The sequence below is a fragment of the Halomonas sp. 328 genome (assembly GCF_015645095.1).
Taxonomy (GTDB): domain Bacteria; phylum Pseudomonadota; class Gammaproteobacteria; order Pseudomonadales; family Halomonadaceae; genus Bisbaumannia.
The window spans coordinates 1-55,191 of the sequence record NZ_JADOTW010000008.1 but is presented as its reverse complement, the minus strand read 5'-3'; the positions used below and the strand labels follow the sequence as shown (position 1 = coordinate 55,191).

The 55,191-nt window shown below is 67.6% G+C and carries 54 protein-coding genes and 1 pseudogene (1 of these 55 only partly in view); 29 read left to right on the top strand and 26 right to left on the bottom strand.

The genetic code is table 11. The annotated features are described in order from the left end of the window. Window positions 1–1,577, top strand: the 3' portion of a protein-coding gene (pheT, locus tag IHD13_RS05435) for a phenylalanine--tRNA ligase subunit beta (protein ID WP_195860022.1). Its footprint begins 805 nt before the window's first position; only the last 1,577 of its 2,382 coding nucleotides appear in the window; the start codon falls outside the window, past its left edge; it ends in the stop codon at window positions 1,575–1,577. A 50-nt stretch (window positions 1,578–1,627) separates the two neighbouring features. Then, entirely contained in the window at window positions 1,628–1,933 is a 306-nt protein-coding gene (gene ihfA, locus IHD13_RS05430; protein WP_195860021.1) for an integration host factor subunit alpha, read from the top strand. Window positions 1,934–2,007: 74 nt separating this feature from the next. Here the strand turns inward: ihfA and IHD13_RS05425 are convergent, their stop codons facing one another. Beyond that, window positions 2,008–2,217: a DUF2788 domain-containing protein gene (locus tag IHD13_RS05425; protein WP_195860020.1), complete on the bottom strand. Its 210-nt coding sequence runs from the start codon at window positions 2,215–2,217 to the stop codon at window positions 2,008–2,010. A 199-nt stretch (window positions 2,218–2,416) separates the two neighbouring features. Between IHD13_RS05425 and IHD13_RS05420 the strand changes: the two genes are divergently transcribed. After that, window positions 2,417–2,881, top strand: coding sequence for a flavodoxin (locus IHD13_RS05420; RefSeq protein WP_195860019.1), 465 nt, complete (start codon window positions 2,417–2,419; stop codon window positions 2,879–2,881). After that, the gene (locus IHD13_RS05415; RefSeq protein ID WP_195860018.1) at window positions 2,881–3,249 is read left to right on the top strand and encodes a hypothetical protein; all 369 of its coding nucleotides are present in this window, start codon (window positions 2,881–2,883) and stop codon (window positions 3,247–3,249) included. The genes IHD13_RS05420 and IHD13_RS05415 overlap by 1 nt, the downstream gene beginning before the upstream one ends. A 69-nt stretch (window positions 3,250–3,318) precedes the next feature. On the opposite strand, the gene ppnN is transcribed toward IHD13_RS05415, so the two are convergent. Then, window positions 3,319–4,680, bottom strand: coding sequence for a nucleotide 5'-monophosphate nucleosidase PpnN (gene ppnN / locus IHD13_RS05410; RefSeq protein ID WP_230086150.1), 1,362 nt, complete (start codon window positions 4,678–4,680; stop codon window positions 3,319–3,321). A gap of 193 nt (window positions 4,681–4,873) precedes the next feature. Here ppnN and IHD13_RS05405 point away from each other — a divergent pair, with 193 nt between their 5' ends. Continuing rightward, the gene (locus tag IHD13_RS05405) at window positions 4,874–5,782 is read left to right on the top strand and encodes a LysR family transcriptional regulator (RefSeq protein WP_195860017.1); all 909 of its coding nucleotides are present in this window, start codon (window positions 4,874–4,876) and stop codon (window positions 5,780–5,782) included. 117 nt (window positions 5,783–5,899) lie between these two features. Here the strand turns inward: IHD13_RS05405 and gcvP are convergent, their stop codons facing one another. Continuing rightward, a complete protein-coding gene (gene gcvP, locus IHD13_RS05400; protein WP_195860016.1) occupies window positions 5,900–8,794 on the bottom strand; it encodes an aminomethyl-transferring glycine dehydrogenase in 2,895 nt (964 codons plus the stop codon). 86 nt (window positions 8,795–8,880) lie between these two features. Continuing rightward, window positions 8,881–9,270: a glycine cleavage system protein GcvH gene (gene gcvH, locus IHD13_RS05395; protein ID WP_195860015.1), complete on the bottom strand. Its 390-nt coding sequence runs from the start codon at window positions 9,268–9,270 to the stop codon at window positions 8,881–8,883. Window positions 9,271–9,733: 463 nt separating this feature from the next. On the opposite strand from gcvH, the gene IHD13_RS05390 reads away from it, so the two are divergent. Together IHD13_RS05390 and gcvT are read left to right on the top strand one after the other, a co-directional pair. Next, window positions 9,734–11,110 carry an alanine/glycine:cation symporter family protein gene (locus IHD13_RS05390; protein ID WP_195860014.1) on the top strand — a complete coding sequence of 459 codons (1,377 nt, stop codon included), beginning with the start codon at window positions 9,734–9,736 and terminating at the stop codon, window positions 11,108–11,110. A gap of 62 nt (window positions 11,111–11,172) precedes the next feature. Continuing rightward, window positions 11,173–12,285 carry a glycine cleavage system aminomethyltransferase GcvT gene (gcvT, locus tag IHD13_RS05385; protein WP_195860013.1) on the top strand — a complete coding sequence of 371 codons (1,113 nt, stop codon included), beginning with the start codon at window positions 11,173–11,175 and terminating at the stop codon, window positions 12,283–12,285. A gap of 80 nt (window positions 12,286–12,365) precedes the next feature. Here the strand turns inward: gcvT and IHD13_RS05380 are convergent, their stop codons facing one another. The 7 genes from IHD13_RS05380 to IHD13_RS05350 form a co-directional block, all read right to left on the bottom strand. Beyond that, window positions 12,366–12,983 (bottom strand): alpha-ketoglutarate-dependent dioxygenase AlkB family protein, encoded by a 618-nt coding sequence (locus IHD13_RS05380; RefSeq protein ID WP_195860012.1) that lies wholly within the window; start codon window positions 12,981–12,983, stop codon window positions 12,366–12,368. A gap of 48 nt (window positions 12,984–13,031) precedes the next feature. Beyond that, a complete protein-coding gene (locus IHD13_RS05375; protein WP_195860011.1) occupies window positions 13,032–13,577 on the bottom strand; it encodes a phosphatase PAP2 family protein in 546 nt (181 codons plus the stop codon). Window positions 13,578–13,728: 151 nt separating this feature from the next. Next, the gene (locus tag IHD13_RS05370; RefSeq protein WP_195860010.1) at window positions 13,729–14,892 is read right to left on the bottom strand and encodes a glycosyltransferase family 4 protein; all 1,164 of its coding nucleotides are present in this window, start codon (window positions 14,890–14,892) and stop codon (window positions 13,729–13,731) included. Window positions 14,893–15,013: 121 nt separating this feature from the next. Next, the gene (locus tag IHD13_RS05365) at window positions 15,014–15,949 is read right to left on the bottom strand and encodes a M23 family metallopeptidase (RefSeq protein ID WP_195860009.1); all 936 of its coding nucleotides are present in this window, start codon (window positions 15,947–15,949) and stop codon (window positions 15,014–15,016) included. After that, on the bottom strand, window positions 15,889–16,767 hold the full coding sequence (locus IHD13_RS05360; RefSeq protein ID WP_195860008.1) for an acyltransferase: 879 nt from the start codon (window positions 16,765–16,767) through the stop codon (window positions 15,889–15,891). The genes IHD13_RS05365 and IHD13_RS05360 overlap by 61 nt, the downstream gene beginning before the upstream one ends. A 302-nt stretch (window positions 16,768–17,069) precedes the next feature. Beyond that, window positions 17,070–19,022: an acetoacetate--CoA ligase gene (locus IHD13_RS05355; RefSeq protein WP_195860007.1), complete on the bottom strand. Its 1,953-nt coding sequence runs from the start codon at window positions 19,020–19,022 to the stop codon at window positions 17,070–17,072. Between the two features lie 82 nt (window positions 19,023–19,104). Next, on the bottom strand, window positions 19,105–19,995 hold the full coding sequence (locus IHD13_RS05350; RefSeq protein ID WP_195860006.1) for a LysR family transcriptional regulator: 891 nt from the start codon (window positions 19,993–19,995) through the stop codon (window positions 19,105–19,107). Window positions 19,996–20,116: 121 nt separating this feature from the next. Between IHD13_RS05350 and IHD13_RS05345 the strand changes: the two genes are divergently transcribed. Together IHD13_RS05345 and IHD13_RS05340 are read left to right on the top strand one after the other, a co-directional pair. Continuing rightward, complete coding sequence (locus tag IHD13_RS05345; RefSeq protein WP_195860005.1) at window positions 20,117–20,815, top strand: CoA transferase subunit A; 699 nt, start codon at window positions 20,117–20,119, stop codon at window positions 20,813–20,815. A gap of 75 nt (window positions 20,816–20,890) precedes the next feature. After that, window positions 20,891–21,550, top strand: a complete 660-nt coding sequence (locus IHD13_RS05340) for a CoA transferase subunit B (protein WP_195860004.1) — start codon at window positions 20,891–20,893, stop codon at window positions 21,548–21,550. Between the two features lie 249 nt (window positions 21,551–21,799). On the opposite strand, the gene IHD13_RS05335 is transcribed toward IHD13_RS05340, so the two are convergent. The 5 genes from IHD13_RS05335 to IHD13_RS05315 form a co-directional block, all read right to left on the bottom strand. Beyond that, window positions 21,800–22,567 (bottom strand): DUF1338 family protein, encoded by a 768-nt coding sequence (locus IHD13_RS05335; protein ID WP_195860003.1) that lies wholly within the window; start codon window positions 22,565–22,567, stop codon window positions 21,800–21,802. An 83-nt stretch (window positions 22,568–22,650) separates the two neighbouring features. Beyond that, complete coding sequence (locus tag IHD13_RS05330; protein WP_195860002.1) at window positions 22,651–23,835, bottom strand: acetate/propionate family kinase; 1,185 nt, start codon at window positions 23,833–23,835, stop codon at window positions 22,651–22,653. Further along, a complete protein-coding gene (locus IHD13_RS05325; RefSeq protein ID WP_195860001.1) occupies window positions 23,822–24,769 on the bottom strand; it encodes a bifunctional enoyl-CoA hydratase/phosphate acetyltransferase in 948 nt (315 codons plus the stop codon). Before IHD13_RS05325 ends, IHD13_RS05330 begins: the two co-directional genes overlap by 14 nt. Before the next feature lie 157 nt (window positions 24,770–24,926). Continuing rightward, window positions 24,927–25,202, bottom strand: a complete 276-nt coding sequence (locus IHD13_RS05320; protein ID WP_195860000.1) for a GrxA family glutaredoxin — start codon at window positions 25,200–25,202, stop codon at window positions 24,927–24,929. Between the two features lie 145 nt (window positions 25,203–25,347). Continuing rightward, on the bottom strand, window positions 25,348–26,181 hold the full coding sequence (locus tag IHD13_RS05315; RefSeq protein WP_195859999.1) for an inositol monophosphatase family protein: 834 nt from the start codon (window positions 26,179–26,181) through the stop codon (window positions 25,348–25,350). 113 nt (window positions 26,182–26,294) lie between these two features. Between IHD13_RS05315 and hybE the strand changes: the two genes are divergently transcribed. Continuing rightward, window positions 26,295–26,702: a [NiFe]-hydrogenase assembly chaperone HybE gene (gene hybE / locus IHD13_RS05310; RefSeq protein ID WP_195859998.1), complete on the top strand. Its 408-nt coding sequence runs from the start codon at window positions 26,295–26,297 to the stop codon at window positions 26,700–26,702. Window positions 26,703–26,816: 114 nt separating this feature from the next. Here the strand turns inward: hybE and IHD13_RS05305 are convergent, their stop codons facing one another. The 4 genes from IHD13_RS05305 to IHD13_RS05290 all read right to left on the bottom strand — a co-directional run bounded on the left by IHD13_RS05305 (window position 26,817) and on the right by IHD13_RS05290 (window position 30,312). After that, window positions 26,817–27,356 carry a response regulator transcription factor gene (locus IHD13_RS05305; RefSeq protein WP_195859997.1) on the bottom strand — a complete coding sequence of 180 codons (540 nt, stop codon included), beginning with the start codon at window positions 27,354–27,356 and terminating at the stop codon, window positions 26,817–26,819. A 23-nt stretch (window positions 27,357–27,379) separates the two neighbouring features. Further along, complete coding sequence (locus IHD13_RS05300; protein ID WP_195859996.1) at window positions 27,380–28,669, bottom strand: ATP-binding protein; 1,290 nt, start codon at window positions 28,667–28,669, stop codon at window positions 27,380–27,382. Between the two features lie 140 nt (window positions 28,670–28,809). Further along, window positions 28,810–29,841, bottom strand: coding sequence for an SPFH domain-containing protein (locus IHD13_RS05295; RefSeq protein WP_195859995.1), 1,032 nt, complete (start codon window positions 29,839–29,841; stop codon window positions 28,810–28,812). Between the two features lie 27 nt (window positions 29,842–29,868). Next, the gene (locus IHD13_RS05290) at window positions 29,869–30,312 is read right to left on the bottom strand and encodes an NfeD family protein (RefSeq protein WP_195859994.1); all 444 of its coding nucleotides are present in this window, start codon (window positions 30,310–30,312) and stop codon (window positions 29,869–29,871) included. 88 nt (window positions 30,313–30,400) lie between these two features. On the opposite strand from IHD13_RS05290, the gene luxS reads away from it, so the two are divergent. The 3 genes from luxS (at window position 30,401) to IHD13_RS05275 (ending at window position 33,647) form a co-directional block, all read left to right on the top strand. After that, a complete protein-coding gene (luxS, locus tag IHD13_RS05285) occupies window positions 30,401–30,928 on the top strand; it encodes an S-ribosylhomocysteine lyase (protein ID WP_195859993.1) in 528 nt (175 codons plus the stop codon). A gap of 203 nt (window positions 30,929–31,131) precedes the next feature. Beyond that, window positions 31,132–32,721: a peptide chain release factor 3 gene (locus IHD13_RS05280; protein WP_146801138.1), complete on the top strand. Its 1,590-nt coding sequence runs from the start codon at window positions 31,132–31,134 to the stop codon at window positions 32,719–32,721. A 149-nt stretch (window positions 32,722–32,870) separates the two neighbouring features. After that, window positions 32,871–33,647, top strand: coding sequence for a TatD family hydrolase (locus IHD13_RS05275; protein ID WP_195859992.1), 777 nt, complete (start codon window positions 32,871–32,873; stop codon window positions 33,645–33,647). A gap of 6 nt (window positions 33,648–33,653) precedes the next feature. Here the strand turns inward: IHD13_RS05275 and ygfZ are convergent, their stop codons facing one another. Then, window positions 33,654–34,688: a CAF17-like 4Fe-4S cluster assembly/insertion protein YgfZ gene (gene ygfZ, locus IHD13_RS05270; RefSeq protein ID WP_195859991.1), complete on the bottom strand. Its 1,035-nt coding sequence runs from the start codon at window positions 34,686–34,688 to the stop codon at window positions 33,654–33,656. A 179-nt stretch (window positions 34,689–34,867) separates the two neighbouring features. Between ygfZ and IHD13_RS05265 the strand changes: the two genes are divergently transcribed. From IHD13_RS05265 to IHD13_RS05245, 5 genes are all read left to right on the top strand, one after another. Next, the gene (locus IHD13_RS05265) at window positions 34,868–35,059 is read left to right on the top strand and encodes a hypothetical protein (protein ID WP_195859990.1); all 192 of its coding nucleotides are present in this window, start codon (window positions 34,868–34,870) and stop codon (window positions 35,057–35,059) included. Between the two features lie 63 nt (window positions 35,060–35,122). After that, window positions 35,123–37,150, top strand: coding sequence for an excinuclease ABC subunit UvrB (gene uvrB, locus IHD13_RS05260; protein ID WP_195859989.1), 2,028 nt, complete (start codon window positions 35,123–35,125; stop codon window positions 37,148–37,150). Window positions 37,151–37,355: 205 nt separating this feature from the next. Next, window positions 37,356–38,867: a fumarate hydratase gene (locus tag IHD13_RS05255; protein WP_195859988.1), complete on the top strand. Its 1,512-nt coding sequence runs from the start codon at window positions 37,356–37,358 to the stop codon at window positions 38,865–38,867. 107 nt (window positions 38,868–38,974) lie between these two features. Next, window positions 38,975–40,393, top strand: coding sequence for a cardiolipin synthase (gene cls / locus IHD13_RS05250; protein WP_195859987.1), 1,419 nt, complete (start codon window positions 38,975–38,977; stop codon window positions 40,391–40,393). 273 nt (window positions 40,394–40,666) lie between these two features. Beyond that, complete coding sequence (locus IHD13_RS05245; protein ID WP_195859986.1) at window positions 40,667–41,584, top strand: LysR substrate-binding domain-containing protein; 918 nt, start codon at window positions 40,667–40,669, stop codon at window positions 41,582–41,584. Between the two features lie 38 nt (window positions 41,585–41,622). Here the strand turns inward: IHD13_RS05245 and IHD13_RS05240 are convergent, their stop codons facing one another. After that, window positions 41,623–42,708, bottom strand: a complete 1,086-nt coding sequence (locus tag IHD13_RS05240) for a bifunctional nicotinamide-nucleotide adenylyltransferase/Nudix hydroxylase (RefSeq protein WP_195859985.1) — start codon at window positions 42,706–42,708, stop codon at window positions 41,623–41,625. A gap of 146 nt (window positions 42,709–42,854) precedes the next feature. Here IHD13_RS05240 and IHD13_RS05235 point away from each other — a divergent pair, with 146 nt between their 5' ends. After that, window positions 42,855–43,757, top strand: coding sequence for a YihY/virulence factor BrkB family protein (locus IHD13_RS05235; RefSeq protein ID WP_195859984.1), 903 nt, complete (start codon window positions 42,855–42,857; stop codon window positions 43,755–43,757). Window positions 43,758–43,830: 73 nt separating this feature from the next. Here IHD13_RS05235 and IHD13_RS05230 read toward each other — a convergent pair whose 3' ends face one another. Next, complete coding sequence (locus IHD13_RS05230) at window positions 43,831–44,883, bottom strand: Glu/Leu/Phe/Val family dehydrogenase (protein ID WP_195859983.1); 1,053 nt, start codon at window positions 44,881–44,883, stop codon at window positions 43,831–43,833. 213 nt (window positions 44,884–45,096) lie between these two features. On the opposite strand from IHD13_RS05230, the gene yccX reads away from it, so the two are divergent. Continuing rightward, window positions 45,097–45,369 (top strand): acylphosphatase, encoded by a 273-nt coding sequence (yccX, locus tag IHD13_RS05225; RefSeq protein WP_195859982.1) that lies wholly within the window; start codon window positions 45,097–45,099, stop codon window positions 45,367–45,369. A gap of 15 nt (window positions 45,370–45,384) precedes the next feature. On the opposite strand, the gene IHD13_RS05220 is transcribed toward yccX, so the two are convergent. The 3 genes from IHD13_RS05220 to IHD13_RS05210 form a co-directional block, all read right to left on the bottom strand. After that, window positions 45,385–46,326: a nucleoside hydrolase gene (locus IHD13_RS05220; RefSeq protein ID WP_195859981.1), complete on the bottom strand. Its 942-nt coding sequence runs from the start codon at window positions 46,324–46,326 to the stop codon at window positions 45,385–45,387. 50 nt (window positions 46,327–46,376) lie between these two features. Next, the gene (locus IHD13_RS05215) at window positions 46,377–47,297 is read right to left on the bottom strand and encodes a ribokinase (RefSeq protein WP_195859980.1); all 921 of its coding nucleotides are present in this window, start codon (window positions 47,295–47,297) and stop codon (window positions 46,377–46,379) included. Between the two features lie 124 nt (window positions 47,298–47,421). Next, window positions 47,422–48,354: a D-2-hydroxyacid dehydrogenase gene (locus IHD13_RS05210; protein ID WP_195859979.1), complete on the bottom strand. Its 933-nt coding sequence runs from the start codon at window positions 48,352–48,354 to the stop codon at window positions 47,422–47,424. Window positions 48,355–48,525: 171 nt separating this feature from the next. On the opposite strand from IHD13_RS05210, the gene IHD13_RS05205 reads away from it, so the two are divergent. The 9 genes and pseudogenes from IHD13_RS05205 to IHD13_RS05165 form a co-directional block, all read left to right on the top strand. Beyond that, window positions 48,526–48,777 carry an FmdB family zinc ribbon protein gene (locus IHD13_RS05205; protein WP_195859978.1) on the top strand — a complete coding sequence of 84 codons (252 nt, stop codon included), beginning with the start codon at window positions 48,526–48,528 and terminating at the stop codon, window positions 48,775–48,777. A gap of 50 nt (window positions 48,778–48,827) precedes the next feature. Continuing rightward, complete coding sequence (gene aspS, locus IHD13_RS05200; protein WP_195859977.1) at window positions 48,828–50,606, top strand: aspartate--tRNA ligase; 1,779 nt, start codon at window positions 48,828–48,830, stop codon at window positions 50,604–50,606. Window positions 50,607–50,733: 127 nt separating this feature from the next. After that, window positions 50,734–51,282, top strand: coding sequence for a crossover junction endodeoxyribonuclease RuvC (gene ruvC, locus IHD13_RS05195; protein WP_195860077.1), 549 nt, complete (start codon window positions 50,734–50,736; stop codon window positions 51,280–51,282). 100 nt (window positions 51,283–51,382) lie between these two features. Continuing rightward, entirely contained in the window at window positions 51,383–52,003 is a 621-nt protein-coding gene (gene ruvA, locus IHD13_RS05190) for a Holliday junction branch migration protein RuvA (RefSeq protein WP_195859976.1), read from the top strand. Window positions 52,004–52,071: 68 nt separating this feature from the next. Beyond that, on the top strand, window positions 52,072–53,109 hold the full coding sequence (gene ruvB, locus IHD13_RS05185) for a Holliday junction branch migration DNA helicase RuvB (RefSeq protein ID WP_195859975.1): 1,038 nt from the start codon (window positions 52,072–52,074) through the stop codon (window positions 53,107–53,109). Next, window positions 53,106–53,519 (top strand): tol-pal system-associated acyl-CoA thioesterase, encoded by a 414-nt coding sequence (gene ybgC / locus IHD13_RS05180; RefSeq protein WP_326838316.1) that lies wholly within the window; start codon window positions 53,106–53,108, stop codon window positions 53,517–53,519. The genes ruvB and ybgC overlap by 4 nt, the downstream gene beginning before the upstream one ends. 8 nt (window positions 53,520–53,527) lie before the next feature. Next, window positions 53,528–54,217, top strand: a complete 690-nt coding sequence (gene tolQ / locus IHD13_RS05175; RefSeq protein WP_326838315.1) for a protein TolQ — start codon at window positions 53,528–53,530, stop codon at window positions 54,215–54,217. Window positions 54,218–54,230: 13 nt separating this feature from the next. Further along, complete coding sequence (gene tolR / locus IHD13_RS05170) at window positions 54,231–54,671, top strand: protein TolR (RefSeq protein WP_195859974.1); 441 nt, start codon at window positions 54,231–54,233, stop codon at window positions 54,669–54,671. Between the two features lie 2 nt (window positions 54,672–54,673). Next, window positions 54,674–55,191 (top strand): annotated as a pseudogene (locus IHD13_RS05165) (cell envelope integrity protein TolA); the annotation flags it as partial.

Sequence of the window (55,191 nt, the reverse complement as noted above, 5' to 3'; positions counted from 1 at the left end):
ATCGTGCCAATCTCCATGAGGGGATCCAGGTGCGTCTGGCCCGGGAGGGCGAGCGCCTGGTGCTGCTGGATGGCCAGGAGATCACCCTGCGCGCCGAGACCCTGGTGATCGCCGACGGTCGCGGCCCCCTGGCCATCGCCGGAGTGATGGGCGGCGAGCACTCCGGCGTCAATGCCGAGACCCGGGACATCTTCCTGGAGTCGGCCTTCTTCACCCAGCTGGCGGTGGCCGGCCAGGCGCGCTCCTACGGCCTGCACACCGATGCCTCCCACCGCTTCGAGCGGGGCGTCGATCCGACCCTGGCCCGACGCGCCATGGAGCGGGCGACCCAGTTACTGCTGGAGATCGTCGGCGGCGAGCCGGGCCCGGTGGTGGAGGCGGCGAGCCCCGCCCATCTGCCCGCCGAGCGCCGCGTGATCCTGCGCAAGGCGCGCCTCGCCCAGGCCCTGGGTCTCGAACTCGATGATGCCGAGGTGGCGGAGATCCTGACCCGGCTGGGCCTGGCGGTGGATGCCGTCGAATCGGGCTGGGAGGCCGAAGTCCCCTCCTGGCGCTTCGATCTCGCCATCGAGGAGGACCTGATCGAGGAGGTGGCGCGGATCTACGGTTACAACCGCCTGCCGGTGCGTCGCCCGGCGGCACGCCTGGCGCTGCGTCCCGATGGCGAGAGCCGCCAGCCGCTGGCCCGCCTGCGTCGCCAGCTGGTGGCCCGGGGCTACCAGGAGGCGATCACCTACAGCTTCGTGGCCCCGGAGCTGCAGGCGACCCTGCTCCCCGAGGCGGTCTCGCCGCGCCTGGCCAACCCCATCTCCAGCGACATGGCGGTGATGCGGGCGAGCCTCTTCCCGGGCCTGATCAAGGCCTTCGAGCATAACCTCAACCGCCAGCAGAATCGGGTGCGGCTGTTCGAGAGCGGTCTGGTGTTCCGTGGCGAGCTGGACGACCTGCACCAGATCCCCATGCTGGGTGGCCTGGTCAGCGGCAGTCGTGACCCGGAAGGCTGGTGTGGCGCCAAGGAGAAGGTCGATTTCTTCGATCTCAAGGGTGACCTGGAGAGCCTGCTGGCCCTCGGCGGCGAGCCCGAGGCGTGGCGCTTCGAGCCGGCCACCCATAGCGCCCTGCACCCGGGCCAGAGCGCGCGGCTCCTGCATCGCGGCGAGGAGGCCGGCTGGATCGGCACCCTGCATCCCGCGGCCAAGGCAAGCCTGGGCCTCAAGGCGGATGCGGTCCTCTTCGAGGTGCGTCTCGACGCCCTGACCCACGGCAAGCTGCCGGCCTTCGCGCCGCTCTCCCGCTACCCGGAGGTGCGCCGCGATCTGGCCTTCCTGGTGGCCGATGACCTGCCGATCCAGGCGCTGCTCGACTGCCTGCGCGAGCAGGCCGGCGACTGGCTCCAGGAACTGCGGCTGTTCGATGTCTACCAGGGGCAGGGGGTCGAGCCGGGCCACAAGAGTGTCGCCCTGGGCTTGACCTGGCAGCATCCTTCGCGCACGCTGAATGATGATGAAATCAATCAGTTAGTCGATGCGATCGTGGCCGAGTCCGGGTCGCGCTTCGGCGCCAGGCTGCGAGGCTGACGCCGATGGACACGGAGCGAGGGCGCGACGTCCAGCACGAGGGAGTGACCATGGGAGCATTGACCAAGGCGGAGCTCGCCGAACACCTGCACGTGGAGCTGGGGCTCTCCAAGCGGGATGCCAAGGCGATGGTGGAGACCTTCTTCGAGGAGATCCGCGGTTGCCTGCGGGAGAACGAGCAGGTCAAGCTGTCGGGGTTCGGCAACTTCGACCTGCGCGACAAGCGGGAACGACCGGGTCGCAACCCCAAGACCGGGGAGGAGATTCCCATCTCGGCGCGACGGGTGGTGACCTTCCGCCCGGGGCAGAAGCTCAAGAGCCGCGTGGGTGGCTTCGAGGGTACCCCCGACGTCTGATGCACTGACTCCGTTCACGACGAGGCCCCGGCAGCGCAAGCTGCCGGGGCCTCGTCGTCTAGGGAGTAGGTGGCCTAGACGATACCGCCTCCCTCCATCAGGTAAGTGATGATCACCTTGAAGAGATACCCCATCATGCCGGCGCCCAGCACGATAAACAGCATGAGGGTGCCGAACTTGCCGGCCTTGGAGCGGCGTGACAGATCCCAGATGATAAAGGTCATGAAGAGGATCAGGGTGCCGATCATGATCGGCGTGATCCAGGCCTCGAAGGTCTCCAGCATAGTGCCTCCCGGCGGCAAATAAGGCGCATTTTACCGCTCTCGCCGCGGGCATTCAGCGTCGCAGGCGCGACGCAATGCCGCAGCGAGAAGCGAGCCTTCCTTGATCTGGGTGCTGGACAGCGACTCACCCCTTCGGTGGATTCGGTCTCGGCCGCGGCTATGGTAATATCCGAGCAAATTCCTCAAGCAAAGCAAGCCCATGCCCACGCTCAAGATCTTCGTCGGAACCATGTATGGCGGCGCCCTGGACGTCGCCGAGCAGCTCAAGCCGCTCTTCGAACAGGCCGGATATCAGGTGACCGTGCTGGAGCAGGCCAGTCTGGCCGATCTGGTCGATGACAGGCCCGATCTGGCGCTGTTCTGTGTCTCCACCACCGGCAGTGGCGACTTCCCCGGCAATATCGTCCCCCTGGTGAGGGAGCTCGAGGAGCAGAGCCCCGGCCTGGTGGGACTGCGCTACGGGGTGATCGCCCTCGGCGACAGCTCCTACGTCGATACCTTCTGCGGTGCTGGTCGGAGTCTGGATGCGCTGCTGGCCGACCAGGGGGCCAGCCGCCTCGGCGAGCGGCTGGAGGTGGACGCCATGGAGACCTTCATGGCCGACGATGCGGCCCTGCCCTGGGCCGAGGCGTGGATCGCCGAGCAGCAACTGCAGGAGGCCTGATGCTGGCCACTCCCAATCCCGAACGTCTCAGTATCCTGGTGGGGCTGCTCGCCGCCATGCTGGGTACCCTGCCGCGCTACCTGCAGGGCGGGCACCGCTCGCAGCTACTGCTGCTCTCCCTGGCCGCCGCGGTGGTGGCCGTCGTGGCGCTGAGCCACTGGCGTCTGCTGGCCGTCGAGGCCCGACGCGAAGTGCCCGGATTGCTGCGTCGCCTGGCCTACGGGCTGGGCACCGGCCTGGCGCTGATGACCGCCTGGTATGCCCTGGCCTCCGCCTGGGTCGGTTGGCAGCAGTTGCTCTCCCACGGCCTGACCCTGGGCCTGCTGCTGCATGTGATGGGGCTCTGGTGGAAGCGCGAGGGCGCCTGATCCACGAAAAGGCGCCAGGAGCCTCGTCCGGCTCCTGGCGCCTCCTGTCTTCTCTTCCCTCTTCTTTTCTTACCCCAGCGTATAGCAGGGCACGTAGTCGCCGCTGAGCTTCATGCGGCCCTGGCCGACGAAGGAGGTCAACAGCTCGTCCAGGCGACGCATCAGCTCGGGTTCGGCGCTGAGACGGAAGGGGCCTTTGGCCTCGATGGCCCGCACGCCCTTGTCCTTCACGTTGCCGGCGACGATGCCCGAGAAGGCGCGACGCAGGTTGGCAGCCAGCTCATGGACCGGTAGGTCGCGGTTGAGGGCCAGGCTCGCCATGGCCTCGTGGGTGGGTTCGAAGGGGGCCTGGAAGTCGCGGTCGATGGTCAGGCGCCAGTTGTAGTAGAAGGCGTCCTGCTGTTCGCGACGGAAGGCGGTGACCTCGTCGATGCCGCGGCGCATGGCCCGAGCCACGCCGGTCGGGTCGTCGATCAGGATCTGGTAGCGGCTGCGCGCCTCCTCGCCCAGGGTATAGGCGAGGAATTCATCGATGCGGGCGAAGTAGTCGGCGCTGTTGGCCGGCCCGGTGAAGACCACCGGGAAGGGGATCTCCCGGTTATCGGGGTGCAGCAGGATGCCCAGCAGATAGAGGATCTCTTCGGCGGTGCCCACCCCGCCCGGGAACACCAGGATGCCGTGACCGACCCGCACGAAGGCCTCCAGGCGCTTCTCGATGTCCGGCATGATCACCAGCTCGTTGACGATGGGGTTGGGCGATTCGGCGGCGATGATGCCCGGCTCCGAGATCCCCAGGTAGCGGCCCTCCTTGCGGCGCTGCTTGGCATGGGCCACATTGGCGCCCTTCATGGGGCCCTTCATGGCGCCAGGGCCGCAGCCGGTACAGATGTCCATGTCGCGCAGGCCCAGGTGGTAGCCCACGTCCTTGGTGTACTCGTACTCCTCGCGACTGATGGAGTGGCCGCCCCAGCAGACCACCAGGCTGGGGTCGCGCCCCGGCTTGAGGGCGCCGGCCTTGCGCAGGATATGGAAGACCGCATTGGTGGTCCCCTCGCCGGTGGAGAGGTCGAAGCGGCGCTGGGTCTGGATCTCGTTGTAGACGTAGACCACGTCCCGCAGCACGGCGGAGAGCAGCTCGCGGATGCCGCGAATCATCTTGCCGTCGACGAAGGCTTCGGCCGGGGCATGGGTCAGCTTGAGGCGGATGCCACGATCCTCCTGGAGCACCTCGATATCGAAGTCGCGGTAGGTCTCCATCACGGCGCGGCCATCGTCGGTGGGGTTGCCGCAGTTGAGGACCGCCAGGGCACAGCAGCGCAGCAGGTCGTGCAGGCCGGCGGAGGAGGTGTCACGCAGGCGGTTGACCTCGGCCTGGGAGAGGACCTCCAGGCTGCCTTCCGGGGAGATGGTGGCGGAGATGGTGTCGGGCATGGCGGCTTCCTTGTCTGAGGGCGGCGCCGCGGGTTGCGACGCCTGCCGAAGGCGCTAACGATCTTTTCGAATGGTATCACGGGCTTCGCGCCTGAATTCAACCAATAAGCGCAGCGCTGCCAGCGGGCATCACTTCTGGTAGAATCGGCGTTTGCTGTCGTGCCTTTTCCCTTGGTTTAAGCGGCCCCGCCCCATGTTCAATGCGCTCTATTTTCGTACCTTTATCACCCTGGTGGAGACCGGCAGCTTCACCCAGACGGCGCGCCGCCTGGAGATGACCCAGCCGGGGGTCAGTCAACATGTGCGCAAGCTGGAGCAGTATCTGCAGAAGCCGCTGCTCAACCGCCACGGGCGGCGCTTTACCCTGACCGAGGCGGGGCGGCGTACCTATGACTATGCGGTCAAGCTGTTCGCCGAACACGAGCATTTCTGCCACTCCCTGGACGACGAGTCGCTGGATTCCGGCGAATGTCGCCTGGCCTCGCCGGGCAGTGTGGGGTTGATGTTCTACCCCTTTATCCTCGGCTATCAGCAGATGCATACCGGGCTGACGGTCAACTACAGCTTCGCCTTCAACAGCGAGATCGTCGCCGATGTGTTGGCCGGTCGCCACGACCTGGGGATCGTCACCGAGCCGGTGCGTCATCCGGAGCTCAATTGCGAGCTCTGGCATCAGGAGCCGCTGTGCCTGGTGGTGCCGGCGGATTTCATCGGCACCGGCTGGACCGACCTGGTGGCCCTGGGCTTCGTCAACTATTCCGACGGCCTGCAGCACGCCACCCAGTTGCTGCGCGCCAATTTTCCGGACGAGTTTCGCTCCATGAGTCGCTGTCCCCGGCAGGGCTTCACCAACGAGGTCTCCATGGTGATGGATGCGGTGGCCCGGGGCCTGGGCTTCAGCGTGGTATCGCGGCTGGTGCTGGAGACCTCGCCCTGGCAGCGCCAGGTCAAGGAGCTGAGCCTGCCCCAGGTGGTCCACGAGACCCTCTACCTGGTGACCCACTCCAGCACCGAGCTGCCGCGGCGCTATCGACGGCTGCTCGAGGAGTTCCGCGAGCAGCGTCGCCACGACCTCTACGGTTATTCCGAGGCCGGCGACTGAGGTCGGGCCGGGCGTGGTGATCCCCGGCGCCAACCTGGTCGACGATGCACCAAACCAGCGAGCCCCGCCAGATGGCGGGGCTCGCTGGTTTCGGTCCGCCGTGGCGGCGGGGCGCGATCACTCGCGATAGCTATCGATACTCGGACAGGTACAGATCAGGTGACGGTCGCCATGGACGTTGTCCACTCGGTTGGCCGCCGGCCAGTACTTGCCGGCCTTCACCGCCTCGGAGGGGAAGGCGCCCAGCTCGCGGGAGTAGGGCCGCTCCCAGTGGCCATCAATCAGATCCGCCTGGGTATGGGGGGCTCGCACCAGGGGGTTGTCGTCCAGCGGCCACTCGCCGGACTCGACCCGGGCGATCTCCTCGCGGATCGCGATCATGGCGTCGCAGAAGCGATCGATCTCGTAGAGCGACTCCGACTCGGTGGGCTCCACCATCAGGGTGCCGGGCACCGGGAAGGACATGGTGGGGGCATGGAAGCCGTAGTCCATCAGGCGCTTGGCGATATCCTCCTCGCTGATGCCGGAGGCCTCCTTGAGGGGACGGATATCGATGATGCACTCGTGGGCCACGGTGCCGTTGCGGCCGCGGTAGAGCACCGGGTAGTGCTCGCCCAGGCGCTTGGCGATGTAGTTGGCGTTGAGGATCGCCAGCTCGGTGGCCTGACGCAGGCCACGGGCGCCCATCATCTTGATGTAGGCCCAGGAGATCGGCAGGATCGAGGCGCTGCCGAAGGCCGCCGCCGAGACGGCGCCGCAGTCGGCCTCGACACCGGGCAGCGGGGTCACCACATGGTTGGAGACGTAGGGGGCCAGGTGCGCCTTGACACCGATGGGACCCATGCCGGGGCCGCCGCCACCGTGGGGAATGCAGAAGGTCTTGTGCAGGTTGAGGTGGGAGACGTCGCCGCCGAAGTCGCCGGGGCGCGCCAGGCCCACCTGGGCATTCATGTTGGCGCCGTCGATATAGACCTGGCCACCATGCCGGTGAACGATCTCGCAGGCCTCCCGCACGCCCTCCTCGAAGACCCCGTGGGTGGAGGGGTAGGTGAGCATGATCGCCGAGAGGGCCTCGCTGTGTTGCTCGGCCTTGGCGCGCAGGTCGGCCAGGTCGATATTGCCGTCGGCGTCGCACTCCACCACCACCACCTTCATCTGGGCCATGGCCGCGGAGGCGGGGTTGGTGCCGTGGGCGGAGCTGGGGATCAGGCAGACGTCCCGGTGTCCCTGGCCCTGGGCCGCCTGGTAGCGGCGGATCGCCACCAGGCCGGCGTATTCGCCCTGGGCGCCGGAGTTGGGCTGCATGGAGATATGGTCGTAGCCGGTGATCTCCACCAGGAAGGCGGCCAGCTCGCCGATCATCTGCAGGTAGCCGGCGGTCTGGTCCTTGGGCGCGAAGGGGTGAATATTGGCCAGTTCCGGCCAGGTGATCGGCACCATCTCGCTGGTGGCATTGAGCTTCATGGTGCAGGAGCCCAGCGGGATCATCGCGTGGGTCAGCGACAGGTCCTTGTTCTCCAGGCGCTTGAGGTAGCGCAGCATCTCGGTCTCGCTGCGGTAGCGCCGGAAGGTGGGGTGAGTCAGGAAGTCGCTCTCGCGACGGCAGGCGGCGGGGATGCCGCTGATGCCGCCTTCGGCGATGGCCTCGTCCAGGGCGCTCACCGAGAAGCCGTGCTCCTCGCCCATCAGCACGTCGAAGAGGACGTCCAGGTCGTGGGCGGTGATGGTCTCGTCGAGGCTGACGCCCACGTCGCCGTTGTCGAAGAAGCGCAGGTTGACCTCATGGGTCATGGCGCGGCCGTGGATCTTGCCGGCGTCGACGCCGGTCAGGCGCAGGGTATCGAACCAGCTGTCATGGGCCAGGGCGATGCCCTTACGGGTCAGCGCCTCGGCAAGAACGGTGGTCAGGCGGTGGATGCGAGTGGCGATGGTACGCAGCCCCTCGGCGCCATGGTAGACCGCATAGAAGCCGGCGATATTGGCCAGCAGGGCCTGGGCGGTACAGATGTTGGAGGTGGCCTTCTCGCGGCGGATATGCTGCTCGCGGGTCTGCATGGCCATGCGCAGCGCCTGATTGCCGCGGGCGTCCTTGGACACGCCGATGATGCGACCGGGAATCGAGCGCTTGAGCTTGTCGGTGGTGGCGAAGTAGGCGGCATGGGGGCCGCCGAAGCCCATGGGGACACCGAAGCGCTGGGTGTTGCCGACGACGATATCCGCGCCCAGGGCGCCGGGCTCGGTGAGCAGCACCAGGCTCATCAGGTCGGCGGCCACGCAGGTCATGATGCCCTTGGCCTTGGCCGCGGCCAGCAGCGGGGCCAGGTCACGGATCTCGCCGCTCTGTCCCGGGTACTGGAGCAGGGCGCCGAAGACGTCGTGATCGGCGAGCTCGGTGGCCGGGGCGACGATCAGCTCGAAGTCGAAGTAGTAGGCGCGGGTGCGCACCACGTCCAGGGTCTGGGGCAGGACGTCATCGGCGACGAAGAAGGCATTCGACTTGGCCTTCTTGTTGGCCCGCTTGCACAGTGCCATGGCCTCGGCGGCGGCGGTGGCCTCGTCGAGCAGGGAGGCATTGGCCAGCTCCATGCCGGTCAGGTCCATCACCATCTGCTGGAAGTTCAGCAGGCCCTCCAGGCGGCCCTGGGCGATCTCGGGTTGGTAGGGGGTGTAGGCGGTATACCAGCCCGGATTCTCCAGCACGTTGCGCTGGATCACTGCCGGCAGGTGGGTGTTGTAATAGCCCTGGCCGATATAGGTCTTGTGGACCTTGTTCTGGCGCGCCAGGCGCTTGAGGTAATCGAGGGCCTCGGCTTCGCTCTTGGGCGGATCGAGATCGAGTTCACGATCCAGACGGATCGCCGCCGGCACGGTCTGCTCGATCAGGCTGTCGAGGCTATCGACCCCCAGGGTCTCGAGCATGCGGGCAATATCCTCGGCCCGCGGGCCGTTGTGACGTTGGATAAAGGCATCGTGGCCGGCCAGTTCGGCCAGGCGGCGAGTGTCATGAGCCATGGAACACCTGTAGGCAAGAGGGGGCGCGGCCCCGGATCAGCGAAGCAGTGGGGCCGGGCGAGGCGATCGCCCGGCACGGGGATGGATCACTCGGCGTCGGCCAGCTTGGCGTAGGCGTCGGCGTCGAGCAGGCCCTCCAGGGCGCTGGCATCGACCAGCTTGAGCTTGGCGATCCAGGCGTCTTCGTAGGGGGACTCGTTGACGCTCTCGGGGGCATCCTCCAGGGCCTCGTTGGCCTCGATCACCTCACCGGCCAGGGGCGCATAGAGGTCGGAGGCGGCCTTCACCGACTCGATGACGCCGAACTCTTCGCCGGCCTCCAGGCTGCGGCCCACCTCGGGCAGCTCGACGAAGACGACGTCACCCAGGGCCTGCTGGGCGTGGTCGGTGATGCCGATGGTCACGGTGCCGTCGCCGTTGTCCAGCACCCATTCGTGGCTTTCGGTGTAGCGCAGATTGGCGGGGATATTGCTCATCGCAGGTTTTCCTATACGAAAAGGTTTTCGGGTCGGGCGAATGCTAACCCCTGGCGCCCGATTTGGCCATGTCGCCCGCGGCCAGTGGGAGGCGTCGAGGCTGATTACAGGGTGGCCTGCCCCTGGCGGGGTGTCCAGGCGGGGAGGCGGAGGCGCCCGCGAGGACTTGTGGTCCCGCTGCTGGGGCGCTAATGTAGCCCATGTTTCCTATCGGAAACAAATTTCTCGTTAATGGTGCCCTGAGTGGCCCCGCGCCTCGGCGGTCCCCGGCAGCGCACATCTGCTATTCTACATTAGACGCAACGTGGCAAAAATTTCCTATAGTGGACTGGAGGAAAGGCGGGGGAATCCGCTATGTTACGCACTCTCGGCCGACCTCTTGCCTGATCCGAGAGGCGGTGAGTCGCGACGTTGCACGCGAACCACGTGTGCCCAACAAGAATAGCCAAAGGGGAAAGGTTCCATGGAAGCCTTAACGAATCTGTTTAGTGCGATCAATAGCGTGGTCTGGGGACCACTGATGTTGATCCTGCTGCTGGGGGTGGGTCTCTACCTGCAGCTGGGTCTCAAGCTGATGCCGATCCGCAAGCTGGGTACCGGCTTCAAGCTGATGTTCCAGGGGCGGGCCGCCAAGGGCGAAGAGAAGGAGGGGGAGATCTCGCCCTTCAACGCCCTGATGACCGCCCTCTCCGCCACCATCGGGACCGGTAATATTGCCGGGGTGGCGACCGCCATCGCCCTGGGGGGGCCGGGCGCGGTGTTCTGGATGTGGATCACCGCCCTGGTGGGGATGGCCACCAAGTTCTCCGAGGCGGTGCTCGCCGTGCGTTACCGGGAAGTGGACAGCACCGGTAACCATATCGGTGGCCCGATGTTCTACATCAAGAATGGTCTGGGCAAGAAGTGGGCCTGGCTGGGCGGCGCCTTCGCCTTCTTCGGCGCCGTGGCGGCCTTCGGGATCGGCAATACCGTGCAGTCCAACTCGGTGGCCGACGCCCTGGACTCCACCTTCGGGCTGCCCCACTGGATTACCGGGGTGGTGATCATGGTGCTGGCCGGGGCGGTGATCCTGGGTGGCATCAAGCGGATCGCCAAGGTGGCCGGTAAGCTGGTGCCGATCATGGGCATTCTCTACGTCCTGGCCGGCCTGATCGTGCTGGCGGTCAATGCCAGTCAGATCGGCGATGCCTTCTCGATGATCTTCTACTACGCCTTCAACCCCCATGCCGCCGCGGGTGGCTTCGCCGGGGCCGCGGTGATGGCGGCGATCCGTTTCGGCGTGGCCCGGGGGATCTTCTCCAACGAGGCGGGCCTGGGCAGCGCGCCCATCGCCCACGCCGCGGCGCAGACCAAGAACCCGGTGCGTCAGGGGCTGATCGCCATGCTGGGCACCTTCATCGATACCATCATCGTCTGCACCATCACCGCCCTGGTGATCCTCACCTCCACGGTATGGATCGAGGGCGAGGCGGGGGCCTCCCTGACCGCGCTCTCCTTCGATGCGGCCTTGCCGGGCTACGGTAACCAGATCGTCTCCCTGGCCCTGGCGGTCTTCGCCTTCACCACCATCCTCGGCTGGTCCTTCTACGGCGAGAAGTGCTTCCAGTTCCTGTTCGGTACCCGCTCCATCATGCTCTATCGGGTGCTGTTCGTGCTGGCCATTCCGCTCGGTGCCATCGCTCAGCTGGGCTTCATCTGGCTGATGGCGGATACCTTCAACGCCATGATGGCCATCCCCAACCTGATCGCCCTGGCCCTGCTGTCGCCGATGGTCTTCAAGCTGACCAAGGACTACTTCGACGGCAAGGACGTCCTGCCGGGTGAGGACCTGCCCAAGTAAGCGGACGGCGGGCGACCCGGGTCGCCCGCCACCGCCCCACCCAACCTGTCACGGAAACCACCATGAGCCAACTCGAGAAGACGCCGCTGTACGACCTGCACGTGGAGCTGGGGGGCAAGCTGGTGCCCTTCGCCGGTTACGAGATGCCGGTACAGTACCCCCTGGGCGTCAAGAAGGAGCACGAGCATACCCGTGCGGCCTGCGGCCTGTTCGATGTCTCCCACATGGGGCAACTGATCCTGCGCGGAGCGGATCCGGCAACGGCCCTCGAGGCCCTGGTGCCGGCGGATATCGTCGGCCTGCCGGAGGGCATGCAGCGCTACGCCCTCTTTACCAACCCGGAGGGCGGGATTCTCGATGACCTGATGGTGGTCAATGCCGGCGATCATCTCTACCTGGTGGTCAACGCCGCCTGCAAGGCCCAGGATATCGCCCACCTGGAGGCCAACCTGGCCGAGGGGCACAGCCTCGAGCTCCTCGATCGGGGGCTGCTGGCCCTGCAGGGCCCCAAGGCCGCCGAGGTGATGAAGCGCCTCTGCCCCGAGGCCTGCGAGCTGGTCTTCATGCAGCATGGCCGCTTCACGATCGACGGCGTCGAGGCCTGGGTGAGCCGCAGCGGCTACACCGGCGAGGATGGCTTCGAGATCTCGGTGGCCGCCGCCGACAGCGAGGCCCTGGCACGGCGCCTGCTGGCCGAGGCCGAGGTGGAGGCGATCGGCCTCGGGGCGCGGGACTCCCTGCGCCTGGAAGCGGGCCTGTGCCTCTATGGCCACGATATCGATACCGCCACCACCCCGGTGGAGGCGGGACTGATCTGGGCCATCGCCAAGCCGCGGCGCCTCGGTGGCGAGCGCGCCGGCGGCTTCCCCGGCGCCGAGCTGATCCTGCAGCAGGTGCAGGACAAGGATCACCGCCGCAAGCGGGTGGGCCTGCTGGGCGAGGGGCGTGCCCCGGTGCGTGAGGGGGCGGAGCTCTATAACGCCGAGGGCGAGCGCATCGGCCTGGTCACCTCCGGCGGGTTCGGACCCAGCGTGGGCAAGCCGGTGGCCATGGGCTACGTCAGCATCGAGGCGAGTGCCCCGGAGACCCAGGTCTTCGCCGAGGTACGCGGCAAGCGCCTGCCGATGACGGTGACCAAGATGCCCTTCGTGACGCCGGGCTACTATCGTGGCTGATTGATGTTATACCGTTATCTCGCGTCCCGACCCGGGAGGCGACGCCGAAGGCCGAACGCACTGCGTTCGGCCTTCGGCGTTTAGCGTGAGCGGGAATCGATCCGGCGAAAGGTCAGGCTGATACGCAGGCCCGGGAGGGCGCGCGGTAGCAGGGCATGCTGCAGTCGCTCCTGGCAGCCGGGGCCCATCACCAGCAGGCTGTTGTGGGGCAGCCAGACGTTGAAGGCCGGGGCTCGGCGATCCTTCCAGCGAAAACGTAGCGGACGCTCGACGCCCAGGGTCAGGGCGGCGATCAGCGGCGTTTCGCCCAGCTCCGGCTCGTCATCGCTATGCCAGCCCATGCGTTCCCGCCCATCGGCGTAGCGATTCAACAGCACGCTATTGAAGGTGCCGACCTGGCCCAGCGCCGCCAGGCGCGCTTCGATCCGACGCCTGATCGCCGGCAGGGCCGGGTGCCAGGGCTGGGGCACGAAGTCGCGCCCGGAGTAACGATAGCCGGCCTCGGGCTCGCCCATCCAGGCCTGTTGGCGGGGAATCGGGTGCTCGCGACCATAGAGGCGCAGGCTGGGACGCTCCCAGGCAATCTCGGCGTCCAGGCACTGGAGTAGCAGGCTCGCCGCCGGTTCCCCCAGCGCACCGTCCAGCTGCCAGAGGGGCGGGTCATCCAGCAGTGGCTTCCAGTGATACGGACTTGGCATAGGGCTCGTCAGCTGTCGACATGCCCCTAGTGTGCCAGAGACGGCCTGTCAGAGCAGCCAGGGCAGGCTGATCAGGCCGATGCCCAGTCCCAGCAGGGCGCCGCCGATCACATCCGAGATATAGTGCAGCCCCAGGCCGACGCGTGAGGCGGCGATCAGCAGCGCCAGGGGCAGCACCACGACCAGCAGCCAGGGTTGGGTCGCCGCGCTCAGCAGGCTGAAGAGTACCGCATGCAGGGTATGGCCGCTGGGGAAGCTGTAGCGGTCCCGGGGAGGTTCCCGGCAGGGAATGGCCTGGAAGCTGATGGAAGGGCGCTCGCGGCAGAGCCGCGTCTTGATCAGCCGGTAGAGGGTCACCGCCACCAGGGCGGTAAGGCCGAAGTGCAGCATCAAGCGCCAGCCCTGGGCGCCATGCAGCAGCGGCTGGAGAGCGATCAGCACGGCCCAGGCGGGCCAGTCGCCCAGGCGGCTGGCCAGACGCAGCAGGCCCAGTGGCAGCGGCGCCGCATCGGTGGCCACCGCCAGGCGATGGCACAGCGACCACTCCATTAGATCCAGGCGCTGGAAGAGGGCGGGGGGGCGGGGTGTTGTCATCGGGGCCTCCTCGGCGTTGTCCGAAACTGACTGCGCTCGCTCATACGGCGTTGAAAACCGTCTCAAAGTACTCATTTACACCGCGTAAACTCCGTCTTTTCACCGGTTTTTGCCTTGTCTGACCTTCGCTCGCCGACTTATCAGACAACGCCTAACGGACCGAGGTCGGTGCTCGATGGGCGGGGAGCGCGCGGGTGCCTTGCACCCCTTCGAGGATGGCCAGGAAGTCGTCGGCAATCCGTGACCAGCTCTGCTCGGCCACCGTCAGGCGGGCGGCGCGGCCCAGCTGTCCCCAGCGTGCCGGGCTCTGGCAGAGGCTGACGGCGGCGTCGACAAAGGCCTCGTCATCCCCGGGCTCCACGGCGAGGCCGTTACGCCCCGACTCGATCAGTAGGGCCGCGGCGGCGGTCGCGAAGGCCACCACCGGCAGGCCGCTGGCCATCGCTTCGGTGACCACATTGCCGTAGGTCTCGGAAAGCGATGGAAAGAGCAGCAGATCGGCGCTGGCGTAATAGCGGGGCAGGTCAGCCGGAGAGACGAAGCCGCAGAAGTGGGCCTCGGGGAGCTGGGCGGTCAGGGCCTGTCGTTGGGGACCGTCGCCGACGATCACCTGGACCAGGTCGGGACGCTGGGCCTGCATGGCGCGTATCGTGCGTACCAGCAGCGCCAGGTTCTTCTCCTTGGCCAGTCGTCCCACGTGCAGTACCACCGGTTGCTGGGGCTGAGCGCCCCAAGCCAGGCGCAGGGCCGTATCCCGCTTGTCCGGGGTGAAGCGTCGGGTATCGACCCCGCGGCCCATGACCGCCAGGTTGGCGAAGCCCTGGTCCGCCAGCCGGCTGGCCTGTTCCGGTGTCGGCACCAGGGTGGCGCCAGTCCGGTTGTGGAAGCGACGCAGCCCGGCGCGCACCAGCGGCTTGAGCAGGCCCATCCCATAGGCGCCGGCATAGTGATCGAAGTCGGTATGGAAGCCGCTGGCACTGGGGATCGTCAGTCGTCGGGCGGCGCTCAGGGCCGCCCAGCCCAGGGGGCCTTCGGTGGCGAGATAGGTCACATCGGGGCGCTGCTGATGCCAGAAGCGGTGGATGGCCCGGCCTGCCGGCCAGCCCAGGCGTACCTGTCGATAACCGGGCAGGGGCAGGCCCCTGACCTGCAGCTCGGCTTGCAGGCCCGCCTGGCACTGGCCATCGTCCGGCCGCGGGCGGATCAGCTGCAATTCGTGCCCTCGAGCCATCAGCTCGTCGGCCAGTCGGCCCAGGGTATGGGCCACCCCATTGATTTCCGGTGCCCAGGTCTCGCTGACCAGACAGATGCGCATCGCCGCTCCCGTTATCGTCACTCGTCGGGCTTAGCCTGCGTCGCGTCGATGACAGGAGTGGGGCGATGGGATGACGGCGGTATGACAACGGGGTCTGGAGACCCCGTGTCCGCTGGCAGTCTTAGCGCAAGACCCGGCGCGGGTCGATGGGCTTGCCGCCGTGGCGTAGGTCGAACAGGAGGTCATGGCGCCCGGTCTCCCCGTGGCGTCCCACCCGGCACAGCTCGCTGCCGCGACTGACCCGGCGTCCTACTTCCACCGACAGCTGGTCGCACTGGGCGTAGACGCTCTGCAGGTTGCCGTCATGGTGGACGATCACCACCTGCCCCAGCTGTCGCATGCCGCCGGCGAAGCGTACCTCGCCATCCGCGACGGCCTTGGCTCGGGCGCCGTTGCCGGTGGCCAGCAGCATGGGCTGAAGGGTGCCACGACTGTCGGTGCCGTAGTGACGGATCACCCGATAGTCATCGAGGGGCCAGGGCCAGTTACGCGCCGACGACGGCAGATCGCCGGGGTCGGGGCGCGAGGGGGCCGGGGCCGGACGGGAACTGCTGCCGTCGCTCGTGGGGCGGCTGGCCGTTGCCCGGCTGGGGGCGCCGCCGCTCAGGGGAACCTGGATCACCTGACCGACCCGCAGCCGGTTGGGTTGCTGGCCCGGATTGGCGGCCTGGATACGGGCGCTGGTGGTACCGAAGTGGCGTGCCACCGAAGAGTAGGTGTCGCCGGGGCGAATCTGGTAGCGATAGGGCCCGCCGGAGGGGGCCCGCTCGTTGGCGGTGGGCACCAGGAGGCGCTGACCCACCGCCAGGCGGCGGGCATCCACGCCGGGATTGAAGCGCTCGAGCCGGGCCAGGGGCACGTCGGCGCGGCGGGCCAGAGCGCCCAGGGTATCGCCCCTCTGGATGGTGACCCAGTTGCCGGCGATGGGGGCCTGGCCGAGACGACGGGATTCTCCCTGGGGGGTGGCGCAGGCGCCGAGCAGCAGGGCCAGCAGAATCAGTAACGGCGCCAGTCGTCGAGACGCTGATCCTTGTCTTTCCAAAGGGCGTTCAGCCATGTGTGGAAGCGTTCCTTGTAGTCCGGATCCTCGTAATAGTCCCCCCCGGGCATCCAGGCCGGCACCTCGAGGCGTTGGGCATGCAAGCGAATCTCACCTTCGCGACCACACAGGAAGTCCCAGAAGGTCGGATCGGGCCTGGCATAGTCCAGGGTCACGTCGAGGATACCACTGAGCTGGTCGCCGAGCAGGCCCAGCACCTGGGCGGTGCCGCCGGCCCGTGGCCGGAGCAGGTGACGGTAGGGGCTCTGCTGGGCATCGTGCTTGGCGGGCGTGAAGCGGGTGCCCTCGACGAAGTTGTAGATGGCGATGGGCAGCTCCCTGACCCGCTCGCACATGCGCTCGGTGGCCTCGCGATCGCGACGGGCGAGGTGGGGGTACCGCTCGCGCTGTTCGCGGCTGAGCCGGCGCATGAAGGGAAACTCCAGGGCCCACCAGGCGAGGCCGACGATGGGGACCCAGATCAGCGGGCGCTTGAGGAAAAAGCGTGGCATGGGGATACGGCGGTGCAGCACCAGCTGCAGCATGAAGATATCGGTCCAGCTGCGGTGGTTGGAGAGCACCAGCCAGCGCTGGTCCTGGCACAGGCCCTCGGGCACCTCGGCCTCAAGCCGAGGCTTGAGCCAGTGACGCATCCACCAGAGGTTGAGGCCGATCCAGTTCAAGGCGATGAAATTCAGGCCCTGGAGCACCCTGAGGCGCAGTCGGTGCCCGGGGGTGATCACCTTGAGCAGGGTCAGGACCACCAGGGGGATCCCCCAGAGCAGGGTAGTCAGGGTCAGCAGGAGCAGACTGACGCTCCCCTTGAGTAATGGCATGCGCTCTCCCATCGGACTGAAACAGGCGTGCCAATGCTACTGCAAGCGGCCCGGGCTGCCCAGCCTGGAAACGCGGGGCAAAGGGGGAGCGGCGTGAATTGCTTAGGGGCGCTGGGGGCAGGGTGGAGCGGGGGGTTTTTGCCAGGGGTGAGGAGGATTCCTCCGAACGGGCTGGCCATGGATGGCCAGCACCGGTCCTGCAAGCGGAGCAGGATGCGAGAGCGCAGCAGGGCAAAAGTAGCTCCCAGGGATGGGTTTACAGCGCCCCGCGAAGCCCTGTCCCCAGGGTAGCCCCGAGCCACCTAGGGTTGCCGTAGCTCGGGCAGATCCTCGAACAGTGCCAGGGCCTCGGGATTGGCCAGGGCCTCGCGGTTGGCCACCTCCCGCCCCTCGATGACGTCCCGCACCGCCAGCTCCACCAGCTTGCCGGAGCGGGTGCGCGGCAGATCGGCCACCTGGAGGATCTTGGTCGGCACGTGGCGTGGCGTGGCATGGGTGCGAATGGTCTCGCGGATGCGCCGGCGCAGGGCCTCGTCGAGGTTCAGGCCGTCGCGCAGCCGCACGAAGAGCACCACCCGCACGTCGTCCTGCCACGGTTGACCGATGCACAGCGACTCCAGTACCTCCTCGACCTTCTCCACCTGGCGATAAATCTCGGCGGTGCCGATGCGCACTCCCCCCGGGTTGAGCACCGTGTCCGCCCGGCCATGGATGATCACCCCATCCTCGGCGGTCAGCTCGGCGTAGTCGCCGTGGGCCCAGACCCCGGGGAAACGCGCGAAGTAGGCGGCCCGGTAGCGCTTGCCCTCCGGGTCGTTCCAGAAGCCTAGCGGCATGGCGGGGAAGGGGCGGGTACAGACCAGCTCGCCCTTCTCGCCGGTGACCGGCTGGCCGGCATCGTTATAGACCGCCACCGCCATGCCCAGGCCGCGGCACTGCAGCTGGCCCCGGTAGACCGGTCGGGTGGGGCAGCCCAGGGCAAAGCAGGAGACGATATCGGTGCCGCCGGAGATGGAGGCCAGCAAGAGGTCGGCCTTGATCTCCCGATAGGCGTAGTCGAAGGTCTCGTGGGGTAGGGTCGAGCCGGTGGAGAGCAGGGTCTTCAGCGCCGAGAGGTCGTGGTCGCGGCCCGGGCGCAGTCCCGCCTTGGCGCAGGCGGTGAGGTAGCGCGCGCTGGTGCCGAAGCAGGTCACGCCCTCTCGCTCGGCCAGGCGCCAGAGGCTGGCCTGGTCCGGCGCGAAAGGGGAGCCGTCATAGAGCACCAGGCGGGCGCCCGCGGCAAGCCCCGAGACCAGCCAGTTCCACATCATCCAGCCGCAGGTGGTGTAGTAGAAGAGGACGTCCTCCGCGCCGAGGTCGCAGTGGAGCTGGTGCTCCTTGAGGTGCTGCAGCAGGGTGCCGCCGGCGCCATGCAGGATGCACTTGGGCTGGCCGGTGGTGCCGGAGGAGTAGAGCACATAGAGGGGATGATCGAAGGGCAGCAAGGTGAAGGGCGGGTCACTGGCCTCGTTATCCAGGGCCGCCGACCAGGCCATGGCGCCGGGAATGGCGCCGAGCTCGGGTTCCGCCTGGGGATCGAGAAACGGGAAGACGAGCAGCCGTTCCAGCCCGGGGAGCTGTCCGGCGAGCGCCGTCAGCTTATCGTGGAGGGGGATCGCCTTGCCGTTCCAGTGGTAGCCATCGGCGGCGATCAGCACCCGGGGAGCGATCTGGCCGAAACGGTCCAAGACCCCCTGAACGCCGAAGTCCGGGGAGCAGGAGGACCAGATGGCGCCCAGGCTGGTGCTGGCCAGCATGGCGATCAGGGCGTGCTCGCTGTTGGGGACCAGGCCGGCGACCCGGTCGCCGGCGCTGACGCCGAGCCCGGCGAGGGTATGGGCCAGTCCCGCGACCCGGCGATAGAGCTCGGCGTGACTGAGCGGCTCGCGGCGTCCCCGCTCATCGCAGGCCACCAGGGCGATGGCGTCGTCGCGGCGACGCAGCAGGTTGGCGCTGAAATTGAGGCGTGCCTCGGGGAACCAGCGGGCGCCGGGCATCGCCCCGGGACGCTCCAGGACCCGTTCGCCGGGCTCGCCGATCACCCCCAGCGCCCACACCCTGCGCCAGAAGGCCTCGGGGTGGGCCAGGCTCCAGGCGTGCAGGTCGGCGTACTCGTCCATGGCGATGCCGCTCTCCCGGGCCACGTCATGCATCAAGCGGGCGAGTCGGGTGGCTTGTCGACGCGGCGGACTGGGTTGCCAGAGGGGCGTGGTCATGGGGTGGCCTCCCGTCAGGGACTTTCCCTATACCCTAGCAGGGCCGCGCGCCCTGGAGTCTCACCCTGCGATCACGCCGCCGTTATGCCAGGTCGCGCAGCGGCTCGGCGAGGATCTCCCGCAGTGCCTGGGCCGCGACCGAGAGCTCCTGACCGGCCGGGGAGAGGACCCCCACCGGGCGTGAGATCACCGGTGCCTCCAGGGGCAGGCAGCGGGCCCCCAGTTCGTGCATCTGCTCGCGGCACAGGGCCGGCACGGCGCTGACACCCAGGCCACTGGCCACCATGCGGCCCACCGTGACCAGCTGATGGCTCTCGAAGGTGACGGCCAGCTCGATACCCTGGGCGGCCAGCTCCGACTCCAGCAGCAGGCGCACCAGGGAGGGGCGCTGCAGGGTGATCAGGTCATAGGCCAGCAGATCGGCCCAGCGCAGGGTACCGGCCTCGGCCAGCGGCGAGTCCGCGGGGACCACCGCCACGAAGCGATCCTCGAACAGGGGGGTAAAGGCGAGGCCCCGGTCGGCCTCCGGGGCGAAGGCGATGCCCAGTTCGACCTGGCCACGGCGCACCATCTCGATCACCTGCTCGTTGATCACGTCGTGCACCGTCACCGTGATGCGCGGATGGCGGCGGCGGAAGGCCATCAGCGCCGCCGGCAGCAGGTTGCAGGCGAAGGCGGGCATGGCGGCCACCGCCACCCGCCCCAGTTGCAGGGTAAAGCGCTGGCGCAGCAGCTCCTCGGTGTTGTCCCACTCCACCAGCAGGCGCTTGGCCAGGGGTACCAGGGACTCCCCTTCCGGGGTCAGGCGCACGCTGCGGGTGCTGCGGATCAGCAGCGGCCCGCCCAGGCTCTCTTCCAGCCCCTTGATGGCCAGGCTCAGCGCCGGCTGGGAGAGGTGCAGGCGCTCGCAGGCCCGGGTGAAGCTCAGGGTCTGGGCCACCGCCAGGAAGGCCCGCAGCTGTTTTACCGTCATCGCATCCGGCCTCGCTTTTATATAACAAGTAAATTAATCCATAAAAAAAACAAACTTAACAAATATATTGTCCGGGGCAACACTGGGATCCACTTCTCCGACAACAAGACGAGGCAGAGCAATGGCCGGATTCGACAAGCGGGTCTACTCCTATGAAGACGCCATGGCGGGCATCGAGAGCGGCATGACCGTGATCGCCGGGGGCTTCGGGCTGTGCGGTATCCCCGAGAACCTGATCGACGAGATCAAGCGCCGTGGCGTGCGCGACCTCACCGTGGTCTCCAACAACTGCGGCGTGGACGGTTTCGGCCTCGGCGTGCTGCTGGAGGATCGCCAGATCAAGAAGATCCTCGCCTCCTACGTGGGCGAGAATGCGCTCTTCGAGCGGCAGATGCTCGACGGCGAGATCGAGGTGGTGCTGACGCCCCAGGGCACCCTGGCGGAGAAGATGCGCGCCGGCGGCGCCGGCATCCCCGCGTTCTATACCGCCACCGGCTACGGCACGCCGGTGGGCGAGGGCAAGGAGGTACGCGAGTTCAACGGCCGGCCGCATATCCTCGAGGAGGCCATCACCGGCGACTTCGCCATCGTCAAGGGCTGGAAGGCCGACCGCTACGGTAACGTGGTCTATCGCCATACCGCCCAGAACTTCAATCCGGTGGCCGCCACCGCCGGGCGCATCACCGTGGTGGAGGTGGAGGAGATCGTCGAACCCGGCGAGCTGGATCCCAGCCAGATCCACACCCCCGGTATCTACGTGGACCGCATCATCCAGGGTTGCTTCGAGAAGCGTATCGAGAAGCGCACCGTGCGTGATTGATCCACCGCGACGGTAACGACGATTGCGAGCGTCCGGCGACGCCGGGCTCCTCCCCAAGACAAGAGGCAACACAGCATGGCACTGACCCGCGAACAGATGGCGCAGCGCGTGGCGCGCGAACTCCAGGACGGCTTCTACGTCAACCTCGGCATCGGCATCCCTACCCTGGTGGCCAACTATGTGCCCGAGGGCATGGACGTGATGCTGCAGTCCGAGAACGGCCTGCTGGGCATGGGCCGCTTCCCCACCGAGGAGGAAGTGGACCCGGACATGATCAATGCCGGCAAGCAGACGGTCACCGCCCGTTCGGGGGCGGCGATCTTCTCCTCGGCGGAATCCTTCGCCATGATCCGTGGCGGCCATGTGGACCTCACCGTGCTGGGTGCCTTCGAGGTGGACCAGCAGGGCAATATCGCCTCCTGGATGGTGCCCGGCAAGCTGATCAAGGGCATGGGCGGCGCCATGGACCTGGTGGCCGGGGCAGACAACATCATCGTCACCATGACCCATGCCTCCAAGCATGGTGAATCCAAGCTGCTCTCCGAGTGCACCCTGCCGCTGACTGGCGCCGGCTGCATCAAGCGGGTGCTCACCGACCTGGCCTACCTGGAGATCGAGGACGGCGCCTTCATCCTCAAGGAGCGTGCCCCAGGGGTCAGCGTCGAGGAGATCGCCGAGAAGACCGCCGGGCGGCTGATCGTCCCGGACGAGGTGCCGGAGATGACCTTCGAGTAAGGCGGCCTTCGAGCCGGACGACGCCCCCCTAACAAGCAACGCCCGAGCCTCGCTCGGGCGTTGCTTGTTAGGGGGCAGGGGTTATTGAACGCTTGATGACGAAAAACTGACCAAGTCGTGACGCCGCCCCCTGGGTCCTTGCCGGGCTCGCCCTATGCAGGCGCTTTGCACAGCGTTATCCACAGAAACTGTGCATAACCTAGGCTTAGGCCAGCTCGTAGCGAGTCAAATCTCATGGCAGCGGCCGGCTTAGGCCAGCTCGCAACGCGTATGGCTGGGAAGCAGCAACTCGGCGGCACGTTCCTGGCCGCCGGCCAGGCACTTCTGGACCAGCGCCAGGCCGCCCAGGGGAATGCGGTGTTCGTCCCCCTCGGCGAAGGGCAGGCGCCGCGAGCCGGTGGCATAGAAACGGTACTGGAGCAGCGGCGAAACCGGAAAGATACCGTGGTGGCGATCCGCATCGCCGACCAGGCCGACCTGCCGAAGTTCACCATCCAGTTGCTCGATGGACGTGCCCAGGCGATCGCAATCGAAGCCCACATGATGCAGGCGCGGCCCCATGACCGAGAGCCAGGCGGCGAGGGGATGCGCCGCCTGGAGGCGCTGATAGCTGGCCCAGCTGGGCATCGGCCAGGGGCGCCCCCGGCACAGCAGATTCTGGCCGCGGCAATCCTCCCGATGGGCCTGGGTGATCAGTGCCTGGAGTTCGCCGCGGGGGGCTCGGGTCAGGGTGCCCAGCTGCAACTCACCCAGAGCCAGCCAGGGGCCGTCATCCGGTGGTGCCAGCAGGGTCACCAGCAGGCCCCGGTCGGCCATGGCGTAGCGTTCGCAGCTGCGATAGCCGAAGTGACCCAGCTTGGGGAGCAGGGCCGCGGCGGCCAGGTTGCCGTGATTGAGGGTCAGCAGGGCCAGATACTCCGGCGGCTGCTCCAGGGGCCACAGGCGCAGCGCACCGATCTCGGGATGCTGGTGCACATAGTCGAGCCACAGCTGTTGTAGAAATTCGTCCCGTTGCATTGCCTGACCGCTCCTCACCCCGTGATATGCACGAGTATAGGCGTCTGGCGTCCTCGACCTTTCAACGAGGGAGGGACGCGGGGTCAGGCGTCGAGCAGGGCGCGGGTGGCGAGGTACATTTCTGCCTCCTCGTCGGTGGCCAGGACCCAGAGCCTGGGGCCCTCGCCGCGGTCCAGGCGTGGGCCATGCTCGCTGTTGCGTCGCGGCTCCAGGGCGATGCCCAGCCAGGCCAGTTGCTCGCAGACCCGCTGGCGGATGGGCGCGGCATGCTCGCCGATGCCGGCGGTAAAGACCAGGGTGTCGAGGCCGCCGAGTACCGCCACCAGGGCGCCGATTTCACGCACCAGGCGGTGGACGAAGAGGTCCACGGCCTCCCGGCAGGCCGGGTCATCGCTGGCCAGGAGGTCACGCATATCGTCGGAGCGGCCGGAGACGCCGAGCAGGCCGCTCTCCTGGTAGAGCAGGCGTTCGATCCGCTCCAGGTCCCAGCCGCGCTGGCGCTGCAGGTAGAGCAGTACCCCCGGATCGAGGGCACCGCAGCGGCGCCCCATCATCAGCCCGTCCAGGGCGGTGAAGCCCATGGTGGTGGCCAGGCTCTGGCCGCGGTGCATGGCACAGAGGCTGGCGCCCTGGCCGAGGTGGGCGACGATGGCGCGGCCACCGGCGTCTTCGCCCTCCCGCTCCCTCAGGCGCCGGGCGATATGGGCATAGGAGAGGCCATGGAAGCCGTAACGCAGGATGCCCTCGTCGCCAAGGGCCCGAGGCAGGGCGAAGAGCTGATGGAGCCGTGGCTGATCGCGATGGAAGGCGGTGTCGAAGCAGCCGATCTGGCGGATCCCGGGAAGGCGCCTTTGGCAGGCGCGGACCACCGCCAGGGCCTGGGGCTGGTGCAGCGGCGCCAGGGGCGAGAGGGCATCGAGGCGCTCGAGGGTGGTCGCGTCGAGTACCGCCGGGGCGGCGAAGTCGCGTCCCCCGTGGACGATCCGGTGAATGATGGCCGCCACGCCGGCCAGTGCTCCCTGAGCGTCCAGCCAGTCGAGGAGCGACGCCGCCGCGGTGGGGGTATCCGGCGCCGTGAGGGTCGCGGGGGGCACGAGCCCCGCCGGTGCCTGCCCGAGGCGCAGTTGCGGGTCGCCGCCGATGCGCTCCAGGGTGCCACGCAGGCAACGGACGCCGTCCCGGTAGAGGGCGAACTTCAGGGTCGAGGAGCCCCCGTTCAGGATCAGGCGCGCGCCGGAAGGGCCGCGCTCGGGCTCAGTCGGGGTCATGGCGGCGTGTCTCATCATAGCGGGCCAGCAGCAGCGCCAGGGCCGCCGACGCCAGGCGCGACTGGCAGTCGTCGGAGCGACTGGTGAGCATGATCGGCACCCGGGCGCCGATCACCAGGCCCGCCGCCTGGGCGCTGGCCAGGTGAATCAACAGCTTGGCGATCATGTTGGCGGCCTCCAGGTCGGGGGCCACCAGCACATGGGCCTGGCCCGCCACCTCGGAATGCAGCTGCTTGCTTCTGGCGGCAGCCAGGGAGACCGCATTGTCGATGGCCAGGGGGCCGTCGAGGAGGCCGCCCTCGATCTGGCCCCGCTCGGCCATCTTGCACAGGGCGGCGGCCTCCAGGGTGGAGGGGATGTTGGGGCGCACCGTCTCTACCGCTGAGAGCAGCGCCACCCTGGGCTGGGTGATGCCCATGGCCCGGGCCAGGTCGATGGCGTTCTGGACGATATCGCGCTTGGCGATCAGGTCCGGGGCGATATGCAGGGCGCCGTCGGTGATCAATAGCGGCAGGCCATAGCTGGGCACGTCCAGGGCATAGACATGGCTCATCTGGCGTTCGGTGCGCAGGCCGGCGCGGCGGGAGAGGGCCGCCGACATCAGCTCATCGGTATGCAGGGCTCCCTTCATCAGGGCCTCGACCTCGCCATCGGCGGCCAGGGTCACGGCGCGGTCGGCGGAGGCGTGGCTATGGGGGGTGTCGATCAGGTCGATGCCGTCGAGGTCCCAGTCGATGGCCTCGGCGGCGGCGACGATACGCCGTTTCGGGCCGACCAGCAGCGGATCGATCAGCCCCTCCTCCCAGGCGGCGCGGGCGCCGCCGAGGGAGGCCTCGTCGCAGGGGTGCACCACGGCGGTTCGCAGGGCCGGCAGGCCATGGGCGTTGTCGATCAGGCGGCGATGGCGCTCACCGGGCCGGGGGTGAAGATCCATGACGGTGACTTCCTCGGATGGCGGTCGAGAGTCTCACTCTAGGTCATGGCGCGCCCCGGGGTAAGGGGAGCGACTTGATGCAGATCAGTGTCGCCACGGGTAAGGCAACGAAAAACGGCCCCGGGTGGGGCCGTTGGATAGGCAGCGGAGCCGGCGCTTACTGGGCGGAGGCTTCCGGCAGCAGGGCCTGGTCGCGCACGTACTGGTCGAACTCGGTGAAGCCGCCGATATGGGTCTGGCCGACGAAGATCTGCGGCACGGTCTCCACCGGCTTGCCGATGGTCTTCTCCATATCGGCCTTGGTGATTCCCTCTTCGTGGATATCGATGTAGCGGAAGCCTTCGATGGCCTTGGCCTCGCTCAGGCGCTCGGCGAGCTCCTTGGCACGCACGCAGAAGGGGCAACCGGGACGACCGAAGATGGCGACGAACATAGATCTCTCCTTTGAAAAACCGGGGGTATCGAAAAACTGGCGTCATTGTCTCCGATCGCCCCCCGCTTGGCCAATAGGGCCTGGCTACATCCGCTATTGGGCAGGCTTATCGACTGCCGATGGGCGGCTCGCCCAGAGGGACCGACTAGTCGCCGTCCTGGCCCGGCTGGTAACGGTCCTCGTCGGCCAGGCGCAGCAGCTCGCCCAGGGCGCCATGGATGGCCGGCGCGGTGACCAGCAGGTTCTCGCCATAGAGCTCTTCGTGGAGGCCGCTGGGGCAGGGGTAGAGATGGCCCACGCTGGCGCCGGCCTCGCGGGCGATCAGTAGGCCGGCGGCGAAGTCCCAGGGGGAGACGCTCTCGTAGTAGGCGTCCAGGCGGCCACTGGCCACGTCGCACAGGTCCAGCGCCGCGGAGCCGTTGCGGCGCACGTCGCGGCACTGGTCGAGCACCGCCGCCAGGCGCCTGAGCAGGGGCGCCCGGCTGTCGCGACGATAGGGGAAGCCGGTGGCCACCAGGCTATGGGCCAGGGTGTCGGCGCGGCTCGCCTCGATGCGTTGACCATTGAGGTAGGCCCCCTGGCCGCGCATGGCGGTGAAAGTCTGGCCGAGGAAGGGGGCATGGACCACGCCGAGGCGCGCCTTGCCGTGCTCCATCCAGGCGATGGAGACCGCCACATGGGCCAGGCCATGGGCGAAGTTGACGGTACCGTCGATGGGGTCCACCACCCAGAGGGGGCCATCGGCCTCCAGGGCCTCCCGGTCCGGGGTGAGCTCTTCGGTGAGCCGTGCCTCCGCGGGGAAGTCCCGATCCAGGCCGTCGCGGATCATCTCGTCCACCGCCAGGTCGACGTCGGTGACCAGTTCGTGGCCCTGCTTCAGGCGAGTGGAGAAACCGTGATCGCGGCGGGCGGCGACGATCATCTCGCCGGCCGCTTCGGCCAGGGCCTGGGCGCGGGCGAGGCGTTGGGAGAGGTCCATGCTGACTCCTTGAGGAACGGGGCTGGCTAGCCCAGCCTAGCAGAGCCCGGGGACGACTGTGAGGGGCGGCCGGGGCTCGATATACTGGGCGCCCCCCGATCCGGAGAGACGTTATGCAGGCCCTGAGTGTCGATGATTATGCCCGCCTCCAGCACCTGGTGCGTCGCTATCAGCAGCGCTTCGCCACCGAGATCTATCGCTCCCCCCGGCGCAATCCTCACCTTAACGTCGACCTGCTCTGCTTTCAGCCCTTCGCGGGAGAGCTGTGCGGGGCCCTGCTGACCCCGCTGTCGCTCTCCCTGGCCCTGGTTTCGCCGACCCCGGGGGACTTCGCTGCCGCATCGTTGCGGCGCGTCGCCCTGCCCGGCGGCAGCTACCCCTTCGCGCCGGTGGATCTCGGCGACGGGGAGGGCCTCTGGGCCTGCGAGCTTCTCGATGACCTCAGCGACCTGGACTCCCTGGCCGAGGCCAACCGCCTGGCCCAGCACCTGCTGGCGCGGGTGATGACCCCGGTGGAGTAGGCTTGGCGGCGTACCGGACGTGTCTGTCGCTTGCCCTGTCGAGGGGGCGGCGCCTTATCGCCGCACCGGGCGTTTCTGTCTCTACCGCTTGCCGTGTCGAAAGTGCGGCGCCTGTTATCGCCGCACCGGGCGTTTCTGTAACTTGCGCTGCAGTGTCCGGCGGTGCATGCCCAGGGCCCGGGCGGTGGCGGAGATATTGCCGTCATGCTCCTGGAGCACCTTCTGGATATGCTCCCAGGTGACCCGGTTGATGGAGGGCGGGTTATCGGCCAGCTCCGCATCCGGGTCGCCGGCCTGCCTGTCGAAGGCGGCGAGGATCTCGTCGGCGTCGGCGGGCTTGCACAGGTAGTTGACGGCCCCCAGCTTGATCGCCTCCACGGCGGTGGCGATGCTCGAGTAGCCGGTCAGTACCACCACCCGGCAGTCGGGCACCGCCTCCAGCAGCTCCGGCAGCAGCTTGAGGCCGGAGTCGTGCTCCAGCTTGAGGTCCAGGGTGGCCAGGGCCGGCGGCGCCTGGCGCGCCTTGGCCAGGGCAGCCTCGGCGTCATGGGCAACCTCGACCTCATAGCCGCGGCGGCTCATGGCCCGCTCCATCACATGGCAGAACATCTCGTCGTCGTCGATGATCAGCAGTCGTTCGGGGCTCTTGCTCATGGGGTCCTCTTTCTCGTCGGGGGTCAGGCGTCGCCGAGCGCCTGACGGGGCAGCTTCACCTCGGTGAGAGTGCCGCCCTCTTCGTGATTATACAGGCTGACCCCACCACCGAAGCGGTTGATGGTGGAGTGGGTCAGGAACAGGCCGATGCCCATGCCCTTGGACTTGGTGGAGACGAAGGTGTCGCCCAGCTGGTCGGCGATGGACATGGCCACGCCGGGGCCATGGTCGCGGATATCGATGATCACCTCCTCGCCGTTCCAGTCGAGGCTGATGGTGATGTCGTGGGGGTTGGCATCGGCGGCATTGTTGAGCAGGTTGAGCAGCGCCTGCTCCAGGGTGGTGTCCACCGCCATGCTGGGATTGCCGCGCTTGTCGGCGACCTCGAAGCGGTGGCTGACGTCGGGGCGCAGCACCAGCCAGCGCTGGATCACCCCGCGCAACCAGGCCTCGGCGGGGGCGATGTCCGGTTCCGCCAGGCGGCGTCGGTCGGCGTTGGCCACCAGGGCCTGGAGGCGCGCCTTGCAGGTATCGACCTGCTGGCGCAGCAGGTCGATATCCGCCTCCAGATGGGGCTGGCCCGTGGCGTCCTGGCGCATCTCCTTGAGCAGTACCGCCATGGTGGAGAGCGGGGTGCCCAGCTCGTGGGCGGTGCCCGCCGCCTGGGTGGCCACCGCCAGCACCTGCTCGTTGCGCAGCGCCGCCTCCCGGGTGCGCGACAGGGTCTGGTCCCGGCGCCGCAGGGCGTGGGCCATCTTGAAGATAAAGAAGGTCACCAGGCTCGCCGAGAGGCCGAAGTTGATCCACATCCCCAGCACATGCAGGTTGACGTCGCCGATCAGGGCGCCATGGCCGATGGCGCCATGGCTGAGCTGGGGTACTGGCTCGTAGAAGACCATCAGGAAGGTGTAGCCGGCCATGGCACCGCTGGCGGTGATCCAGGCATAGAGCCAGGGCAGGGTAGCGGCGGCAATGGTCACCGGCACCAGGTAGTAGGTGATAAAGGGGTTGGTGGAGCCACCGGTGAAGTAGAAGAGCAGGGTCAGGCCGGCGATATCGGCCAGCAGATGGCAGAGGTATTCGGTATCGGTGACCGCCCGGGGGCGGCTGAGTCGCCACCAGGTAGCGATATTGATCAGCCCCATGGCGATGATCACCGCCACCACCGGCAGGGTGCTGAGCTCGAAGCCCAGCACCTCGATGCCGAAGATGATCATGCCCAGGAAACCGGTCCAGGTGATGCCGCGCACGAAGGTCAGGCGCACCAGGTTGCGGTTGGGGGTCGACAGGGGCAGGGGCAGGGCGGCTTGCATAGGGGCTCCATCCGATCAGTGGCCCCATCATACCGTAATGCGGGAGCGCCCGGAGTGACCCCCGGCCCCGTGCCCGGGGCAGGTTGTCGCACCCGCGCCGAGGCCCTCGGCGCGGGTAGGGATCGAGTCCAGCTCTAGCCTTACTCCCGGGCGCTGGCGCCCAGCAGGCCGCCGGCCAGGCCGCGACGTTCGCCGGCCTTGGCCAGGGCGTCTTCCGGGGAGCCGGCCATCTCTCGGAACATGCCCATGGAGCCCAGCAGGGCGCTGGATTCGTAAGGCACGAAGACCCGCTCGCCTTCCTGGGCCATGGTCGGCAGGGCCTTGATATAGCTCTGCCCGAGCAGGTAGCCGACCACGGTGCGCTTGTTCTCCTCGCTGTCGCCGATGGCACTGAGTACCAGCTTGATCGACTCCTGCTCGCCCTGAGCGCGCAGAATGGCGGATTCCTTGTCGCCCTGGGCGTTGAGGATCGCCGACTCGCGCTGGCCCTGGGCCATGGCGATGGCGGCGGCCTTCTCGCCCTCGGCCTCGGTGACGGTGGCGCGACGCTTGCGCTCGGCGGCCATCTGCAGGCGCATGGCCGACTCCACCTCCTCGGGCATGGCGATATCCTGCACCTCGACCCGGGAGATCTTCACCCCCCACTTGGAGGCGGCCTCCTCCATGGCGGCCTGGATCTCGTTGTTGACCTCGGCCCGGGATTCGAAGAGCTTGTCGAGCTCCATCTTGCCCACCACCGAGCGCAGGGTGGTCTTGGCCAGCACCTCCACCGCCTGGCTCATGTTCTCCACCTCATAGACGGCGCGCTTGGGGTCGATGATCTGGTAGTAGAGGGCGCCGTTGATGTTCACCGTGACGTTATCGGTGGTCACCACCGGCTGGCCGGGGAAGTCCATCACCGTTTCACGGCGGTCGATGCGCGTCTCGTTGCTGGTGATGGCGTGGTAGTCGTCGCCCATCTTGCGGTAGCGGATCATGGTGATGGCGCGGGGCTGGTCGATAAAGGGCACGATGATATTGATGCCGCTCTCGAGGACCCGGTTGAAGGAGCCCAGTCGCTCGATCACCATCACCTCCGACTGGCGCACGATCACCAGTCCCTTGGCGATGATCAGGATGCCGATCGCCACGATCAGCAGGGCCGCGATCAGCCCGGGAGAAATCAGTTCCATGGTCTTGCTCCTTGCGTGGGGGAAAACTCAGTCGTCGAGTCGAACCTGGGCGGTGGTGCCATCGAAGGCCTCGAAGATCACTCGGGTACCCTCCGGTAGGTCGGTGGTGCCGTCGGGTAGGCGGAGCCGGTAGAAGTCGCCATTGACCTTGATGCCGCTGGCGCCGTCGAAGTCGCGTCTCAGGGTCCGGTAGGCTCGCCCGCGCTCGACGCCGGTGCCGGTGGTGCCATAGGCCACGCCCCGGGGGCTGAAGCGTGGCTTGATCACCTTGATGGCCAGCGGCACCAGGATGCCGGAGGCCACCCCCAGGGTCAGCAGCTGCAGGCTGGTCCCGGCACCGGCCAGGGCCGCCAGGGCGGTGAGGCCGGCGGCCACGGCCAGGGCCAGCAGGACCAGGCCGCCGCCGAAGAGCTCGCCGACGGCCAGTGCCAGGGCCAGTAGCAGCCAGAGATAGGCGGGGTTCCACTCCATGGGCGAGTTCCTTGTGGGGGACGATGGCGTTACCATAGCACTCCACTGACCCCTTTCGTCGATCCGACCAGGATAAGGAAGCGTTTCAATGCCCCTGCTGGACAGTTTTCGCGTCGATCACACCCGCATGCAGGCCCCGGCGGTGCGCATCGCCAAGACCATGCGGACCCCCTCCGGCGACCCCATCACCGTCTATGACCTGCGCTTTTGCGTGCCCAACGAGGAGCTGCTCTCCGAGAAGGGCATCCATACCCTGGAGCACCTCTTCGCCGGCTTCATGCGCGACCACCTCAACGGCGATGACGTGGAGATCATCGATATCTCGCCCATGGGCTGCCGTACCGGCTTCTACATGAGCCTGATCGGTACCCCCGAGGAGTCGCGGGTCGCCGAGGCCTGGAAGGCCGCCATGCAGGACGTGATCCAGGTGCCCGGCATGGACCAGATCCCCGAGCTCAACGAGTACCAGTGCGGTACCTACACCATGCACTCCCTGGATGAGGCCAAGGCCATCGCCGAGCAGATCATCGCCCGCGGCGTCAGCGTCAACAGCAACGACGAGCTCTACCTCAGCGAAGAATTCCTCGACCAGGCCACCGGCAAGCCTGCCGATTGAGGCCATCCCCAGGCAGCTAGGGCCATGGGCCTGTTGTCGATCACGCCGCCCGCCGGGCGGCGTTCTGCTGTCGAGGCCCCCCGCAGGCGGCCCTGGCGACAGCGGGGGCCGGGCAAGCTACAATGCGCGCCAACCGACACCCATCGCCCCGCTGGCTGCCTCAGGCGAGCCCAGGGGTGAGTACGAATAGGCGACAGCGGATCATGCAAGACCAACAGCTGGCCCACGAAGCCGGGCTACGACGCACCTTTGCCATCATCTCCCACCCGGATGCGGGCAAGACCACCATCACCGAGAAGATGCTGCTGTTCGGAAACGCCATCCAGATGGCCGGCTCGGTGAAGAGCAAGCGCGCCGATCGCCACGCCACCTCCGACTGGATGAAGATGGAGCAGGAGCGGGGCATCTCCGTGACCACCTCGGTGATGCAGTTCCCTTACGGCGGGCGCATCGTCAACCTGCTCGATACCCCGGGCCACGAGGACTTCTCCGAAGACACCTACCGCACCCTGACCGCCGTGGACTCGGCGCTGATGGTGATCGATGGCGCCAAGGGCGTCGAGGACCGCACCATCAAGCTGATGGAGGTGTGTCGGCTGCGCACCACGCCGATCCTTACCTTCATCAACAAGATGGACCGGGACATCCGCGACCCCATCGAGGTGATGGACGAGGTCGAGACGGTGCTCAATATCCAGTGCGCGCCCATGACCTGGCCGATCGGCATGGGGCGTCACTTCAAGGGGGTCTACCACCTCTATAACGACACCATTCATCTCTATACCCAGGGGCAGGGCAATCGCATTCCCGAGGACAAGCGCATCGAGGGGCTCGATAACCCCGAGGTGGACGCCGTGCTCGGCGAGGATCAGGCCGAGGAGCTGCGCATGGAGGTGGAGCTGGTGCGCGGTGCCTCCCACGAGTTCGATCTCGACGCCTATCGTCGCGGCGAGCTGACCCCGGTCTATTTCGGCACCGCCATGGGCAACTTCGGCGTGCGTGAGATGCTCGACGGCTTCGTCGAGTACGCCCCGGCCCCCCAGCCCCGAGAAACCGATGCGCGCACGGTGGAGGCCGAGGACGGTCGCTTTACCGGCTTCGTGTTCAAGATCCAGGCCAACATGGATCCCAAGCACCGGGATCGCATCGCCTTCCTGCGGGTCTGCTCCGGCAAGTACGAGAAGAACATGAAGATGCGCCATGTGCGCATCGGCAAGGACGTCAAGATCGCCGACGCCCTGACCTTCATGGCCTCGGACCGCGCCCAGGTGGAAGAGGCCTGGCCCGGCGATATCATCGGCCTGCACAACCACGGCACCATCCAGATCGGCGATACCTTCACCCTCGGCGAGGACATGCGCTTCACCGGCATTCCCCACTTCGCCCCGGAGCTCTTCAAGCGCGTCCAGCTCAAGGACCCGCTGAAGATGAAGGCGCTGCAGAAGGGCTTGCAGCAGCTCTCCGAGGAGGGCGCCACCCAGCTGTTCATGCCGCTGGACAACAACGAGCTGATCCTCGGCGCCGTGGGTAGCCTGCAGTTCGACGTGGTGGCCCACCGCCTCAAGGAGGAGTACAAGGTCGACTGCGTCTACGAGGCGGTCAACGTCCAGACCGCCCGCTGGGTCTACAGCGACGACGCCAAGAAGCTCGAGGAATTCAAGCGCAAGGCAAGCGCCAACCTGGCCATCGACGGTGGTGGCTACCTGACCTATATCGCCCCCACCCGGGTCAATCTGCAGATGACCCAGGAGCGCTGGCCGGAGATCCGCTTCCAGCCCACCCGGGAACATTAAAGCCCGAAGCTGGAAGAGCGCCGCTTCGCGACTGGAAGCTGGAAGAGAACACCTTGACCCCAGGAGCATCGGGGCCATGCTGATTTCCAGCTTCCAGCTTCCAGCTTCCAGCTTCCAGCTTCCAGCTTCCAGCTTCCAGCTTCCAGCTTATGTTGATCGACGCCCACTGCCATCTCGATTTCCCCGACTTCGACGCCGACCGCGAGGCGGTGCTGGCGCGGGCGCATGCCGCCGGCGTGGGGCATCTGGTGGTGCCGGGCACCACCCGGGCCCGCTGGCCCGGGGTGCTGGCGCTGGGAGCGCGTGACGACATCAGCGTCTGCCTGGGGCTGCATCCCTACTTTATCGACGAGCATGGCGATAACGACCTGGCGGCCCTGGACGCGCTCTTGGGCGAGGCGAGTGGCGGGCCACGGATCGTGGCCCTGGGGGAGTGCGGGGTCGACGGGCGATTCAGCGACACCCTGGCGGCCCAGTGGCGGCTCTTCGAGGCCCAGGTGCGCCTGGCCAGGGCGCATCGGTTGCCGCTGGTCATTCACTGCGTACGCCTCAATGACGAGGTGGCCAGGTTGCTGCGGCGGCTGGCGCCACCGGCCGGTGGCTTGATCCACGCCTTCGCCGGCTCCCCCGAGCAGGCACGGCGCTTTATCGACCTGGGCTTCGTGGTGGGGCTGGGCGGTGCCCTGACCCATGAGCGGGCGAAGCGGCTGCATCGCGCCGTGGCGGCGCTACCCGACGATGGCTATGTGCTGGAGACCGATAGCCCCGATATGCCCCTGGCGGGGCATCGGGGCGAGCGCAACGAGCCCGCCCGGATCGCCGAAGTGTGCCGGGCGGTGGCCGCCTTGCGGGGGCAGTCGGCGGATCGGGTGGCGGCGGATAGCAGTGCCACCGCCCGGCGGCTGTTCGGCATCGGGGCGCCCTAAACGGCGTTACTGGTCGGCCAGGGTTTCGGGGTCGAGGCGCTCGAGGGCGTAGGGCAGCTTGAGTCGCTTGAGCACTTGCTCCTCCACCGTCAAGGGGCCCAGCTCCTCCTTGGTGCTGAGCACCGCCAGCACTTCGGGCTGGCCATAGGCGTCCAGCTCGGTGCCGAGCACGTCACCCACCGACTTGCCGGCGGCGTCCTCCACCGCGGCCCCCGGGGCGGGTAGCCGGTCGCCCTCCAGTTGGGCGCGCACCAGGCGCTTCTTCACCTGACCGCGGAAATGCGCCCGGGCCACCACCTCCTGGCCGGTATAGCAGCCCTTCTTGAAGCTGATGCCACCCAGGGCCTCCCAGTTGATCATCTGTGGCAGGTAGGCATCGGCCTGCTCGGCGCGAATCCAGGCCAGCCCCGCCTGGATATCGTGCAGTCGCCAGATGGCATTGCCCACCGGCAGGGCCTGGGCGGTGAAGGCCTGCCAGGTGGCGACCAGCGCCGCCTCGGGGACGGCGATCAGCAGGCGCGGGCGTGGGCCGGGGTGGCGCAGGATCAGCGCCTCGTCATGCACGACCTGATGCCAGGTGGTCGGTGGCACGATATCCAGCCGGGCCTCCGCCAGGGCCGGCGCCTCCTGACCGATCAGCCCGAGCAGGGCGATATCGTCCCGGGGCGTCAGGGTGGTCTTGTAGAAGGGGGCGAACTTGCCCAGGTGCTCCGCCAGGGGCGTCACCAGGTCCCGGGAGAGGATCAGCCAGTAGCGGTACTCGGAGCGGCGTAGCAGCTGGCCATTGGCCAGCATGCGTCCCTTGGCGGAACAGAAGCAGGTGAGGGGTGCGAAGTCGCCATCCGCCAGATCGACCTGGGCGCTGGTCTGGCCCTGCAGGAAGCGGGCCGCATCGCTGCCCTCGACCTCCAGTATGCCCAGGTGGGCCAGCGGGGCGATCACGGTGGCGTCCAGGGCGCGGCGGGCCGGCTCAGGGGTGGCAAAATCGAGGCGATCGGCATCCAGCGTCCGAACCCCGTCCAAAAGGCTCCAGTCCAACATCGGAATCTCCCTTGTATCGGCGATGCGTCGTCGTCATTGACGCCATGATACCGCAGGCGCTCTTCGGGGCCGATGCCTGTGATCGACGCCCCGAACGATCGGCCAAGGGCTCAAGGCGGGGCGGCGGTCATGCTAAACTGCCAGCTCTCATTATCGTTGCCGCAGATGAAGGTAGGGCCATGGCTCACTACTCCCTGGAATTCGAAGGCGTCGAAGACGTCGAACTGATCAATCGCATCACCACCGCCCTGATGATGTTGGAGGGTGTCGAGAGCGCCGAAGTGGGCCGGCATGGTGCCGAGGTCGAGGGGCGGGTCAACCGCCAGGCGCTGATCCAGGCGGTCAAGCAACTCGGGGTCAGGGTCAAGTGACCCGAGGGATCATCTAGTCGATTTTATACCGTTATCTTTCCCCGCCATCCCTGGAGATCGCCCATGAGCAAGTCGTTTCGTCTGGCATCCAAGTTCCGGCCCGCGGGCGACCAGCCCGCGGCGATCGACGGCCTGGTCCGGGGGCTGGAGGCGGGGCTGGCTCACCAGACGCTGCTGGGGGTCACCGGCTCCGGCAAGACCTTTACCATGGCCAATGTGGTGGAGCGCCTGCAGCGCCCGACCATCGTCATGGCACCCAACAAGACCCTGGCGGCCCAGCTCTACGGCGAGTTCAAGGCGTTCTTCCCCGATAACGCCGTGGAGTACTTCGTCTCCTACTACGACTACTACCAACCCGAGGCCTATGTGCCTGCCTCGGACACCTTCATCGAGAAGGACGCCTCGATCAACGACCATATCGAGCAGATGCGCCTCTCCGCGACCAAGGCGCTGCTGGAGCGCCGCGATGCCCTGATCGTGGTCTCGGTGTCGGCCATCTACGGCCTGGGGGATCCCGATCAGTACCTCAAGATGCGCCTGCACTTCACCCGAGGCGAACTGATCCACCAGCGCGACTTCCTGCGCCGCCTGGCGGAGCTGCAGTACACCCGCAATGACATGGACTTCCGGCGCGGCACCTACCGGGTGCGCGGCGATGTCATCGATATCTTCCCGGCGGATGCCGAGGACGAGGCGGTTCGGGTCGAGCTCTTCGACGACGAGATCGACTCCATTCGCCTCTTCGACCCCCTCACCGGGGAGGTGCGGGGCCAGGTGCCGCGGATGACCATCTACCCCAAGAGTCACTATGTGACGCCCCGGGAGACCATTCTCGAGGCCACCGAGTCGATCAAGGCGGAGCTAGTCGAGCGCCTCGACTGGCTGCGCAAGCACGACAAGCTGGTGGAGGCCCAGCGCCTGGAGCAGCGCACCCACTACGACCTGGAGATGATGCTGGAGCTGGGCTACTGCAACGGCATCGAGAACTACTCCCGCTACCTCTCCGGGCGTGCCCCCGGGGAGCCGCCGCCCACCTTCTTCGACTACCTGCCGGACGATGCCCTGCTGTTCATCGACGAGAGTCACGTCAGCGTTCCCCAGGTGGGGAGCATGTACAAGGGCGACCGCTCCCGCAAGGAGACCCTGGTGGAGTACGGTTTTCGCCTGCCCTCGGCCCTGGACAACCGCCCCATGAAGTTCGAGGAGTGGGAGGCGATCTGCCCCCAGACCATCTTCGTCTCGGCCACCCCGGGCCACTACGAAGCGGAGCATGCCGGCCAGGTGGTGGAGCAGGTGGTGCGCCCCACCGGCCTGGTGGACCCGCAGATCGAGGTGCGCCCGGCCTCCACCCAGGTGGATGACCTGCTCTCGGAGATCCACCTGCGCACCGCGGTGGGGGAGCGGGTGCTGGTGACCACCCTGACCAAGCGCATGGCGGAGGACCTCACCGACTACCTGGATGAGCACGGGGTGCGGGTGCGTTACCTGCATTCGGACATCGATACCGTGGAGCGGGTCGAGATCATCCGCGACCTGCGCCTGGGCGAGTTCGATGTGCTGGTGGGGATCAACCTGCTGCGGGAGGGGCTGGATATCCCCGAGGTCTCCCTGGTGGCGATTCTCGACGCGGACAAGGAGGGCTTCCTGCGTGCCGAGCGTTCCTTGATCCAGACCATCGGCCGGGCGGCGCGCAACGCCAACGGCAAGGCGTTGCTCTATGGCGACCGCATCACCGACTCCATGCGCCGCGCCATGGAGGAGACCGAGCGGCGCCGCACCAAGCAGCTGGCCCATAACGCGGAGCACGGCATCACGCCACAGACGGTGACTCGCTCGGTGGCGGATATCCTCGAGGCGGCCCAGGCCCCGGGCAAGAAGAGCAGTCGGCGGCGGGGCGAGCGCAAGGTGGCCGAGCCTCAGGCGGTCTACGACCCTGCCGACCTGTCGCCGGAGGCCCTGGCCAAGGAGGTCTCGCGCCTGGAGGACGCCATGTTCGAGGCGGCCCAGAACCTGGAGTTCGAGGAGGCGGCGCGATTGCGTGACCGGCTCCATGAACTCAAGGAACGGCAGCTGGTACTGGGTGCCGTCTGATGCTTGCGCTCCCTGTCCCGGCGAGCCGGGACAGGGGGAGGTACGAAATTTATACCGTTATCTCCCCTGCGCTTGAAGGGGGCACATGCAACCTTGGGGGTAGGCCGTACCGTGAGCAGGGGGGATCGGGTATACTCTTCGCCGCCTAATGGCTCGCGACTCGACGGCCATGGGCACGACCCGACTAGCCAAGGAGTTCCTCCTAATGACCGTGATCCGCCAGGATGACCTGATCCAGAGCGTGGCCGACGCCCTCCAGTACATCTCCTACTACCACCCCAAGGACTTCATCGATGCCATGCATGAAGCCTACCAGCGGGAGGAGAACCCGGCGGCCAAGGATGCCATCGCCCAGATCCTGATCAACTCGCGGATGTGTGCCCTGGGCCATCGCCCGATCTGCCAGGACACCGGCATCGTCACCGTCTTCGTGCATGTGGGCATGAACGTCCAGTGGGACGCCGAGATGAGCCTCGATGACATGATCAACGAGGGGGTGCGCCGCGCCTACCAGCTCCCCGACAACGTGCTGCGCGCCTCGGTGCTGGCCGACCCGGACGGGGCCCGTAAGAACACCGGCGATAACACCCCGGCGATCATCCACCACAAGCTCGTCCCCGGCGACACCGTCGAGGTGCATGTGGCCGCCAAGGGCGGCGGCAGCGAGGCCAAGTCCAAGTTTGCCATGCTCAACCCCTCCGACAACGTGGTCGACTGGGTGCTGGAGCAGCTGCCCAAGATGGGCGCCGGCTGGTGCCCGCCCGGCATGCTCGGCATCGGTATCGGCGGCACCGCCGAGAAGGCCATGGAGATCGCCAAGGAGGCGCTGCTCGATCCCATCGATATCCAGGAACTGCAGGCCCGCGGTGCCTCCAACCGCGCCGAGGAGCTGCGCCTGGAGCTGTTCGACAAGGTCAACCGCAGCGGCATCGGCGCCCAGGGCCTGGGCGGGCTGACCACGGTGCTCGATATCAAGGTCAAGGACTACCCGACCCACGCCGCCAACAAGCCGGTGGCGATCATCCCCAACTGCGCCGCGACCCGTCACGCCCACTTCACCCTGGACGGCTCCGGCCCCGCGGCCCTGCCGGCGCCGAAGCTGGAAGACTGGCCGGAGATCACCCGGGAGGCCGGCGGCAACGTCAAGCGCGTCAACCTGGACGAGGTGACCCCGGAGGAGGTACAGAGCTGGCAGCCCGGCGACACCCTGCTGCTCAACGGCAAGCTGCTCACCGGCCGCGACGCCGCCCACAAGCGCATGGTCGACATGATCGGCAAGGGCGAATCCCTGCCGGTGGACCTGAAAGGGCGCTTTATCTACTACGTGGGGCCGGTGGATCCGGTGGGTGACGAGGTGGTCGGCCCGGCCGGTCCCACCACCGCGACCCGCATGGACAAGTTCACCCGCACCATGCTCGAGGAGACCGGTCTGCTGGGCATGGTCGGCAAGGCCGAGCGCGGCCCGGCGGCCATCGAGGCGATCCGCGACAATCGGGCGGTCTACCTGATGGCGGTGGGCGGCGCCGCCTACCTGGTGGCCCAGGCCATCAAGCAGTCCCGGGTGGTGGGCTTCGAGGACCTGGGCATGGAAGCCATCTACGAGTTCGAGGTGGAGGACATGCCGGTCACCGTGGCGGTGGACAGCCAGGGCACCTCGGTGCACCAGACCGGTCCCGCCAAGTGGAAGGAGATCATCGCCGAGAAGGTTGTTTCCTGAGGCGATACGCTACCGCTCATTCTGGTAGTCTTGGGTGGCCCCGTCGGCCCCGGCGAGCATGATGCCGGGCCGGCGGGGCCGCCGCTGTCTTGCAGAAGGAGTCGCTCATGACCGCCTGGTTACTGGGGCTGGGAATCTTCCTGGTGCATGTGCTGGGGATCCTGTCGGCGCTACTCGCCCTTATGTCCAGTCGCACCTCCCAGGGCGCCGTGGCCTGGATCATCTCCCTGATCACCTTTCCCTACGTGGCCCTGCCCGCTTACTGGGTCTTCGGCCGTCCGCGCTTCTATGGCTACGTCTCCGCCCGGGGCGAGCGGGACACCGTACTGCGCCGGGTGCTGATCGGCTATCGGGAGCGCCTGGAGCCCTATCGGGCCGACCCCGGCCACGGGGATATCCGCGCCGTGGAACAGCTCGCCATGATGCCGCTGACCAGCGGCAATCGCACCCAGTTGCTGGTCGATGGCGAGGCCACCTTCGAGAGTCTTTTCGCCGGCATCGAGGCGGCGGAGGAGTATCTGCTGGTGCAGTTCTTTATCGTCCGCAACGATGCCCTGGGGCACGAGTTGAGGCGTCGCCTGGAGCGCGCCGCAGAGCGCGGGGTGCGGGTCTATTTCCTCTATGACGAGATCGGCAGTCACAAGCTCGGCGACGGCTACCTGAAGGACCTGGCCGAGGCGGGCGTGCATGTCAGCGCCTTCAACTCTTCCCGAGGATGGCGGCACCGCTTCCAGCTCAACTTCCGCAATCACCGCAAGATCCTGGTGGTGGATGGCCAGCAGGGCTGGCTGGGCGGCTTCAACGTGGGGGTGGAGTACCTGGGGCAGAGTGCCAAGCACGGGGCCTGGCGGGACACTCACCTGACGTTGGAGGGCCCCAGCGTGCTGGGCCTCCAGGAAGCCTTCTGGGAAGACTGGCACTGGGCCACCGGCGAGGTGCTGAGCCTGGAGTGGGAGCCGCGCAGCACCTGCGAGGAGTGCCAGAACGTGGTGATCGTGCCCTCCGGCCCGGCGGATCGCCAGGACACCGCCAGCCTGCTGGTGCAGCAGGCGATTCATAGCGCCGAGGAGCGACTCTGGGTCACCAGCCCCTATTTCGTCCCGGACCAGGGCGTCCAGGATGCCCTGCGGCTGGCCGCCATGCGCGGGGTGGACGTGCGTATCATGATCCCCGAGCGCCCCGACCACCTGCTGGTCTTCCTCTCGGCCTTCTCCTTCCTGCCGGACATGCTCAAGGCGGGGGTCAAGGTCTACCGCTACCAGCCGGGGTTCCTGCATCAGAAGGTGATGCTGATCGACGATCACAGTGCCAGCGTGGGCACCGTCAATCTCGACAACCGCTCCTTCCGGCTCAATTTCGAGATTACCGCCTTCGTGCCGGATCGCCGCTTCGCCGCCGAGGTGCGCCTGATGCTGGAGCAGGACTTCGCCGCCTGCCGGCGGGTCGGTTATGACGAGATCGAGGGGCGTGCCCTGTGGCGCAAGCTGATCTCCCGGGCCGCCTATCTGATGTCGCCGATCCAGTGAAACCTGCGGCCCTGGGCGGGTGGTTTGCGAAAAGCCGACCCCGGCCCTTGGCCTGTTATCGACTTACCGCTAAATTACCCGCTTCGGTGCGGCCTAGGCTTTGTCTGAAAAGTCGGCGAGCGAAGGTCAGACAAGGCAAAAATCGGCGAAAAGACGGAGTTTACGCGGTGTAAATGAGTACTTTGAGCCGATTTTTAACGCCGTATGGCCGAGCGCAGCCAGTTTTCGGACATGGCCTAATGCCGGTTGTCCTGTTACCCATCGGGAGTCGTGGTGAACCTCGAAACCAAATGGCTGGAAGACTTCGTCGCCCTGGCCAATACCCGCAGTTTCTCGGCCTCGGCGCGTCAGCGCCATGTGACCCAGCCCGCCTTCAGCCGGCGCATCCGTTCCCTGGAGCAGGCAGTGGGGGTGACCCTCGTCGATCGCTCCACCACCCCGGTGGGCCTGACCCCGGAGGGACAACTGTTCCTGGTCACGGCGCGCCACCTGGTGGAGCAGCTCAACGAGTGCCTGGGCCATCTGCGCGGCGTCTCCATGGCCAACGAGGCCCTGGACATCGTTGCCGCCCACTCCCTGGCCCTGACCTTCTATCCGCAGTGGATCTCGCGGCTGCAGCAGGGCACCGGCGAATTGCCCACCCGGCTGGTGGCCATGAACATGGGCGAGGCGATCCATGTGCTGCGGGAGGGCAACTGCGACCTGATGCTGGGGTACTACGACCCCTATGCCACCATGCAGCTGGACGCCAAGGTCTTTCCCTCCTTCTCCATCGGCCAGGTGAAGATGATTCCGGTCTGCCTGCCCGACGCCGATGGCGATCCGCGCTTCCCCCTGGAGGGGGAGGCGTCGATTCCCTATCTCTCCTATACCCAGGGCGCCTTCCTGGGGCGCAGCGTGCGCATGCTGCTCAAGAACGACCCGCTGCGCCTGCGCCTGCGCACCGTCTACGAGACCGCCATGGCGGAAGGCCTCAAGGGCATGGTGATGCAAGGGGTGGGGATGGCCTGGATTCCCGATTTCTGTATCCGCGAGGAGCTGGCCAGCGGGCGCCTGGTGCGGGCCGGGGATAGCGCCTGGGACGTGCCCCTGGAAATCCGGCTCTATCGCTGTTCCCTGGTACACAAGCCCGGCGTCGAGAAGCTATGGCGGCAGATGATGAAGCTGCCGCGGGACTTCCTGCAAGGCTGAGACATTGACGGGGGCGCCTTGGGGCGCCCTCGACGCACTCAGGGGGTACCGAAATCCGCCGGCAGGCCCAGGAAGTTCTGGATGATAAAGAAGTGATCCTCGAACAGGGTCTCCGGCTCCAGGTCGGCCAGGGCCACCCAGCGTGCCTGCTCGCCGCCCTTGGCGGGCTTGAGCTGGGGCAGTTGCTGCTCGGGGCGCAGGGCGAAATAGAAGGCCTCGGCCAGGGTGCGGCCCCGCCAGCTGCGGTGGGGCTCGTCGAAGAGGCGCTGGCCCCGTAGCGAGCCCTTGAGCACCGGCTCCGGGACCTTGAGGCGCACCCGTTCCCGCAGTTCCCGCAGGCAGGCATCCAGCAAGCGCTCATGGGGGTTGATAAAGCCCCCGGGCAGGGCCAGTAGCCCCTTGCCCGGTGCCGCGCCGCGCCGCACCAGCAGCACATGTCCGGACTGCACCACGACCGCATTGACGGTGACGAAGATCGGTGGGTAGGGCGCCTGCTCCCAGGCCTTGCGGTACTGGTCGAGCAGCCGCTGCTCCTCGAGCAACCGCTGGAAGGCCTCCGACTGCTCCACGAACGTTTCCAGGGCGTGGTGCACCCGGGGGGGCAGGTCGTGATGGGCACCGGTGGAGAGGTAATCGGCGGCGGAGGAGGCGGAACGGAACAGTCGCCCGCGGATCTGGGTGGCGGCGATCCCCTCCACCAGGGGCACGCTGACCGACTCCCACTGGGGAAACAGCGTCAGATAGTAGCTGGATTGGCCGCGACTGGCGCCGATCAGGCCGATACGTGGTAGCTTGCCGTGGCTCGGGCTGGCGATATCCCGCACCTTGCGCTGTACGTCCCGGACCCAGACATCGTCGTTGTAGAGGGCGTCCAGCAGGGGGGCGATCTCCAGGCGGGCGTTCTCCTCGGCATCGAAGCAGCTGCGCAGCAGGTCGTGACGCTCCTCGAAGCGCCAGGGGTTGCGCAGGGAACGCGCCTGCCAGGCCGAGCCCACCAGCACGATGACCTGCCGGGCCCGCTTCAGGGCCTCGTGAATCACCGCCAGGTGGCCGAGGTGGGGAGGTTGGAAGCGGCCGATAAAGACCAGGCAATCGAAATCGTACCCGGAAGGGGTAGGGGGCATGGGGCACTCCGCCAGGGTCGGTGGCGCCTATTATGGAGAGCCCGCCGGGGAGCGGCAACCGTGCGCGTGGGGAGAACGTTCGGCATCTCGCGTTGCCTTGGGATATGCTGGGCGCCTAGGCCAAGCTAAAGCTAAAGGAGTGGGGTGTGATCAAGGAAACGGTGGTCTTCTGGTGGCGCGTCGTGCATGACGCCATTCGCCTGTGGCTGGAGCGCAATGCCTTCAGCTATGCCGGTTCACTGGCCTTCTATACGCTCTTCTCGCTGGCCCCCACGGTGATTATCGCGGTTACCGTGATCGGGGTGGTGCTGGGTGAGGACGCCGCCCAGGGGCAGATCGTCGCCCAGCTGCAGGAGACCATGGGACATGACGCCGCCGTGGCCATCGAGCAGGCGGTGGCTCAGTCACGGATCGAGGAGTCGGGGCTCTTGCCGACCCTGTTGGGGTTTGGTGCCCTGCTGGTGGGGGCGACCACCGTCTTCGCCCAGATGCAGTTCTCCCTCAATACCCTCTGGGGGGTGACCGCCAAGCCCAGCAGCAATAGCCTGCTGGTGTTCATCAAGAACCGGGTGCTGTCGCTGACCATCGTGCTGGCCATCGGTTTTATCCTGCTGGTGTCGCTGGTCTTCGGGGTCATGGTGAAGAGCCTGCTCGGGCAGGCCGAGAACCTGGTGCCGGCGGTGGGACTGCTGGCCGGCAGCGCCGAGTTCCTGGTCTCCCTGGCGATGATCGCGGCGCTCTTCGCCACCATCTTCAAGGTGCTGCCGGACGTGGTGCTGAGCTGGCGGGACGTCCTGGTCGGTGCGGTGGTCACGGCGCTGCTCTTTGCCCTGGGGCGTTATGGCATCGCCAGCTACCTGGCCTATACCGCCACGGCCTCCACCTATGGCGCCGCCGGCTCCGTGGTGGTCATTCTGCTGTGGGTTTATTACTCATCGCTGATCCTTCTCTACGGTGCGGCCTTTACCAAGTGCCATCTACTGGCCCGCGACAAGCCGATCATCCCGCGCAATACCGCCGTGGTGGTCAAGCGGGAACTGCTGGAGTGAAGCCGTCCGCCTGAACTGTCGAGGCCGCGCCCCAGGGGCGCGGCCTCGCTCGTCTGGACGGTGTCGAGCCGCCTCAGGCGGCCCGCGGCTGGCCGGGGCGGAAGCGCTCCTCGGCCAGCCGGTCGGCGACCTGCTCGGGGCGCTTGCCCTCCCGCTTGGCACGCTCGAAGATCGTCTCCAGGGTGGTGCCGATCCGTTCCACCTGGGCCAGCACCGCCTGGCGGTCGTAGTCGCTGCGGCGTTGCCAGGCCACCTCAATCACGCCGCCGGCATTGGTTACATAGTCTGGCGCATAAAGGATGCCGCGACGCTGCAGGGCCTCGCCGGCGGCGGGGGTGGCCAGCTGGTTATTGGCGGCCCCCGCCACCACCCTGGCCTTGAGGCGCCGGCAGGCGGCCTCGTCGATGGCCCCTCCCAGGGCACAGGGGGCGAAGACATCCACCTCGGCATCGAGGATGGCCTCGGGGGGCAGTGTCGCGGCGCCTAGTTCCTCGGCGAGCCGCGCCACGGCACCCTCATCGATATCGCTGATCACCAGCTGGGCGCCGGCCGCCTTGAGCCGGCGAGCCAGGTGAGCCCCCACGCTGCCGACGCCCTGGATGGCGACGCTCACCCCCTCGAGATCGTCACGTCCCAGGCCGTGACGCACCGCCGCCCGCAGGCCATGAAAGACCCCCAGGGCGGTAAAGGGCGAGGGATCGCCGGACTCTCCTGCGCTGCGGCGCAGGCCGGTGACATAAGCGGTCTCCTCGGCGATCCACTGCATGTCCGTCTCGCCGGTGCCGGAGTCCTCGGCGGTGATATAGCGTCCGCCCAGGCGTTCCACCAGCCGCCCCATGGCGCGCATCAGCTCCGGGGTCTTGTCGCGCCTGGGATCGGCGATGATGACCGCCTTGCCACCACCCAGGGGCAGGCCGGCCAGGGCCGACTTGTAGCTCATGCCGCGGGAGAGGCGCAGCACATCGCTCAGGGCCTCGTCGTCGCTGGCGTAGGGGAAGACGCGCAGGCCGCCCAGGGCGGGGCCCAGGTGGGTGTTGTGGATGGCGATGATCGCCTTGAGGCCGCTGGCCTCGTCACAGCCGTAGACCACCTGTTCATGGTGGTCGAAATCGGGATGATCGAACATGGCAGGGTCCCTTCGTGGGGTGACTCATTGTTATGTGTGCGCCAGGGGTGGTGGCGCCGCCGGATCGGGCTTATGGCCCTGTGCCCAGATTAGCCAAAGGCGATGCCGCTGCCTAGTGGGCAACGCCGACCGGGCCTTGGCGAACCCGGTGGGCGAGTGCTAGAACAGGAGCATGACGCCGTGATCGGCGAGTCGGACAAGGGAGGAGTCGTGATGAGCAAGCAGTGCGTCAAGGCCTGGGTCAGCGGCCAGGTGCAGGGGGTCTGGTACCGTCGGGCGACCCAGGAGCAGGCCCTGCAGCACGGCCTCACCGGTTATGCCAAGAACCTGCCGGACGGCCGCGTCGAGGTGCTGCTGTGCGGCGAGGAGGAGGCGGTCCGAGCCGTGACCCAGTGGCTCTGGCAGGGGCCGCCCGCGGCCCGGGTCAGTCAGGTCAGCCTGGAGGAGGCGGCGCCCCGCGACCCGGATGCCTTTATCACCCTCTAGATTTCCTTCGTTGGGCTATTTCAGGGTATCGACGATCCACTGCACCACGGCGGGGCCGTCGGCGCCCAGGCAGGCCTCCACCAGGGGCGTCTGGGACCAGCGCTCGTCGATAAAGGCACGGCCTTCCGGAGCGAACAGCGTCTGCCCGGCGGCATCGCCTTCGGTGACCACGCTGAGGTGGCCTCGGGCGGTGGTGAAGAGCTCCGGGCGCAACAGCCAGGCCAGGGCGCAGCTGTCGTGGGGGCAGCAGCCATCGATGCCCAGGGCCTGCTGGTAGAACTCCCGGTAGAAGGCGTAGCTGCCCTTGAGCACGGCGCCGAGCTCGCCCTGGCCGGCGGCGATGGCCTCCATGTCGTCGGGGCTCAGCACGCAGCGGTGGGTGGCGTCCAGGCCCACCAGGGTCAATGGCCAGCCGGCGGTGAGCACCCGGGCCGCGGCGTGAGGGTCATTGAAGATATTGGCCTCCGCCACCGGCGAGACATTGCCCCCCTCCTTGATCGAGCCACCCATGATCACCACCTGCTTGACGGCATCGACGAGGCCCGGATCGAGTTGCAGCGCCGCGGCCAGGTTGCCGAGCGGGCCCACCGCCACCAGGGTGACCTCACCGGGACGGGCGCGCACGGTGTCGACGATAAACTGCGCCGCGCTGATCGGCTCGGCCTGGCCCTGGACCGCCGGCAGCGTGATGTTGCCCAGACCGTTGGCGCCGTGGATATGCGCCGGCGCCGGGTGCCTGGCCCTGACCAGGGGGCCGGCGGCGCCCTGGGCCACCGGGATGCGTCGTCCGGCCAGCTCGCAGAGCAGCAGGGCGTTGCGGGTGGCGACATCGATATCGACGTTGCCGTAGGTGGTGGTCAGGCCGAGCAGCTCGATCTGGGGGTGGCGCAGGGCGATGGCGATGGCCTGGGCGTCATCCACGCCCGGGTCGGTATCGAAGATAATCGGGTAACTCATGGGCTTTCTCCGTATGGGCTCCGTATGGGCTGTGCGGGGGCGGTGTCGGGTCAGTCCGCTTCCAGCGGGCAGGGCGGCCACTCGGCCAGGGCGGCGTCCACCGCCCGTGCCCAGGGAATGCTCGGCGCGGCGCCGGGGACCTGGACGCAGAGGGCGGCGGCGGCGCTGGCCCGGCGCAAACAGGCCTCGATGTCGCCACCGGCCTGGCGGGTGGCCAGGAAGACGCCGATAAAGGTGTCGCCGGCGCCGGTGGTATCCACTGCCTCGACCCGGTGGGCGGCCAGGCGCAGGCGCGTCTCCCGGTGCCGGTAGTGCACCCCCTCGGCGCCCAGGGTCAGCACCAGCTCCACCTCGGGCAGGCGTTCGGCCAGGGCATCGAGCAGTGCCGCGGCGGGGCGGGTCTCGTCCAGGCCGGCCAGGGCCGCGGCCTCGCCGCGATTGACGAACAGCAGGTCGCAGGTCTCCAGCGGCAGTCGAGTGGCGGCCTCGTCCATGGGCGCCGGATTGAAGGCCAGCATCAGGCCCCGCTGCCGGGCGGCCGTCATGGCCGCGGCCAGGCCATTGCATTCGTTCTGCAGTAGCAGGGTGGCGCCGGGCTCGGCGGCGGCGATCTGCGCCACCAGGGCGTCCTCCTCGAAGCCATGATTGGCGCCGGGGTAGAGGATGATGGCGTTCTCGCCGCCGTCATCCACCTGGATCAGCGCATGGCCGCTGGGAGAGTCGACCCGCTCGACGTCGTCGAGCGCGACCCCGGCCTCCTCGAGGGGCGCCAGGGCCCAGGCATCGCTGTCGCCCAGCCGCCCCCAGTGAGTCACCTGTCCCCCGGCCCGGGCCAGGGCCAGGGACTGGTTGGCCCCCTTGCCGCCCAGCACCCGTTGGTAGTCGCGGCTGGCCAGGGTCTCGCCGGGGCGCACCAGGTGCGGCACCCGATAGACATGATCGATATTGATGGAGCCCAGGTTATAGAGCATGGCGTTCTTCCTGAGACCCGGCCCGCAGGCCGGAAAGACGAAACGTCGGCGTCGGCAAGCCGGCTCGTACTAGCCTAGTCGGGCAGGCCCCGATCCGCTTCCACGCAGCCTGCCGAGATCACCGCTAGTCCAGCGGGCGCGCCAGGTTCTCGGCGGTCAGCTCGACCACCCGGGCCCGGGCCTCCGGGGTGATCCAGGCGTTATGGGGGGTGACGATCAGGTTGAGGGGCTCGGCGAGGGCATCGAGTAACGCATGGCCGCGGCGGGGCGGTTCCTCCGGCAGGCTGTCGACCCCCAGGCCACCGAGGCGTCCCTCGCGCAGTGCCGCCAGCGCCGCCGCCTCGTCGATGATCCCGCCCCGGGCGCAGTTGATCAGCAGGGCGCCGGGCTTGAGCCGGGCCAGCAGTGCCGCGTCGACCAGGTGATGAGTGGCCTCGGTAAGCGGGCAGTGCAGGCTCAGTACATCGGCCCGGGGCGCCAGTTCGGCGAGGGGCGGGCGGGAGTCGCCGGCCTCCCGGCCGGGGCGGGCGGCATAGTCGACGCGCATGCCGAAGGCGCCGGCCAGCTCACCGACGCGGCGCCCCAGCTCCCCCTGGCCGACGATCACCAGGCGCTTGCCTTCCAGTTGCAGGGTGGCGGGGGAGAGCAGGCAGAAGAAGTCGCTGTGCCCCCAGTCGCCGGCGGCGACCCGGCGCTGGTAGCGAGGCAGGCGGTTGGCCAGGGCCAGGATCAGCATCAGGGTGTGCTGGGCCACGCTGGCGGTGCCATAGGCGCTGACGTTGCGCACCGGGATGCCGAGGCGCTCGGCGGCGGCCATGTCGATATTGTTGGTGCCGGTGGCCAGCACGCAGATCAGCTTCAGCTCCGGCAGGCTGTCGAGCAGCTCGCCATCCAGGAGCACCTTGTTGACGATGGCGACCTGGGCGCCCTCGAGGCGCTCCCGGCGCTGCTCCGGGGCGGTGGCGGCATGCACGTCCAACTGCTCGACTCGCTCACGCAGGGGCGCGAGATCGATATCGTCGCCGAGGCTGGCGGCGTCGAGTAGCACGGCTTTCATGGGAATTCCTCGTGTGGCGTTGGCACCTTGCCCCCAAGGGGGCGCGACGCGCTATAATACCGGGCTTTCCAGTGGCCTTGGAAAGGCCGGCGCCAGGCCCCATATTGGCCATCGCCGGCCTGGTCAGGTGTGAGTTCCAGGCCAAGATCGTATTCCGGAGTGATTAGAACCATGCCCATCTACGAATATGAGTGCAAGGCCTGTGGCCACCGCCTCGAGAAGCTGCAGAAGGTGAGTGCCGCCCCCCTGACCGATTGCCCCAGTTGCGAGGCCCCGGAGCTTTCGCGACTGGTCTCCGCGGCGGGCTTCCGCCTGGCCGGCGGTGGCTGGTACGAGACCGATTTCAAGTCCGGCAGCAAGAAGAACCTGGCCGGCGACGGCGGCACCGGCAAGGCGCCGGCCAAGGACGGGGCCGCCGCCTGAGGCGGCCCGACTTCTCCCGATTCGATAAACGCTAGAAAACAGGATTCGACATGCGCAGCCATTATTGCGGCCAGCTCAACGAGACACTGGTGGATCAGACGGTCACCCTCTGCGGTTGGGTGCACCGTCGCCGTGACCACGGTGGGGTGATCTTCCTCGACATGCGCGACCGTGACGGCATCGCCCAGGTCGTGGTGGATCCCGACACCGCCGAGGCCTTCGCCAATGCCGACCGCTGCCGCAACGAGTTCGTGCTGCGCATCGTCGGCCGCGTGCGGCCGCGCCCCGAGGGCACCCAGAACCCCAACATGCCCACCGGCATGATCGAGGTCCTGGCCAAGGAGGTGGAGATCCTCAACACCGCCGCCACCCCGCCGTTCCAGCTCGACGAGCACGGCAAGGTGGGCGAGGAGGTGCGCCTCAAGCACCGCTATATCGACCTGCGTCGCCCGGAGATGCTCGACAAGCTGCGCCTGCGCTCGCGGATCTCCCATAGCGTGCGGGCCTTCCTCGAAGCCCAGGGCTTCCTGGACATCGAGACCCCGATCCTGACCCGGGCCACCCCGGAAGGCGCCCGGGACTACCTGGTGCCGAGCCGTACCCACGCGGGCAGCTTCTTCGCCCTGCCGCAGTCGCCGCAGCTCTTCAAGCAGCTGCTGATGGTGTCCGGCTTCGACCGCTACTACCAGATCGCCAAGTGCTTCCGCGACGAGGACCTGCGCGCCGACCGTCAGCCGGAGTTCACCCAGATCGACCTGGAGGCCTCCTTCGTCGACGAAGACGAGATCATGGGCATCACCGAGTCGATGATCCGCCAGCTCTTCCAGGAGGTCCTCGAGGTCGAGCTGCCCGAGTTCCCGCGCATGCCTTACAGCGAGGCGATGGGCCGCTACGGCTCCGACAAGCCGGACCTGCGCATCCCCCTGGAGCTGGTCGACGTGGACGACCTGATGGCTCAGGTGGACTTCAAGGTCTTCTCCGGCCCGGCCAAGGCCGACGACGGCCGCGTCGCCGCCCTCAAGGTGCCCGGCGGCGCCGAGCTTTCCCGCAAGGCCATCGATGAGTACACCAAGTTCGTCGGCATCTATGGCGCCAAGGGCCTGGCCTGGATCAAGGTCAACGAGCGCGCCAAGGGACTCGAGGGCCTGCAGTCGCCCATCGTCAAGTTCATGGAGAACGTGATCGACGAGCTGCTCGAGCGTCTCGATGCCCAGGATGGCGATATCATCTTCTTCGGCGCCGACAAGGCCCGCGTGGTCAATGAGGCCCTCGGTGCCCTGCGGGTCAGGCTGGGCGAGGACCTGGACCTCTACACCCAGGCCTGGGCGCCGCTGTGGGTGGTCGACTTCCCGATGTTCGAGGACGACGGCAGCGCCCGCATGCAGGCCCTGCACCATCCCTTTACCGCCCCCTCCTGCGACGTGGAGAGCCTCAAGGCCAACCCGGCCCAGGCGCTCTCCCGGGCCTACGATATGGTGCTCAACGGCACCGAGCTGGGCGGCGGCTCCATCCGTATCCACGACCAGGCCATGCAGCGGGCCGTGCTCGAGGTGCTGGGGATCGACCAGGCCGAGGCGGAGGAGAAGTTCGGCTTCCTGCTCGACGCCCTCAAGTATGGCGCGCCGCCCCACGGCGGCCTGGCCTTCGGCCTCGACCGTCTGGTGATGCTGATGACCGGGGCGCGGACCATCCGCGAGGTGATCGCCTTCCCCAAGACCCAGAGCGCCGCCTGCCTGATGACCGATGCCCCGGGCGAGGTCAGCGCCGACCAGCTCAAGGAGCTGAATATCCGTCTGCGGGCCAAGGCCAAGCCGGAGGCCGCCGAATAAGGCGAGCCACTCCGACACGCACGACTCCTACCGGCGCCCCTGTGGCGCCGGTATGTTGTTGAGGCGGGACACTCTCGTCAGGGAGACGATGCACAATGAAGAAAAACGTGCCTGGAAGCGCCGGGCCATGCTGATCCTGGGCATCGATCCCGGCTCGCGGATCACCGGCTATGGGGTGCTCGACGTGACCCGGCCGCGGCCGGTCTACGTGGCCAGCGGCTGCATCCGCACCCGGGGCGACGACCTGGCCCAGCGCCTGGCGCAGATCTATGCCGGAATCAGCGAGCTGATCGGCGTGCATCGACCGGGGGAGCTGGCCATCGAGCAGGTCTTTATGGCCAAGAACCCCGACTCCGCCCTCAAGCTGGGCCAGGCCCGGGGCACCGCCATCGTCTGCGCCGCCAATCACGGCCTGCCGGTGAGCGAATACGGGCCACGCCAGATCAAGCAGGCGGTGACCGGCACCGGAGGCGCCGACAAGGCCCAGGTGCAGCACATGGTCAGCGCCGTGCTGGGCCTCGACGGTACCCCCCAGGCGGACGCCGCCGATGCCCTGGCCATCGCCCTGACCCATGCCCATGCACGGCTCGGCCTGATCAATCGTGGTAGCTACGGCGGGCGTCGCGGGGGCGGCAAGGGGTGGCGCGACTTCGACCCGACGGGCCGCACTTCCTGAGTGGCCGAGACTTCACACTAGATGACGATTTTGCCCTCTGGTCAGCCTCCGGGGCGGCCAGTATAGTGGTCGCCAGTCTTGGCAAGGATCGACTCACGGCATGATTGGACGCCTGCGTGGCACCCTGTTGGAGAAACAGCCCCCCTGGCTGGTGGTCGACGTCGCTGGCGTCGGCTATGAACTGGAAGCCTCCCTGACCACCCAGATGGCGTTGCCGGCGGTGGGAGAGGCGGTCTCCCTGCACACTCACCTCAGCATTCGCGACGATGCTCACCTGCTCTACGGGTTCGCCCGCGGCCAGGAGCGGGAACTGTTCCGCGCCCTGATCAAGGTCAATGGCGTGGGGCCCAAGCTGGCCCTGGCGATCCTCTCCGGCATGGACGAGGCGGCCTTCGTGCGCTGCGTGCGGGAGGACGACATCAAGTCGCTGACCCGGCTGCCCGGGGTGGGCAAGAAGACCGCCGAGCGGCTGATCATCGAGATGCGCGACCGCTTTCCCCACTGGACCGGCGACGAGGGAGGGGGGCTCGAGGCCCTGGAAGCCGCCGCGGCGGGGCAGGGGGCCGCCCCCCAAAGCGATCCCCTGGCGGATGCCGAGGCGGCCCTGGTGGCGCTCGGCTACAAGCCCGCCGAGGCCGCGAAGATGCTCAGCGGGTGCGATCGCGAGCTCTCCACCGAGGCCCTGATCAAGGCCGCCCTGACCCGCAAGCTGACGGGCTAGGGGGCCATCCCAGGAGATGGCATCCCCGTGGCTCGGGATGACTAGGCGCCGCAAGTTCGGAAACCACTATGCTCGACAATGATCGACTGATCGCCGCCGCGCCCCAGGGCGGGGAGCTGGTCCAGGACCATGCCATTCGCCCCAAGCGGCTGGCCGACTATATCGGCCAGCCGCGGGTACGCGAGCAGCTGGAGATCTTTATCCAGGCCGCCCGGGGGCGGGGCGAGAGCCTCGACCATACCCTGGTGTTCGGCCCCCCGGGCCTGGGCAAGACCACCCTGGCCAATATCATCGCCGCCGAGATGGACGTGGACATCAAGTCCACCTCCGGGCCGGTGCTGGAGCGCCCGGGCGACCTGGCCGCCATGCTCACCAACCTCGAGCCCGGCGACGTGCTCTTTATCGACGAGATCCACCGCCTCTCGCCGGTGGTGGAGGAGGTGCTCTATCCGGCCATGGAGGATTTCCAGCTGGATATCGTCATCGGCGAGGGGCCGGCGGCGCGCTCCATCAAGCTCGACCTGCCGCGCTTCACCCTGGTGGGGGCCACCACCCGGGCGGGCCTGCTGACCTCGCCGCTGCGCGACCGCTTCGGTATCGTCCAGCGCCTGGAGTTCTATGGCATCGAGGACCTGACCGGCATCGTCGCCCGTTCGGCGCGGCTGCTGGGCGTGGAGGCAGACGCCGCCGGCGCCGCCGAGATCGCCCGCCGCGCCCGGGGCACGCCGCGCATCGCCAACCGCCTGCTGCGCCGGGTGCGCGACTACGCCGAGGTGCGTGGTCGCGGGGTCATCGATGTCGAGGTCGCGGATCGTGCCCTGGACATGCTGCATGTGGATCACCACGGCCTCGATCATATGGATCGCCGCCTGCTGCTGGCGATGATCGAGAAGTTCGATGGTGGCCCGGTAGGGGTCGACTCCCTGGCCGCCGCCATCGGCGAGGAGCGCGATACCATCGAGGACGTGATCGAGCCCTACCTGATCCAGCAGGGGCTGATGATGCGCACCGCCCGGGGGCGGGTGGTGACCCGCCAGGCCTATGCGCACTTCGACCTGGTGCCGGATTCCGCCACCCCGGATGCCAGCGGCGAGGTGCGTCCATGACCCCGACCAGCGAGTTTCGGCTGCCGGTCAGGGTCTATATCGAGGACACCGACGCCGGCGGCATCGTCTACTACGTCAACTACCTGAAATTCATGGAGCGCGCCCGCAGCGAGTGGCTCCGGCGCCTGGGGCATAGCCAGCGGGAACTGCTTGCCGAGGGCGTGCAACTGGTGGTACATCGCCTGGAGTGTCGCTACGCGCAACCGGCGCGCCTCGATGACGACCTGGTGGTCAGCGCCACCGTCACCGAGCGGGGTGCCTGTCGTGCCACCTTTGTCCAGCGGGTGAGCCGCGCCGGGGAACCCCTGTGCGAGGCGAGTGTCGACATCGCCTGTCTGGATGCCCAATCCCTGCGGCCCCGCCGCTGGCCGCCGGCCCTGGCCGCGGCCCTAACCCCCGAGTTGCAATGAGGACGCCCGTGAACGACTCCATGTCCATCCCCCATCTGATCATGAGTGCCAGCACCGTCGTGCAGCTGGTGATGCTGATCCTGGTGCTCGGCTCCATCCTCTCCTGGGTGGTGATCTTCCAGCGCAGCATGGTGCTGAGCCGCGCCAAGAAGGCCCACCAGGCCTTCGAGGAGCGTTTCTGGTCCGGGGTCGATCTCAACGACCTCTATCGCGAGACCCCCGCCGATCAGGAGACCCTGGGCGCCGAGCACGTCTTCCGCTCCGGGTTCCGCGAGTTCAATCGCCTGTTGCCCAAGACCAAGAGCCCCCAGGCGATCCTCGATGGGGTCCAGCGCAGCATGCGCGTCGCCTGGTCCCGGGAGGAGGAACGCCTCAACCTGCACCTGGTGTTCCTGGCTACCGTGGCCTCGGCGAGCCCCTATATCGGCCTCTTCGGCACCGTCTGGGGCATCATGGGCTCCTTCCAGAGCCTCTCCATGGCCCAGCAGGCGACCCTGGCCACCGTGGCCCCCTGGATCGCCGAGGCGCTGATCGCCACCGCCATGGGGCTGTTCGCGGCCATCCCGGCGGTGATCTTCTACAACCGCCTCTCCGCGGAGTCCGGTCGCCTGCTCGGCAAGTACGAGGATTTCGCCGAGGAGTTCCACTCCATCCTGCACCGTAACCTGCAGGGGCGTGGCGAGAGCGCGGCGGCCTGACGGAGACGACACCATGCATGGACCCTTCAATCGGGACGGTCGACGCCGCCCCATGGGCGAGATCAACGTGGTGCCCTTTATCGACGTCATGCTGGTGCTGCTGGTGATCTTCATGATCACCGCGCCCATGCTGACCCAGGGCGTCCAGGTCGATCTTCCCCAGGTGAGTTCGTCGCCCATCGAGGAGAACGAGAGCCAGGAACCCATCGTGGTCTCGGTGGATCGCGAGGGGTATTACTATATCTCCCTGGGCGACGAGGAGGCCCCGGTGGGCCTGGATGAGCTGGCCGAGCGGGTGATCATCGTCATGGATCGCAACCCGGGCACGCCGGTGATGGTGCGGGGGGATCGCAACGTCAGCTATGGCCAGGTGGTGACCCTGATGAGCACCCTGCAGACCGCCGGCGTCGCTAACGTGGGGCTGATCTCCGAACCCCCGCCGCGGGAGGGCTAGGGGTGGCCAGAGAAGAGCGACGCGTCGGCTATGGCCTGCCCACCCTGCTCGCCATCGGCGTGCATGGGCTGGTGGTGGCCGTGAGCATGCTGAGCCTGGTGCCCAGCGCCAAGACCGAGCCCCCCGCCACGGCGGTGGTCCAGGCGACCCTGGTCGGTACCGAGACCACCACCGACCAGGCCCAGCGTGCCCAGGAGGTGCGTGCCCGGGCCGAGGCGCGTCAGGCCGAGGAGGAAGCCGCGGCCCGGGAGGCCGAGCGCCAGGAGCAGGAGCGGCAGCATCAGGAGCAGGCGGCCCGGGACGCCCAGCGCCAGGCCCAGGAGCAGGCGGCCGAGGAAGCCCAGGCCGAGGCCCGGCGCCGCGCCGAGGAAGCCGAGCGCCAGGCACGGCTGCGTGAGGAGCAGGCCGCCGAAGAGCAGCGTCGCGCCGAAGAGGCCGAACGCCAGCGCCAGGCGGAGGAGCAGCGCCGCCAGGAAGAAGCCGAACGTCAGCGCCAGGCGGAGGAGCAGCGCCGCCAGGA

Coding starts and splice junctions, on each gene's coding strand:
- ihfA (WP_195860021.1), top strand. CDS start 1,628: ATGGGAGCATTGACCAAGGCGGAGCTCGCCGAACACCTGCACGTGGAG.
- IHD13_RS05425 (WP_195860020.1), bottom strand. CDS start 2,217: ATGCTGGAGACCTTCGAGGCCTGGATCACGCCGATCATGATCGGCACC.
- IHD13_RS05420 (WP_195860019.1), top strand. CDS start 2,417: ATGCCCACGCTCAAGATCTTCGTCGGAACCATGTATGGCGGCGCCCTG.
- IHD13_RS05415 (WP_195860018.1), top strand. CDS start 2,881: ATGCTGGCCACTCCCAATCCCGAACGTCTCAGTATCCTGGTGGGGCTG.
- ppnN (WP_230086150.1), bottom strand. CDS start 4,680: ATGCCCGACACCATCTCCGCCACCATCTCCCCGGAAGGCAGCCTGGAG.
- IHD13_RS05405 (WP_195860017.1), top strand. CDS start 4,874: ATGTTCAATGCGCTCTATTTTCGTACCTTTATCACCCTGGTGGAGACC.
- gcvP (WP_195860016.1), bottom strand. CDS start 8,794: ATGGCTCATGACACTCGCCGCCTGGCCGAACTGGCCGGCCACGATGCC.
- gcvH (WP_195860015.1), bottom strand. CDS start 9,270: ATGAGCAATATCCCCGCCAATCTGCGCTACACCGAAAGCCACGAATGG.
- IHD13_RS05390 (WP_195860014.1), top strand. CDS start 9,734: ATGGAAGCCTTAACGAATCTGTTTAGTGCGATCAATAGCGTGGTCTGG.
- gcvT (WP_195860013.1), top strand. CDS start 11,173: ATGAGCCAACTCGAGAAGACGCCGCTGTACGACCTGCACGTGGAGCTG.
- IHD13_RS05380 (WP_195860012.1), bottom strand. CDS start 12,983: ATGCCAAGTCCGTATCACTGGAAGCCACTGCTGGATGACCCGCCCCTC.
- IHD13_RS05375 (WP_195860011.1), bottom strand. CDS start 13,577: ATGACAACACCCCGCCCCCCCGCCCTCTTCCAGCGCCTGGATCTAATG.
- IHD13_RS05370 (WP_195860010.1), bottom strand. CDS start 14,892: ATGCGCATCTGTCTGGTCAGCGAGACCTGGGCACCGGAAATCAATGGG.
- IHD13_RS05365 (WP_195860009.1), bottom strand. CDS start 15,949: ATGGCTGAACGCCCTTTGGAAAGACAAGGATCAGCGTCTCGACGACTG.
- IHD13_RS05360 (WP_195860008.1), bottom strand. CDS start 16,767: ATGCCATTACTCAAGGGGAGCGTCAGTCTGCTCCTGCTGACCCTGACT.
- IHD13_RS05355 (WP_195860007.1), bottom strand. CDS start 19,022: ATGACCACGCCCCTCTGGCAACCCAGTCCGCCGCGTCGACAAGCCACC.
- IHD13_RS05350 (WP_195860006.1), bottom strand. CDS start 19,995: ATGACGGTAAAACAGCTGCGGGCCTTCCTGGCGGTGGCCCAGACCCTG.
- IHD13_RS05345 (WP_195860005.1), top strand. CDS start 20,117: ATGGCCGGATTCGACAAGCGGGTCTACTCCTATGAAGACGCCATGGCG.
- IHD13_RS05340 (WP_195860004.1), top strand. CDS start 20,891: ATGGCACTGACCCGCGAACAGATGGCGCAGCGCGTGGCGCGCGAACTC.
- IHD13_RS05335 (WP_195860003.1), bottom strand. CDS start 22,567: ATGCAACGGGACGAATTTCTACAACAGCTGTGGCTCGACTATGTGCAC.
- IHD13_RS05330 (WP_195860002.1), bottom strand. CDS start 23,835: ATGACCCCGACTGAGCCCGAGCGCGGCCCTTCCGGCGCGCGCCTGATC.
- IHD13_RS05325 (WP_195860001.1), bottom strand. CDS start 24,769: ATGGATCTTCACCCCCGGCCCGGTGAGCGCCATCGCCGCCTGATCGAC.
- IHD13_RS05320 (WP_195860000.1), bottom strand. CDS start 25,202: ATGTTCGTCGCCATCTTCGGTCGTCCCGGTTGCCCCTTCTGCGTGCGT.
- IHD13_RS05315 (WP_195859999.1), bottom strand. CDS start 26,181: ATGGACCTCTCCCAACGCCTCGCCCGCGCCCAGGCCCTGGCCGAAGCG.
- hybE (WP_195859998.1), top strand. CDS start 26,295: ATGCAGGCCCTGAGTGTCGATGATTATGCCCGCCTCCAGCACCTGGTG.
- IHD13_RS05305 (WP_195859997.1), bottom strand. CDS start 27,356: ATGAGCAAGAGCCCCGAACGACTGCTGATCATCGACGACGACGAGATG.
- IHD13_RS05300 (WP_195859996.1), bottom strand. CDS start 28,669: ATGCAAGCCGCCCTGCCCCTGCCCCTGTCGACCCCCAACCGCAACCTG.
- IHD13_RS05295 (WP_195859995.1), bottom strand. CDS start 29,841: ATGGAACTGATTTCTCCCGGGCTGATCGCGGCCCTGCTGATCGTGGCG.
- IHD13_RS05290 (WP_195859994.1), bottom strand. CDS start 30,312: ATGGAGTGGAACCCCGCCTATCTCTGGCTGCTACTGGCCCTGGCACTG.
- luxS (WP_195859993.1), top strand. CDS start 30,401: ATGCCCCTGCTGGACAGTTTTCGCGTCGATCACACCCGCATGCAGGCC.
- IHD13_RS05280 (WP_146801138.1), top strand. CDS start 31,132: ATGCAAGACCAACAGCTGGCCCACGAAGCCGGGCTACGACGCACCTTT.
- IHD13_RS05275 (WP_195859992.1), top strand. CDS start 32,871: ATGTTGATCGACGCCCACTGCCATCTCGATTTCCCCGACTTCGACGCC.
- ygfZ (WP_195859991.1), bottom strand. CDS start 34,688: ATGTTGGACTGGAGCCTTTTGGACGGGGTTCGGACGCTGGATGCCGAT.
- IHD13_RS05265 (WP_195859990.1), top strand. CDS start 34,868: ATGGCTCACTACTCCCTGGAATTCGAAGGCGTCGAAGACGTCGAACTG.
- uvrB (WP_195859989.1), top strand. CDS start 35,123: ATGAGCAAGTCGTTTCGTCTGGCATCCAAGTTCCGGCCCGCGGGCGAC.
- IHD13_RS05255 (WP_195859988.1), top strand. CDS start 37,356: ATGACCGTGATCCGCCAGGATGACCTGATCCAGAGCGTGGCCGACGCC.
- cls (WP_195859987.1), top strand. CDS start 38,975: ATGACCGCCTGGTTACTGGGGCTGGGAATCTTCCTGGTGCATGTGCTG.
- IHD13_RS05240 (WP_195859985.1), bottom strand. CDS start 42,708: ATGCCCCCTACCCCTTCCGGGTACGATTTCGATTGCCTGGTCTTTATC.
- IHD13_RS05230 (WP_195859983.1), bottom strand. CDS start 44,883: ATGTTCGATCATCCCGATTTCGACCACCATGAACAGGTGGTCTACGGC.
- yccX (WP_195859982.1), top strand. CDS start 45,097: ATGAGCAAGCAGTGCGTCAAGGCCTGGGTCAGCGGCCAGGTGCAGGGG.
- IHD13_RS05220 (WP_195859981.1), bottom strand. CDS start 46,326: ATGAGTTACCCGATTATCTTCGATACCGACCCGGGCGTGGATGACGCC.
- IHD13_RS05215 (WP_195859980.1), bottom strand. CDS start 47,297: ATGCTCTATAACCTGGGCTCCATCAATATCGATCATGTCTATCGGGTG.
- IHD13_RS05210 (WP_195859979.1), bottom strand. CDS start 48,354: ATGAAAGCCGTGCTACTCGACGCCGCCAGCCTCGGCGACGATATCGAT.
- IHD13_RS05205 (WP_195859978.1), top strand. CDS start 48,526: ATGCCCATCTACGAATATGAGTGCAAGGCCTGTGGCCACCGCCTCGAG.
- aspS (WP_195859977.1), top strand. CDS start 48,828: ATGCGCAGCCATTATTGCGGCCAGCTCAACGAGACACTGGTGGATCAG.
- ruvC (WP_195860077.1), top strand. CDS start 50,734: ATGCTGATCCTGGGCATCGATCCCGGCTCGCGGATCACCGGCTATGGG.
- ruvA (WP_195859976.1), top strand. CDS start 51,383: ATGATTGGACGCCTGCGTGGCACCCTGTTGGAGAAACAGCCCCCCTGG.
- ruvB (WP_195859975.1), top strand. CDS start 52,072: ATGCTCGACAATGATCGACTGATCGCCGCCGCGCCCCAGGGCGGGGAG.
- ybgC (WP_326838316.1), top strand. CDS start 53,106: ATGACCCCGACCAGCGAGTTTCGGCTGCCGGTCAGGGTCTATATCGAG.
- tolR (WP_195859974.1), top strand. CDS start 54,231: ATGCATGGACCCTTCAATCGGGACGGTCGACGCCGCCCCATGGGCGAG.